Annotated in this window: 52 protein-coding genes and 1 tRNA gene (1 of these 53 running past the window's edge); 33 read left to right on the forward strand and 20 right to left on the reverse strand. The window is 71.3% G+C overall.

Features of this window, described 5'->3' with window-relative positions; all coding sequences use genetic code 11:
* Window positions 1-142: 142 nt before the first annotated feature.
* The 4 genes from ACFWFI_RS01400 to ACFWFI_RS01415 form a co-directional block, all read right to left on the reverse strand.
* Entirely contained in the window at window positions 143-991 is an 849-nt protein-coding gene (locus ACFWFI_RS01400; RefSeq protein WP_387384152.1) for an S-methyl-5'-thioadenosine phosphorylase, read from the reverse strand.
* Window positions 992-1,080: 89 nt separating this feature from the next.
* Window positions 1,081-1,416, reverse strand: a complete 336-nt coding sequence (locus ACFWFI_RS01405; RefSeq protein WP_387384154.1) for an FmdB family zinc ribbon protein — start codon at window positions 1,414-1,416, stop codon at window positions 1,081-1,083.
* A gap of 66 nt (window positions 1,417-1,482) precedes the next feature.
* Complete coding sequence (locus ACFWFI_RS01410; RefSeq protein WP_387384156.1) at window positions 1,483-2,763, reverse strand: MFS transporter; 1,281 nt, start codon at window positions 2,761-2,763, stop codon at window positions 1,483-1,485.
* Between the two features lie 296 nt (window positions 2,764-3,059).
* Window positions 3,060-4,613, reverse strand: a complete 1,554-nt coding sequence (locus ACFWFI_RS01415; RefSeq protein ID WP_387384157.1) for a potassium/proton antiporter — start codon at window positions 4,611-4,613, stop codon at window positions 3,060-3,062.
* 292 nt (window positions 4,614-4,905) lie between these two features.
* On the opposite strand from ACFWFI_RS01415, the gene ACFWFI_RS01420 reads away from it, so the two are divergent.
* A complete protein-coding gene (locus ACFWFI_RS01420) occupies window positions 4,906-7,650 on the forward strand; it encodes a penicillin acylase family protein (RefSeq protein ID WP_387384159.1) in 2,745 nt (914 codons plus the stop codon).
* Here the strand turns inward: ACFWFI_RS01420 and ACFWFI_RS01425 are convergent.
* Window positions 7,647-8,240 (reverse strand): 5-formyltetrahydrofolate cyclo-ligase, encoded by a 594-nt coding sequence (locus ACFWFI_RS01425; protein ID WP_387384161.1) that lies wholly within the window; start codon window positions 8,238-8,240, stop codon window positions 7,647-7,649. The two genes, ACFWFI_RS01420 and ACFWFI_RS01425, sit on opposite strands and share 4 nt — an antisense overlap.
* A 106-nt stretch (window positions 8,241-8,346) precedes the next feature.
* Here ACFWFI_RS01425 and galU point away from each other — a divergent pair, with 106 nt between their 5' ends.
* From galU to ACFWFI_RS01460, 7 genes are all read left to right on the forward strand, one after another.
* Window positions 8,347-9,249: a UTP--glucose-1-phosphate uridylyltransferase GalU gene (galU, locus tag ACFWFI_RS01430; protein ID WP_387384163.1), complete on the forward strand. Its 903-nt coding sequence runs from the start codon at window positions 8,347-8,349 to the stop codon at window positions 9,247-9,249.
* A 4-nt stretch (window positions 9,250-9,253) separates the two neighbouring features.
* On the forward strand, window positions 9,254-10,564 hold the full coding sequence (gene glp, locus ACFWFI_RS01435; protein WP_387384164.1) for a molybdotransferase-like divisome protein Glp: 1,311 nt from the start codon (window positions 9,254-9,256) through the stop codon (window positions 10,562-10,564).
* Window positions 10,565-10,690: 126 nt separating this feature from the next.
* Window positions 10,691-11,191, forward strand: a complete 501-nt coding sequence (gene moaC, locus ACFWFI_RS01440; protein ID WP_031098527.1) for a cyclic pyranopterin monophosphate synthase MoaC — start codon at window positions 10,691-10,693, stop codon at window positions 11,189-11,191.
* The gene (locus ACFWFI_RS01445; RefSeq protein ID WP_387384166.1) at window positions 11,188-11,712 is read left to right on the forward strand and encodes a MogA/MoaB family molybdenum cofactor biosynthesis protein; all 525 of its coding nucleotides are present in this window, start codon (window positions 11,188-11,190) and stop codon (window positions 11,710-11,712) included. The genes moaC and ACFWFI_RS01445 overlap by 4 nt, the downstream gene beginning before the upstream one ends.
* A 17-nt stretch (window positions 11,713-11,729) precedes the next feature.
* Complete coding sequence (locus ACFWFI_RS01450; RefSeq protein WP_387384169.1) at window positions 11,730-12,350, forward strand: GNAT family N-acetyltransferase; 621 nt, start codon at window positions 11,730-11,732, stop codon at window positions 12,348-12,350.
* 124 nt (window positions 12,351-12,474) lie between these two features.
* Window positions 12,475-13,626, forward strand: a complete 1,152-nt coding sequence (glpR, locus tag ACFWFI_RS01455) for a divisome protein SepX/GlpR (RefSeq protein WP_387384171.1) — start codon at window positions 12,475-12,477, stop codon at window positions 13,624-13,626.
* Window positions 13,627-13,713: 87 nt separating this feature from the next.
* A tRNA-Ala gene (locus ACFWFI_RS01460) sits at window positions 13,714-13,787 on the forward strand.
* Between the two features lie 73 nt (window positions 13,788-13,860).
* Here the strand turns inward: ACFWFI_RS01460 and ACFWFI_RS01465 are convergent.
* A complete protein-coding gene (locus ACFWFI_RS01465; RefSeq protein ID WP_387384173.1) occupies window positions 13,861-15,501 on the reverse strand; it encodes an alpha/beta hydrolase in 1,641 nt (546 codons plus the stop codon).
* A gap of 363 nt (window positions 15,502-15,864) precedes the next feature.
* On the opposite strand from ACFWFI_RS01465, the gene ACFWFI_RS01470 reads away from it, so the two are divergent.
* Window positions 15,865-16,653 carry an SAM-dependent methyltransferase gene (locus ACFWFI_RS01470; RefSeq protein ID WP_387384175.1) on the forward strand — a complete coding sequence of 263 codons (789 nt, stop codon included), beginning with the start codon at window positions 15,865-15,867 and terminating at the stop codon, window positions 16,651-16,653.
* A gap of 35 nt (window positions 16,654-16,688) precedes the next feature.
* On the forward strand, window positions 16,689-17,216 hold the full coding sequence (locus ACFWFI_RS01475; protein ID WP_387384177.1) for a hypothetical protein: 528 nt from the start codon (window positions 16,689-16,691) through the stop codon (window positions 17,214-17,216).
* Between the two features lie 25 nt (window positions 17,217-17,241).
* Here ACFWFI_RS01475 and ACFWFI_RS01480 read toward each other — a convergent pair whose 3' ends face one another.
* Window positions 17,242-17,730: a GNAT family N-acetyltransferase gene (locus ACFWFI_RS01480; protein ID WP_387384179.1), complete on the reverse strand. Its 489-nt coding sequence runs from the start codon at window positions 17,728-17,730 to the stop codon at window positions 17,242-17,244.
* A 50-nt stretch (window positions 17,731-17,780) separates the two neighbouring features.
* On the opposite strand from ACFWFI_RS01480, the gene ACFWFI_RS01485 reads away from it, so the two are divergent.
* Window positions 17,781-18,599: an exodeoxyribonuclease III gene (locus tag ACFWFI_RS01485; protein WP_387384181.1), complete on the forward strand. Its 819-nt coding sequence runs from the start codon at window positions 17,781-17,783 to the stop codon at window positions 18,597-18,599.
* 292 nt (window positions 18,600-18,891) lie between these two features.
* On the opposite strand, the gene ACFWFI_RS01490 is transcribed toward ACFWFI_RS01485, so the two are convergent.
* Window positions 18,892-19,521 (reverse strand): MerR family transcriptional regulator, encoded by a 630-nt coding sequence (locus ACFWFI_RS01490; protein ID WP_387384284.1) that lies wholly within the window; start codon window positions 19,519-19,521, stop codon window positions 18,892-18,894.
* 169 nt (window positions 19,522-19,690) lie between these two features.
* Here ACFWFI_RS01490 and ACFWFI_RS01495 point away from each other — a divergent pair, with 169 nt between their 5' ends.
* The 4 genes from ACFWFI_RS01495 (at window position 19,691) to ACFWFI_RS01510 (ending at window position 23,377) form a co-directional block, all read left to right on the forward strand.
* Window positions 19,691-21,211, forward strand: coding sequence for a flavin-containing monooxygenase (locus tag ACFWFI_RS01495; RefSeq protein WP_387384183.1), 1,521 nt, complete (start codon window positions 19,691-19,693; stop codon window positions 21,209-21,211).
* A complete protein-coding gene (locus ACFWFI_RS01500) occupies window positions 21,208-22,164 on the forward strand; it encodes an alpha/beta fold hydrolase (protein ID WP_387384185.1) in 957 nt (318 codons plus the stop codon). Before ACFWFI_RS01495 ends, ACFWFI_RS01500 begins: the two co-directional genes overlap by 4 nt.
* Window positions 22,161-23,045 carry an SDR family oxidoreductase gene (locus tag ACFWFI_RS01505; protein WP_387384187.1) on the forward strand — a complete coding sequence of 295 codons (885 nt, stop codon included), beginning with the start codon at window positions 22,161-22,163 and terminating at the stop codon, window positions 23,043-23,045. The genes ACFWFI_RS01500 and ACFWFI_RS01505 overlap by 4 nt, the downstream gene beginning before the upstream one ends.
* An 86-nt stretch (window positions 23,046-23,131) precedes the next feature.
* Window positions 23,132-23,377, forward strand: coding sequence for a hypothetical protein (locus ACFWFI_RS01510; RefSeq protein ID WP_387384189.1), 246 nt, complete (start codon window positions 23,132-23,134; stop codon window positions 23,375-23,377).
* Window positions 23,378-23,628: 251 nt separating this feature from the next.
* Here the strand turns inward: ACFWFI_RS01510 and ACFWFI_RS01515 are convergent, their stop codons facing one another.
* Window positions 23,629-27,030, reverse strand: a complete 3,402-nt coding sequence (locus tag ACFWFI_RS01515; protein WP_387384191.1) for a S41 family peptidase — start codon at window positions 27,028-27,030, stop codon at window positions 23,629-23,631.
* Window positions 27,031-27,207: 177 nt separating this feature from the next.
* On the opposite strand from ACFWFI_RS01515, the gene ACFWFI_RS01520 reads away from it, so the two are divergent.
* Complete coding sequence (locus ACFWFI_RS01520) at window positions 27,208-27,780, forward strand: TetR/AcrR family transcriptional regulator (protein WP_387384193.1); 573 nt, start codon at window positions 27,208-27,210, stop codon at window positions 27,778-27,780.
* 120 nt (window positions 27,781-27,900) lie between these two features.
* The gene (locus ACFWFI_RS01525; RefSeq protein ID WP_387384195.1) at window positions 27,901-30,114 is read left to right on the forward strand and encodes an MMPL family transporter; all 2,214 of its coding nucleotides are present in this window, start codon (window positions 27,901-27,903) and stop codon (window positions 30,112-30,114) included.
* A 174-nt stretch (window positions 30,115-30,288) separates the two neighbouring features.
* Here ACFWFI_RS01525 and ACFWFI_RS01530 read toward each other — a convergent pair whose 3' ends face one another.
* Window positions 30,289-30,657, reverse strand: coding sequence for an SsgA family sporulation/cell division regulator (locus tag ACFWFI_RS01530; RefSeq protein ID WP_387384197.1), 369 nt, complete (start codon window positions 30,655-30,657; stop codon window positions 30,289-30,291).
* 178 nt (window positions 30,658-30,835) lie between these two features.
* Here ACFWFI_RS01530 and ACFWFI_RS01535 point away from each other — a divergent pair, with 178 nt between their 5' ends.
* The 7 genes from ACFWFI_RS01535 (at window position 30,836) to ACFWFI_RS01565 (ending at window position 36,636) form a co-directional block, all read left to right on the forward strand.
* Window positions 30,836-31,891 carry an energy-coupling factor ABC transporter permease gene (locus ACFWFI_RS01535; RefSeq protein ID WP_387384199.1) on the forward strand — a complete coding sequence of 352 codons (1,056 nt, stop codon included), beginning with the start codon at window positions 30,836-30,838 and terminating at the stop codon, window positions 31,889-31,891.
* A 1-nt stretch (window position 31,892) separates the two neighbouring features.
* Window positions 31,893-32,654 (forward strand): cobalt ECF transporter T component CbiQ, encoded by a 762-nt coding sequence (gene cbiQ, locus ACFWFI_RS01540; RefSeq protein ID WP_387384201.1) that lies wholly within the window; start codon window positions 31,893-31,895, stop codon window positions 32,652-32,654.
* Window positions 32,651-33,421 carry an energy-coupling factor ABC transporter ATP-binding protein gene (locus tag ACFWFI_RS01545; protein WP_387384203.1) on the forward strand — a complete coding sequence of 257 codons (771 nt, stop codon included), beginning with the start codon at window positions 32,651-32,653 and terminating at the stop codon, window positions 33,419-33,421. The genes cbiQ and ACFWFI_RS01545 overlap by 4 nt, the downstream gene beginning before the upstream one ends.
* Window positions 33,422-33,498: 77 nt before the next feature.
* Window positions 33,499-34,659 carry a serine hydrolase domain-containing protein gene (locus tag ACFWFI_RS01550; protein ID WP_387384286.1) on the forward strand — a complete coding sequence of 387 codons (1,161 nt, stop codon included), beginning with the start codon at window positions 33,499-33,501 and terminating at the stop codon, window positions 34,657-34,659.
* Window positions 34,656-35,447 carry an SDR family NAD(P)-dependent oxidoreductase gene (locus ACFWFI_RS01555; protein WP_387384205.1) on the forward strand — a complete coding sequence of 264 codons (792 nt, stop codon included), beginning with the start codon at window positions 34,656-34,658 and terminating at the stop codon, window positions 35,445-35,447. Before ACFWFI_RS01550 ends, ACFWFI_RS01555 begins: the two co-directional genes overlap by 4 nt.
* Window positions 35,448-35,496: 49 nt before the next feature.
* Window positions 35,497-35,985 carry a GNAT family N-acetyltransferase gene (locus ACFWFI_RS01560; protein ID WP_387384207.1) on the forward strand — a complete coding sequence of 163 codons (489 nt, stop codon included), beginning with the start codon at window positions 35,497-35,499 and terminating at the stop codon, window positions 35,983-35,985.
* A 54-nt stretch (window positions 35,986-36,039) separates the two neighbouring features.
* Window positions 36,040-36,636, forward strand: coding sequence for a hypothetical protein (locus tag ACFWFI_RS01565; RefSeq protein ID WP_387384210.1), 597 nt, complete (start codon window positions 36,040-36,042; stop codon window positions 36,634-36,636).
* A gap of 10 nt (window positions 36,637-36,646) precedes the next feature.
* Here ACFWFI_RS01565 and ACFWFI_RS01570 read toward each other — a convergent pair whose 3' ends face one another.
* The 7 genes from ACFWFI_RS01570 to ACFWFI_RS01600 all read right to left on the reverse strand — a co-directional run bounded on the left by ACFWFI_RS01570 (window position 36,647) and on the right by ACFWFI_RS01600 (window position 43,956).
* On the reverse strand, window positions 36,647-37,498 hold the full coding sequence (locus tag ACFWFI_RS01570) for an EamA family transporter (RefSeq protein WP_387384211.1): 852 nt from the start codon (window positions 37,496-37,498) through the stop codon (window positions 36,647-36,649).
* Entirely contained in the window at window positions 37,495-38,004 is a 510-nt protein-coding gene (locus ACFWFI_RS01575) for a YbaK/EbsC family protein (protein ID WP_387384213.1), read from the reverse strand. Before ACFWFI_RS01575 ends, ACFWFI_RS01570 begins: the two co-directional genes overlap by 4 nt.
* Window positions 38,005-38,109: 105 nt before the next feature.
* Window positions 38,110-39,105, reverse strand: a complete 996-nt coding sequence (locus ACFWFI_RS01580) for an ornithine cyclodeaminase family protein (protein WP_387384215.1) — start codon at window positions 39,103-39,105, stop codon at window positions 38,110-38,112.
* 34 nt (window positions 39,106-39,139) lie between these two features.
* Entirely contained in the window at window positions 39,140-40,063 is a 924-nt protein-coding gene (locus ACFWFI_RS01585; RefSeq protein WP_387384217.1) for an ABC transporter permease, read from the reverse strand.
* Window positions 40,060-41,172: an ABC transporter permease gene (locus ACFWFI_RS01590; protein ID WP_387384219.1), complete on the reverse strand. Its 1,113-nt coding sequence runs from the start codon at window positions 41,170-41,172 to the stop codon at window positions 40,060-40,062. Before ACFWFI_RS01590 ends, ACFWFI_RS01585 begins: the two co-directional genes overlap by 4 nt.
* 82 nt (window positions 41,173-41,254) lie before the next feature.
* Window positions 41,255-42,946: an ABC transporter ATP-binding protein gene (locus tag ACFWFI_RS01595; protein WP_387384221.1), complete on the reverse strand. Its 1,692-nt coding sequence runs from the start codon at window positions 42,944-42,946 to the stop codon at window positions 41,255-41,257.
* Window positions 42,943-43,956, reverse strand: coding sequence for a BMP family protein (locus ACFWFI_RS01600; protein WP_387384223.1), 1,014 nt, complete (start codon window positions 43,954-43,956; stop codon window positions 42,943-42,945). The genes ACFWFI_RS01595 and ACFWFI_RS01600 overlap by 4 nt, the downstream gene beginning before the upstream one ends.
* A gap of 170 nt (window positions 43,957-44,126) precedes the next feature.
* On the opposite strand from ACFWFI_RS01600, the gene ACFWFI_RS01605 reads away from it, so the two are divergent.
* Window positions 44,127-44,876: a GntR family transcriptional regulator gene (locus ACFWFI_RS01605; protein WP_387384225.1), complete on the forward strand. Its 750-nt coding sequence runs from the start codon at window positions 44,127-44,129 to the stop codon at window positions 44,874-44,876.
* A 45-nt stretch (window positions 44,877-44,921) separates the two neighbouring features.
* Here ACFWFI_RS01605 and ACFWFI_RS01610 read toward each other — a convergent pair whose 3' ends face one another.
* Window positions 44,922-46,556, reverse strand: a complete 1,635-nt coding sequence (locus ACFWFI_RS01610; protein WP_387384227.1) for a penicillin-binding transpeptidase domain-containing protein — start codon at window positions 46,554-46,556, stop codon at window positions 44,922-44,924.
* A 280-nt stretch (window positions 46,557-46,836) separates the two neighbouring features.
* Window positions 46,837-48,603, reverse strand: a complete 1,767-nt coding sequence (locus ACFWFI_RS01615; protein ID WP_387384229.1) for a dolichyl-phosphate-mannose--protein mannosyltransferase — start codon at window positions 48,601-48,603, stop codon at window positions 46,837-46,839.
* A 53-nt stretch (window positions 48,604-48,656) separates the two neighbouring features.
* Between ACFWFI_RS01615 and rsmI the strand changes: the two genes are divergently transcribed.
* The 7 genes from rsmI (at window position 48,657) to ACFWFI_RS01650 (ending at window position 54,862) form a co-directional block, all read left to right on the forward strand.
* Window positions 48,657-49,553, forward strand: a complete 897-nt coding sequence (gene rsmI / locus ACFWFI_RS01620) for a 16S rRNA (cytidine(1402)-2'-O)-methyltransferase (protein WP_387384231.1) — start codon at window positions 48,657-48,659, stop codon at window positions 49,551-49,553.
* A gap of 172 nt (window positions 49,554-49,725) precedes the next feature.
* Complete coding sequence (locus ACFWFI_RS01625; protein ID WP_387384233.1) at window positions 49,726-50,118, forward strand: hypothetical protein; 393 nt, start codon at window positions 49,726-49,728, stop codon at window positions 50,116-50,118.
* A gap of 32 nt (window positions 50,119-50,150) precedes the next feature.
* Entirely contained in the window at window positions 50,151-51,017 is an 867-nt protein-coding gene (locus ACFWFI_RS01630; protein WP_387384234.1) for a TatD family hydrolase, read from the forward strand.
* 116 nt (window positions 51,018-51,133) lie between these two features.
* On the forward strand, window positions 51,134-51,697 hold the full coding sequence (locus ACFWFI_RS01635) for a ubiquitin-like domain-containing protein (protein ID WP_387384236.1): 564 nt from the start codon (window positions 51,134-51,136) through the stop codon (window positions 51,695-51,697).
* Window positions 51,698-51,706: 9 nt separating this feature from the next.
* Window positions 51,707-52,579: a 16S rRNA (adenine(1518)-N(6)/adenine(1519)-N(6))-dimethyltransferase RsmA gene (gene rsmA, locus ACFWFI_RS01640; RefSeq protein WP_387384238.1), complete on the forward strand. Its 873-nt coding sequence runs from the start codon at window positions 51,707-51,709 to the stop codon at window positions 52,577-52,579.
* Window positions 52,576-53,475, forward strand: coding sequence for a 4-(cytidine 5'-diphospho)-2-C-methyl-D-erythritol kinase (locus ACFWFI_RS01645; RefSeq protein WP_387384240.1), 900 nt, complete (start codon window positions 52,576-52,578; stop codon window positions 53,473-53,475). Before rsmA ends, ACFWFI_RS01645 begins: the two co-directional genes overlap by 4 nt.
* Before the next feature lie 73 nt (window positions 53,476-53,548).
* The gene (locus tag ACFWFI_RS01650) at window positions 53,549-54,862 is read left to right on the forward strand and encodes an acyltransferase family protein (protein WP_387384242.1); all 1,314 of its coding nucleotides are present in this window, start codon (window positions 53,549-53,551) and stop codon (window positions 54,860-54,862) included.
* An 80-nt stretch (window positions 54,863-54,942) separates the two neighbouring features.
* On the opposite strand, the gene ACFWFI_RS01655 is transcribed toward ACFWFI_RS01650, so the two are convergent.
* Entirely contained in the window at window positions 54,943-55,584 is a 642-nt protein-coding gene (locus tag ACFWFI_RS01655; RefSeq protein ID WP_387384244.1) for a lipoprotein, read from the reverse strand.
* 147 nt (window positions 55,585-55,731) lie between these two features.
* Here ACFWFI_RS01655 and ACFWFI_RS01660 point away from each other — a divergent pair, with 147 nt between their 5' ends.
* Window positions 55,732-56,033, forward strand: partial view of an ABC-F family ATP-binding cassette domain-containing protein gene (locus tag ACFWFI_RS01660; RefSeq protein ID WP_387384246.1) — the 5' end (the start) only. It continues 1,516 nt past the right edge of the window; the window shows 302 of its 1,818 coding nt (coding positions 1-302); the start codon lies at window positions 55,732-55,734; its stop codon lies off the right edge, out of view.

Genomic DNA, 56,033 nt, shown 5'->3' on the forward strand with positions numbered 1-56,033 from the left:
CGGCGGGACCGCCCGCCGGACTCCCCTCACGATCCACCCTGCTCCGAAATGCCGCTCGCCCCTGTGGACAGCCCACAGGATGTGGACAACCCGGTCACCCGTACGAGCGGGGAACGCGGTCTGCACCCAGCCGAACCGGGGGCTACGGCAGCTGGATCCCGGTATCGATCCCGTCCAGTGCGTGCGCGCAGACGCAGTCACGGTCCTCGTTCGCGGGCAGAGCGGCCACCGCGTCGAAGAGCACCGACCGCAGCCGGTCCACATTGGCCGCGAACACCTCCAGCACCTCCGCGTGGTTGACGCCCTCGCCGGCCTCGGCCCCGGCGTCGAGGTCCGTCACCAGCGTCAGCGTCGTGTAGCAGAGGTTCAGTTCACGGGCGAGTACCGCCTCCGGGTGCCCCGTCATGCCGACGACCGACCAGCCCATCGCCGCGTGCCAGCGCGACTCCGCACGGGTCGAGAAGCGCGGGCCCTCGACCACGGCCAGGGTTCCGCCGTCCACCGGCTCCCAGTCGCGCCCGCGTGCCGCCGCCAGGGCCGCCTTGCGTCCCTCGGGGCAGTACGGGTCGGCGAAGCCGAGGTGCACCACGTTCGGCTGGGTCCCGTCGGCCCAGGGCTCACCGTCGTAGAACGTCTGTGTACGTGCCTTGGTGCGGTCGACCATCTGGTCCGGCACGAGCAAGGTGCCTGGCCCGTACTCCGGACGCAGACCACCTACCGCGCACGGGCCGAGCACCTGGCGTACGCCGACGGAACGCAGGGCCCAGAGGTTGGCGCGGTAGTTGATCCGGTGCGGAGGGAGATGGTGGCCGCGGCCGTGGCGCGGGAGGAAGGCCACCCGGCGGCCTGCGAGTTCACCCAGGAAGACGGAGTCGCTCGGCGCCCCGTACGGGGTGTCCACCTCGACCTCGGTCACGTCCTCCAGGAAGGAGTAGAAACCCGATCCCCCGATGACACCGATTTCCGCTGTACCCGATTCTGCGTTCACCATGCGGTCACACTAACCGGGCGCGCACGACCGGGACCCCGCCGAGTCGATCAGCGGGGTCCGGGTGAAACGTGTGGTGTCCGAGGGTGGCCTCAGGCGGCCGACGAACCGCTCGACGGCGTGGAAGAAGCCGAGGAGGAGGTCGAGGACGACGCCGAAGCGGCCGGCTTGGCGTCCGGCTTCGACGAGGACGACGTGGACGACTCGGATGCCTTGGCGGACGACGTGACCGGCGTGCTGCTCGACGAGGAGCCGCGGCTGTCGTTCCGGTAGAAACCGGATCCCTTGAAAACGATGCCGACGGCCGAGAACACCTTCTTGAGGCGTCCCTCGCAGTTCGGGCACACGGTCAGGGCATCATCGGTGAACTTCTGCACCGCTTCGAGGCCCTCGCCGCATTCGGTGCACTGGTACTGATAGGTCGGCACTTGCTCCTCCTGGCACTCTCACTCAATGAGTGCTAACGACGCTCCATACTGACGTATTCCGAGCGATCAGTCCACCGTGACCGGCTCGCGGTGACCGATCCCACGTGCCACCGTCCTTCCTCCTGTCCTTGGTGTAAGCCGTGAACGCAGGGCCAGCAGGGTCGCCAGGGCCAGTGCCGTACCGGCCAGCGGGACCACGAAACCGGTGCTCGCACCATGGGCGTCGGCGAGCTGACCGGCCACCGTGACGGCCGCCGCCTGGCCGAGTGCCACCGCGCCCGTCAGCCAGGTGAAGGCCTCGGTCCTGGAGGACGCGGGCACCAGTGCGTCGACCAAGGTGTAGCCGCTGATCAGCGCGGGAGCGATGCACAGTCCGACCAGCAGTCCGAGTCCCGCCAGCAGCGGTACGGAGTGCACGGCCCAGAGCCCGGACGCGGTCAGTGTCAGGGCCACGTAGCCGACGATGAGCCGCCGGCGCGGGCTGCTCTTCCAGGCGATGGCGCCGCAGGCGATACCGGCCAGCATGTTGCCGGCCGCGAAGACCCCGTACAGCAGTCCGTTCACGCCGGGCCGGCCGATCTCCTCCGAGAACGCCGTCAGCGAGACCTGCATGCCGCCGAAGACGGCGCCGATGCCCAGGAAGGTGACCGCGAGGACCCTCACCCCGGGTACGGAGAGCGCCGAGCGGTGCGGCTCGGCCGCCGTGGCGGCGCCCCGGGGGGCGGGCTGGGTGGAGCGCTGGGCGGCGAACAGGACGCCGCCCAGCAGCGTCAGCGCCGCCTCTGCGATCAGTCCGGCCGCCGGGTGCACGCCGGTGCACAGCGCCGTCGCGAGCACGGGCCCGATGACGAAGGTGAATTCGTCCGTCACGGACTCGAAGGCGGCGGCCGTGGCCATCAGCGGGGAGGCCGGGCGCCCCGGGGCGGCGCCGAGCCGGGCGGCCCAGCGGGCCCGCACCATGGGCCCGACCTGCGGGATGGAGGCCCCTGTGGGCACCGCAGCCAGGAACAGCGCCCACAGAGGCGCGTCCGCCAGGGCGAGCGCCGTGAGGCTGCCGACGGAGGCGGCGTGCACCAGGACGCCGGGCAGCAGTACCGCGCGCTGGCCGAACCGGTCGGCGAGCCTGCCGCTCTGCGGCGCGAACAGGGCCATGGAGACACCGGAGACGGCGGCCACGGCGCCCGCACTGCCGTACGAGCCGGTGGTGTGCTGAACCAGGAGCACGATGCCGATGGTCAGCATCGCGAAGGGCTGCCGGGCCGCGAAGCCCGGGAGAAGGAAGGTCCACGCACCCGGGGTGCGCAGCAACTGCCCGTAACCGGGGCGGTCGGAGACCGTGGACGCCACGGTCCATGCCTTTCTGCCGCCTGGTGGCCGTGCTCCCGGGGCGGCCCGCACCGGGGTGCGGGGAGCGTGCGGGAGCTGCCGAGAGCTGTCCTCTTCGCGCGGGACTGCGGTAGATGCCGGGCGCTCGCTCCAGAGGCGAAGGCGCCACGACCGCCATACGGTCGCGCCAGCTCTGCATCAGGCAGAGTTGGTCGATCAAGTTCGAATCGTGTGGATCATGAGATCCGGTCCTTCATGTTACAGGTCCCTGCCCCCGCACACCTGCGATTGCGTACGGGGCTCCTGGCCGACCCCGGTCAGTGGCGGGCCCGCCTGCCGCCCGTCCTGTCCCCGGGACGGGCCTCGCCGGCCTTGCCCGCCTTCCTGGCAGGCTTCGCGAGGTGCGGCACGTGTGCCGGTCCGGCGCCCTGCCGCCCCGCACCGCCGGTCCCCAGCCAGCCGGCCAGCTTGCCGCCTTCGCCGACCGCCCGCAGCCGGGCTTCCGTGGCGTCGCGCACCGGATCGGTCGCGACGACCAGAAGCTCGTCCCCGCGGCGCAGCACGGTCGAGGGCGCCGGGACGAAGCTCTTTCCGTCCCGTACGACGAGGGTGACCGCGGCCCCGGCGGGCAGCCGGAGCTCCGCCACCTCCACGCCGTGCATCTTGGACTTGCCGGGGACCGCGACGGAGAGCAGATGGCCGCGCAGCCGCTCCAGGGGAGCCGACTCGATGCCGAGGTCCGCGGTCTCGGACGGGTCCTCGGAGATTTTCAGGGCCTTCGCCAGCCAGGGCAGCGTCGGGCCCTGGATGAGCGTGTAGACGATGACGAGTACGAAGACGATGTTGAAGATCCGGGCGCTGCCCTCGATCCCGGACACCATGGGGATGGTCGCCAGGATGATGGGCACGGCGCCGCGCAGCCCGGCCCAGGACATCAGCGCCTTCTCCCGCTTGGGCAGGCGGAACGGCGCGAGGCTGATGAAGACCGACAGCGGCCGGGCGACGGCGGTGAGGACCAGCCCCACGACCACGGCGGGCCAGAAGTCGTCGATGAGGTCGTGCGGGGTGACCAGCAGGCCGAGCAGGACGAACATGCCGATCTGCGCCAGCCAGCCGAGCCCGTCGGCGAAGCCGCGGGTGGCGGGCCAGTGCGGAAGCTTGGAGTTGCCGAGGACCATCGCGGCCAGATAGACGGCCAGGAAGCCACTGCCGTGGGCCATGGCGCCCGCCGCGTACGCGGACACCGCGATGGCCATCACGGCGATCGGGTAGAGCCCGGACGCGGGCAGTGCCACATGGCGGATGCCGTAGGAGCCGAGCCAGCCCACGGCCAGCCCGATCGCCGCGCCGATGGCCAGCTCCAGGGCTATCTCACCGACGAGTACGTACCAGTGCTCCACGGGGCCGACGGCGGAGAACGCCACCACGAGGATGACCACGGGGGCGTCGTTGAAGCCGGACTCGGCCTCCAGGACACCGGTGATGCGGGAGGGGAGCGGGACCTTGCGCAGGACAGAGAAGACGGCTGCGGCGTCGGTGGAGGAGACGACGGCGCCGATGATCAGGGCCTGCCGCCAGTCGAGGCCGACGAGGTAGTGCGCCGCGCTCGCGGTGATGCCCACGCTGATGCCCACGCCGACGGTCGACAGCACGGCCGCCGCCGGCAGTGCGGGTTTCACTTCTTTCCACTTCGTGCCCAGGCCGCCCTCGGCCAGGATGACGACCAGGGCGGCGTAGCCGATCACCTGGGTCAGCTCGGCGTTGTCGAACTTGACGTCGAAGATGCCGTCCTGCCCCATGGCGATCCCGATGCCGAGGTACAGGAGCAGGCTGGGGAGCCCGCTGCGGGACGAAATGCGTACGGCCGCCACGGCGACCAGCAGGACGAGTGAGCAGACGAGCAGAAGTTCGTTGAGCGCGTGGACAGTCAGGGTCCGTTCCTTCCCTGCGTAGGAGCATCCGGCTCTAGCCTTCCGGATCGGCCTCCGGCGGCCAGTACTTCGTTACCTTACCTAATCTTTAACGTTTTCTTGACGCCTTCGAGTGTTCGTGCGAACCGGTGCGCAAATGGATGCATCCCCATACCGCGTCCGAGTGGCTTCTGCGGGGCGCCTATGGTTGCTCCTGCACTCCCAGGACCACCCTGCCCCTCGAAGGACAGCGATGCCCGCCAACACAACCGCCCCTTCCGGGTCTTCCGATGCGAAGAAGACCGGCAGGAAGAAGGGGCGACGCGCCCGCCTGTTCGTGATCGTCCTGGTGCTGGCGCTTGTCGCGGGTGTCGGGTACGGCGCGTACTGGTCCGTTTCCACGGTCCGGGCCTCGTACCCGCAGACCACCGGTTCGATCGAACTCAAGGGCCTTTCCGGTGACGTCGACGTCAAACGCGACGACTACGGAATCCCGCAGATCTACGCGGACACCGACAGCGACCTCTTCCGCGCCCAGGGCTTCGTCCAGGCCCAGGACCGCTTCTGGGAGATGGACGTACGCCGTCACATGACGTCCGGACGGCTCTCCGAGATGTTCGGCTCCGGCCAGGTCGAGACCGACTCCTTCCTGCGCACGCTGGGCTGGCGCAAGGTCGCCCAGGAGGAGTACGACACCGTCCTGGACGAGGACACCAAGAAGAACCTCCAGGCATACGCGGAGGGGGTGAACGCGTATCTGGACGGCAAGGACGGCAAGGACATCTCCGTCGAGTACGCGGCACTCGGCCTGACCAACGACTACAAGCCCACGGAGTGGACCCCGGTCGACTCCGTCGCCTGGCTGAAGGCGATGGCCTGGGACCTGCGCGGCAACATGCAGGACGAGATCGACCGCTCGCTGATGACCAGCAGGCTCAGTTCGGAGCAGATCAAGGATCTCTACCCGGACTATCCGTACGAGAAGAACGAGCCGATCGTCGAGCAGGGCGCGATCTCCCCGGTCACCGGCAAGTTCGACCCGGAGGCCGAGCCGTCCGCCGACATCGGTTCCCAGACCGCCGAGGGCGCGACCGAGGGCCTGAACACCCAGCTCTCCGCGCTCTCCGACACCCTTGACGAGATCCCTGCGCTGCTGGGGCCCAACGGCAACGGCATCGGATCGAACTCCTGGGTCGTCTCCGGCAAGTACACGACGACCGGCAATCCGCTGCTGGCCAACGACCCGCACCTGGCGCCGCAGCTGCCCTCGCTCTGGTACCAGATGGGCCTGCACTGCCGTCAGCTCTCGGCGTCCTGCCAGTACGACACGGCCGGCTACACGTTCTCCGGGATGCCCGGTGTGATCATCGGCCACAACCAGGACATCTCCTGGGGCTTCACGAACCTCGGAGCCGACGTCACCGACCTCTTCCTGGAGAAGGTCTCCGCCGACGGCTACCAGTACGACGGCAAGACCGAGCCCTTCGTCACCCGCGAGGAGACCATCAAGGTCGCGGGCGGCAGGAGCCGGAAGATCACCGTCCGCGAGACCAACAACGGTCCGCTGGTGTCCGACCGCAGCGACGAGCTGGCGAAGGTCGGCAAGAAGGCCCCCGTCACCACCTCGGCGCCCGACCGCGGCGACGGATACGGGGTCTCCCTGAAGTGGACAGCGCTCGAACCCGGCAAGTCCATGGACGCGGTCTTCCAGCTCAACCGGGCCAAGGACTTCACGAGCTTCCGCAAGGCGGCCTCCAACTTCGAGGTGCCTTCGCAGAACCTCATCTATGCGGACAACAAGGGGCACATCGGCTACCAGGCCCCGGGCAAGATCCCGGTCCGCCTGCAGGGCGACGGCACGACGCCGAGTCCCGGCTGGAGCCCGAAGTACGGCTGGGAGAAGGACCCCATCCCGTTCGACGAGCTGCCGTACGAGTACGACCCGGACCGCGGCTACATCGTCACCGCCAACCAGGCCGTCATCGGTGACGGTTACAAGCACATGCTCACCAAGGACTGGGGCTACGGCGCCCGCAGCCAGCGGATCAACGACCTGATCCAGAAGAAGATCGACGGCGGCGAGAAGATCTCGACCGACGACATGCAGACGATGCAGATGGACAACCAGAGCGCGATCGCCGCGAAGCTGGTGCCCCAGCTGAAGAAGATCGGCATCTCGGACAAGAGTGTCCGTGAGGCACAGAAGCTGCTGGAGGGCTGGGACTACACCCAGGAATCCGATTCGGCTGCCGCCGCCTACTTCAACGGTGTCTGGCGCAACATCCTCAAGCTGGCCTTCGGCAACAAGCTTCCGAAGGAGATGCGGGCCAAGGGCGACTGCATCTACGTGGAGCCGGTCACCGGCACCGGTCCGGTGGACGAGCAGGACAAGCTCGTACGGGAATGCGGTCAGCGTGCTCCGTCGGCCGCGCAGCCGGACGGCGGCGACCGCTGGTACGAGGTGGTCGAGAACATCCTGGACGACCAGGACAACGAGTGGTGGAAGGTCCCGGCCAAGGGGCGCGAAGAGGCGATCGACAGCCGTGACGAGCTCTTCGCACGCGCCATGGAGGACGCGCGCTGGGAGCTGACCGCCGAGCTCGGCAAGGACATGACCACCTGGAGCTGGGGCCGGCTGCACCAGCTGACCCTGCGCAACCAGACACTCGGCACCGAGGGTCCCGATCTTCTGCAGCGGGCCCTCAACCGGGGCCCCTGGGACCTCGGCGGCGGCGAGGCGGCGGTCAACGCCACCGGCTGGAACGCTGCCGGCGGCTACGAGGTGATCTGGGTCCCCTCGATGCGGATGGTCGTGAACGTGGGCGACTGGGACAAGTCCCGCTGGATCAACCTCACCGGCTCCTCGGGGCACGCGTTCAGCGCGCACTACACCGATCAGACCGACAAGTGGGTCGAGGGTGAACTGCTCGACTGGTCCTTCGGGGAGAACGCGGTGAAGCAGTCCACGGTCGACACCTTGACGCTCAAGAAACCCTAGGCTCCGTCCCTGGGCGGGAAGCGCCGCGCTCCGGCAGGCGTGACCACGGCATCCACGGGGTGGTCGTGCGGTTCTTCGGGAACCCGCGCGACCACCTCGTCGTCGTACAGCAGGACGACCAGGGCAGGGTGCGCCCCTGCCGACGAGAGCCGGGCCAGCACCCGGTCGTAGCTGCCCCCGCCGCGTCCCAGCCGCATACCGCGCCCGTCCACGGCCAGTCCAGGCAGCAGCACCGCGTCCGCCTCCAGGACGGCCCGCGGTCCGAGGCGGGTGCCGTCCGGCTCCAGCAGGCCCCGGCCGGCGGGCACGAGGCGCTCCGCGCCCTCGAACACGGCCCAGTCCAGGTCGTTGTCCTCCATGAGCACCGGCAGCAGCACGCGGACGCCCCGCGCCCGCAGAGCGTCCAGGAGTGCGTGCGTCCCCGGCTCGCGCCCCACGGACACATAGGCCGCCACGGTCCGGGCACCGGTCAGCTCGGGAAGTTCCTCGGCGGCCGAGGAGAGAACCGCGGCGGCCTTTACGACGTCTTCCGAGGTGAGAAGTCGTCGTGCGGCGAGCAATTCACGCCGCAGTACTGCCTTTCGGGACATGTCATGGTTCAACGGGTGCTCGCAAAGCTCGCTTATGTGGATGTATGAGAACGAAGTTAACCGGACGCTCACCTTCCGCCCATACGCACCCGTTACAGTTCTGTGCATGACTCAGTCGCGCCCCAGGATCAGCAAAGCTGTCATCCCAGCTGCAGGTCTCGGCACCCGGTTCCTGCCGGCCACCAAGGCCACTCCCAAAGAGATGCTGCCTGTCGTCGACAAGCCCGCCATCCAGTATGTCGTCGAAGAGGCCGTCGGTGCGGGCCTCTCCGACGTACTGATGATCACGGGTCGGAACAAGCGCCCCCTCGAGGACCACTTCGACCGGAACTACGAGCTCGAGTCCGCGCTGACCCGCAAGGGGGACGCCGAACGGCTCTCCAAGGTCCAGGAGTCCAGCGACCTGGCCACCATGCACTACGTACGCCAGGGTGACCCGCGAGGTCTCGGCCACGCCGTCCTCTGCGCCGCGCCGCACGTGGGCGACCAGCCCTTCGCCGTCCTCCTCGGTGACGACCTCATCGACCCGCGCGACCCGCTTCTCGCCCGGATGGTCGAGGTCCAGGAGCGCGAGGGCGGCAGCGTCGTCGCCCTGATGGAGGTCGACCCCGCGCAGATCCACATGTACGGCTGCGCGGCCACGGAGGCGACCACCGACAGTGACGTCGTGCGGGTCACCGGACTCGTCGAGAAGCCCGATCCGGCGGAGGCGCCCAGCAATCTCGCCGTCATCGGCCGCTATGTCCTGGACCCCGCGGTCTTCGGCATACTGCGGCGGACCGAGCCCGGCCGCGGCGGCGAGATCCAGCTCACCGACGCCCTCCAACTGCTCGCCGAGGACGAGAAGATCGGCGGCCCGGTGCACGGTGTCGTCTTCAAGGGCCGCCGCTATGACACCGGTGACCGCGGCGACTATCTGCGTGCCATTGTCAGACTCGCGTGCGAACGTGAAGACCTGGGCCCGGACTTCCGGACCTGGCTGCGCGGTTACGTCACCGAGGAGTTGTAACAGCTTGAGCAGCACGATCTGGTCGGTGGACGAGCACCTGGACGACATTCTCGCCGCGGTGAAGCCGCTCGAGCCCATCGAGTTGCAACTGCCCGACGCCCAGGGATGCGTCCTGGTCGAGGACGTCGTGGTGGAGGTCGCCCTTCCGCCCTTCGACAACAGCTCGATGGACGGATACGCCGTCCGGATCTCCGATGTCGAGGGTGCCAGCGAGGAGTTCCCCGCCGTGCTCACCGTCATCGGTGACGTCGCGGCGGGCGACGGAGGCCTGGCCGACGGCCGGTCCGTCGGTCCCGGCGAGGCCGCCCGCATCATGACCGGCGCTCCGCTGCCCGCCGGCGCCGAGGCGGTCGTCCCGGTCGAGTGGACCGACGGCGGCACGGGCGGCGGCCCCGCCGACTCCATGCGGGCCCACAGCGACGCCCCGGAGGGGGCGAGCGGCGAGGTCCGCATCCACCGCCCCGTCAAGCCACGTGCCCATGTCCGGGCCAAGGGCAGCGACGTGCGGCCCGGCGACCTGGCGCTCCGCGCGGGTTCGGTCGTGGGGCCGCCGCAGATCGGCCTGCTCGCAGCGATCGGCCGCTCGACGGTGCGGGTTCGGCCGCGTCCACGCGTCGTCGTGCTGTCCACGGGCAGCGAGCTGGTGCAGCCGGGCGAGGAGCTGACCGGCGGCCGGATCTACGACTCCAACAGCTTCGCGCTGACGGCCGCCGCCCGGGACGCGGGGGCCATCGCCTACCGCGTCCCGGCGGTCGCCGACGACGCCGAGACGCTGCGGGCCACGATCGAGGACCAGCTGATCCGCGCCGACATCGTCGTCACCACGGGCGGCGTGAGTGTCGGTGCGTACGACGTGGTCAAGGAGGCCCTGTCCTCCGTGGGTGACGAGGACGGGGCCGGCGGCGGCGTCGACTTCCGCAAGCTCGCCATGCAGCCGGGCAAGCCGCAGGGCTTCGGGTCGATCGGCCCCGACCACACGCCGCTGCTGGCACTGCCCGGCAATCCGGTCTCCTCGTACGTCTCCTTCGAGCTGTTCGTCCGGCCGGCGATCCTGACACTGATGGGTCTCGACGACGTCCACCGCCCGAAGGTGCGGGCCACGCTCCGCACCGACGAGGCGCTCGCCTCGCCGTCCGGCAAGCGCCAGTTCCTGCGCGGGACCTACGACGCCGAGGCGGGCACCGTGACTCCCGTCGGGGGACCCGGATCGCATCTGATCGCGGCCCTCGCGCAGGCGGACGCGCTGATCGTGCTGCCCGAGGACGTCACCTCCGCCGAGCCCGGCGCGGAGGCCGAGGTGATCCTCCTCCGCTGACTTCGGCGCGGTGGCGGTACGGTATCTGGCGCTGTGCCTTACCGGGGGAAGCCCCCCGGGCCCCTCGCTCCGCGCCTCGGCGTGGGACGTGCGGGCAACCGGCGCCCTACCGCTAGGCGGAGTGAGTTGAGTACGCAGAACAGGCTGACGCACATCGACGAGGCGGGCGCCGCCCGCATGGTCGACGTGTCGGAGAAGGACGTCACGGCACGTGTCGCCCGGGCGAGCGGCCGGGTCCTCGTGTCACCGCGTGTCGTCGAACTCCTCAGGGGCGAGGGTGTCCCCAAGGGGGACGCGCTCGCCACCGCGCGCATCGCCGGGATCATGGGTGCCAAGCGCACCCCGGACCTGATCCCGCTCTGCCACCCGCTCGCCGTCTCCGGTGTGAAGGTCGACCTGAGCGTCGCCGACGACGCGGTGGAGATCCTGGCCACCGTGAAGACCACGGACCGTACGGGGGTCGAGATGGAGGCCCTGACCGCCGTGTCGGTCGCCGCGCTCACGGTGATCGACATGATCAAGGCGGTCGACAAGAGCGCGGTGATCACGGACGTCAGGGTCGAGGCGAAATCGGGCGGCAAGTCCGGTGACTACCGGCGCCCCGCACCGGAGGGGGCGGACGCATGACCGCACCCGGCAGCACCCCTGCCACCGGCGGATACCGCGCCCTCGTCGTGACCGCCTCCAACCGTGCCTCGGCCGGCGTCTACGCCGACAAGGGCGGCCCTCTCGTCGCCGAGGGGCTCGCCGCTCTCGGGTTCGCCGTCGACGGCCCGCAGGTCGTTCCCGACGGCGACCCGGTGGAAGCGGCCCTCCGGGCCGGAGCCGCCGCGGGCTACGACGTGATCGTCACCACCGGCGGTACGGGCATCTCGCCCACCGACCGCACGCCCGAGGCCACCCGGCGTGTGCTGGACCGTGAGATCCCGGGCATCGCCGAGTCGATCCGAGCCGAGGGCCGCGAGAAGGTGCCCACCGCCGCACTCTCCCGCGGCCTCGCGGGCATCGCGGACCGCACCCTCGTGGTGAACCTGCCCGGCTCGACCGGCGGCGTACGCGACGGTCTCGCGGTCCTGGGCAGGCTTCTGGTGCACGCCGTCGACCAGTTGCGCGGCGGCGATCACCCCCGACCGGGGAGCCCGAGCTGAACGTCCGGACCTGGCCGGTGATCCTGACCGACGGCGCCGTCACCCTCCGCCCGATAAAGCTGCGCGACCAGAGCATGTGGCGCGAGGTCAACCGGCGTAACCGTGACTGGCTGCGCCCCTGGGAGGCGACCGTCCCGCCGCCCGCCCCTGGCGGCCCGGTGGCCCAGCGCCCCACCTACCGTCAGATGATCCGCCATCTGCGCGCCGAGGCGAACGCCGGCCGGATGCTGCCTTTCGCCATCGAGTACGAGGGCCGTCTCGTCGGGCAGTTGACGGTGGCGGGCATCACCTGGGGCTCGATGTGCTCGGGCCATGTCGGCTACTGGGTCGACCAGAGTGTGGCGGGCCGCGGCGTCATGCCGACCGCGGTGGCGCTCGCCGTCGACCACTGTTTCCGTACGGTCGGGCTGCACCGGATCGAGGTGTGCATTCGGCCCGAGAACGGCCCCAGCCGAAGGGTCGTGGAGAAACTCGGATTCCGTGCGGAAGGACTGCGTCCACGCTATCTGCACATCGACGGTGCGTGGCGGGACCACCTGATCTTCGCCCTCACCGCGGAGGAAGTGCCCGACGGGCTGCTGCGGCGTTGGCGCAGGGTGCGGCCGGGAACGCCGCACACACCCGGGGAAATGAAATAGGTGTTCGAATTCGATCGCTCCCTGACGGTAATCAGCCTCACTTTCGTCGACTGTTGACCCGAAGAATCACAAAAAAAGTCCGTCATATCAGCCTGATCGTGCGACACACCGGGCCAATTGGCGGATGCTGCCGTGCAAACCCCTCTACGGTGTGAGCGTGAGCAGCAGCGGCCTCATCTACGCAGTCATCGTCGGGGCCTGGGCCGCCTACTTGGTGCCGATGTGGCTCCGCAGGCAGGACGAGCTCAATGAAGCCCGTCCGACGGAACGCTTCAGCACCGCCATCCGGCTGCTGTCCGGACGGGCGGCCATGGAGCGCCGTTACGCCAAGGAGCTGCGGGAGCGGGATGCCGAGGAGGCGCCTGGCGACGTGGACCCGGATGCCGTCACGGACCGAATGGAGTCCGTCGACGTCCGGGCCTTTTCCGCGCCCCCGGCACATACGGAAGCGCGGTTGCGCGACCCGGCGCTCGACCGGCCGGACCAGGAGCGCCCCCAGGATCGGAACTCCCGCCCGGCGCCCGCCCGGCGGGAGAGCCGACGGCCTACCGGCGCGGAGTCCGAACGGGAACGCCGACGGCGCTCGCAGGTCCTGGCGCGCCGCAGGCGCACCACCACGGTCCTGTTCATGGCGTTCACGCTCGGCGCGGTCGTCGCGGCGGTGGGCGGACTCCGCTTCCTGTGGGCGCCGGCCGTTCCTGCCGTGCTGCTGAGCACGTACATCGTGCATCTGCGCGGTCAGGAGCGCCGTCGGTTCGTCTTCACCATGGACCGCCGCCGGGCCGAGGTGGCCGCGCAGCGGCTGCGCGAGAACCGCCCGCGCAGGCACCAGCCCGCGTCCTCGGCCCCCGCCGAGCCCGACGAGGAGTCCGAAGCGCCCGCGCCCGCTCCCACGGTCTCCCCTCAGGAGGCCGGCCGCCGCGCCCTCGTCGAGCAGACGGACCACGCGGAGTGGGTGGACCAGCAGCGTGAACGCGGTCCGGCCCAGGGCGACAGCTGGGAGCCCGTTCCGGTCCCGCTCCCGACCTACGTCACCGCCCCCGTCGCCCCGCGCGCCACGGGCGGGGTGGAGGTCGGCGACCCCGAGACCTGGAGCGCGGCCCGGTCCAGCCCCGCCGAGCCCACCCGGACGGGCACCCAGGAGTCCGCCGCGCCCGAGGCCGATCCGGCCCCGCGTCGCCGCGTCATCCCGCCGAGGCGCACCCGTGACCGAGGCCGGACGCCCCTCTTCGACCAGTACGACGACGAGGACCGGCCGCGCGCGGCCAACGAGTGACTCGGACGGCGAACCCGACTCGGTGACCTGCCGGGATACGGATTTCCGAGCACCCCGATGAGGGTGCTAGAGTTTCACTCGTTGCAAGGGCCTGTGGCGCAGTCTGGTAGCGCACCTCGTTCGCATCGAGGGGGTCTGGGGTTCAAATCCCCACAGGTCCACCGCAGCTCAGAGCCCCTACCGGGGAAACCCGGTAGGGGCTCTTTGGCGTCGTACGGCAGCTGAGTGCACCAACTACGTAAGGCGCCGGGTGCTCCGCGTCCCCGGATTCCGGGCGTCGGCGAGCCAGCCGCCGCCTGCCGCGATGCCACCGACCGGTTCGGCGGGGGCGAAGGGCGGGGTGTCCTGCCGGCAGGAGGCCCCGACAGGCGGCAGGACGCCCGTGGTGAAGTAGCGCACGGCGTGCTGGTTGACGCAGGTGCTGGGGTTGACCAGAGCGGTGTGGCCGTAGCCGTCGAGGGTCAGCAGACGCGCGTCGGCCAGTTCGCGGGTCATGGCCTCGGCGGCCTGATAGGACGTGGCCGGGTCGTAGGTGGGGTTGACCACGAGGATCGGGTTGGCGGTGGGCCGGTTCCACGGACCGGTGTAGCGGTGGGCGGCGGTGGCCGGCCACTGTGCGCACCACTCGTAGTCCCACACCCAGCGACGGCCGAGGTCTCCCGCGCGTGCCGCGGCGAAGGTGTCGAGTTCGGCGTAGCGGCTGAGTACACGGGGGTTGGGGCTCTCGGAACAGACGACTGCGGCCTCCTGCTCGAACCCGGGGTACACCCGGCTCGACGGGGGCGGGGGCAGGGGAGGGACGCGCCCTTGCCAGAGCTCTTCCAGCAGTCCGGCGGCGTCGGTCCAGCCCGGCGCGACGAAGTAGAGCGAGGACCGCAGGTTCTCCACGGTCCTGGCGTAGGTCCAATCGCCGAGGGGGCGGTGTCGGAGCCGTTCCATCAGGGTGGTCAGTTTGGTGCGGGTGGCCTGGGGGCTGCCGGCGGAGAAGGCGCAGCGGGATGCCGGGGCCCGCCCGCACAGTTCCAGGAACTGCTCCAGTGTGGCGGCCGATCCCAGGTCCGATCCCATGCGCAAGGAGGTGGTCAGCCGGGCTTCGGTGTCCATGGAACCATCCGCGTAACCACGGGGGTCGACGTTGCCGTCCAGGAGCAGGCCGCGCACCTTGTCGGGGAAGAGGTTGGCATAGACGGCGCCGAGGAACGTGCCGTACGAGACGCCCCAGTAGCTCAGTTGCCGATCGCCTACGGCGTCGCGCAACCGGTCGAGGTCGCGGGCGCTGTCCGGGGTGGACACATGTGGCAGCAGCTTCGAGGACCGTTTCCGGCATCCGTCGGCCAGTTCCGCGCGACCGGCGTACCAGGCCTGCCGTTCCTTCTCTCCCACCGGAAAGCCCGCCGGCTGCCGCGCCCACCAGGCGGCCGCCTCCTCGGCGTCACCGAAACAGCGCACCGCCGTGCTGCGGCCCACACCCCGAGGGTCCCAGCTGACCACGTCGAAACGCTCACGCAGCCCCGCGGGGACGTACTGGTCGTACCAGGCCGGCAAGGCGGCCGTGCCGGGCCCTCCCGGGCCGCCGGGGTTGAAGAACAGCGATCCGATCCTTCGGGACGGTTCGGTGGCCTCGCGCCGGATCACGGCGAGATGGATGGTGTCGTCGGCCGGCCTGTCGTAGTCGAGCGGGACGTCGAGCGTCGCACACTCGAATCCCTTCTGTGCCGGGTCCTCGCAGGCCCGCCACTCCAGCGTCGACGCCCCGGCGGTGCCTCCGTGAAGGGACTGCTGCGGTGCGGCGGCGGTGGAGAGGAGGGCGCACGGCAGCAGTACCGCGACGCACCACGCAATACCGCCCCGGCGTCTCGATATGGGTCCTGGCATCGGGTGTCCCTTCGGGAACGTCGCCTCCGTTGCCGGAGGGCCGGCACCTGCCCTCACTCAATATGTGGAGGGGGCGGGTCGCACCCGATGAGCGCCCGAACGCAGTACGAGGGTGGCGGATCGGCCGCGCTCGGGCGTGACATGGCCGTCCCGCCGGGGCACGGCTCCCCGGGGCCCGGGTCTCGACTCCTGGGCCCCGGGATTCGGGGGGTGAGCGGTGTTGTTCATCCGGCGGGCCCCGCCGGGGCGACCACCCGGTAACCTGGGCCGTCCTCGCTCACCCGCCCTTCCGGTGACCGCTGTTGAGGGTTGCGCAGGTCAGGTGCGGGTCGCGTGTTCGTGGTTCCGCATGGAGGGCGCACTGTGACAGCCGGCATACCCAGCTCCCGTATCGACACCAGCAAGCCGCACCCGGCACGGGTCTACGACTGGCTGCTCGGCGGCAAGGACAACTACCCGGTCGACCAGGAGGTCGCCGAGAAGCTGCCCGCCGAGGCCCGGGCCAACGCGGCCCGGAACCGGGCGTTCATGCACCGGGCATCCGCCTGGCTGGCGAGGCAGGGCGTCGACCAGTTCCTGGACATCGGTACCGGCATCCCCACGGCGCCCAACCTCCACCAGATCGTCCAGGCGGTCACCCCGCAGGCCAAGGTCGTCTACACGGACAACGACCCCATCGTGCTGCGTCACGCGGAAGCGCTCCTGGTGAGCCGCCCCGAAGGCGCGACCGAATACATCCACGCCGATGTGCGGCAGCCGGAGGCGATCCTCGAACGCGCCGCGGAGCTGCTGGACTTCACGAGGCCCGTCGCACTGTCCCTCATCGCGCTGATGCACTTCCTGCCCGACGAGCAGGATCCTTACGGCATCACCCGCACGCTGGTCGGGGCGCTGCCCGAGGGGAGTTACCTGGTCCTCTCGCACGGGACCGCCGATCAGCATCCGGAGCTCAAGCGGGAGACGGAGTCCGCGTACAAGAAGGGCGCGATCGCGCTGCGCATGCGTACGCGTGAGGAGGTCGAGCCCTTCTTCGAGGGGCTGGAGCTCATCGAACCGGGGCTGGTCACGGCGCCCGAGTGGTATCAGGAGGAGCCCGCGCCGGTGTACGAACGGAGCGGGTTCTACGTCGGGGTGGCGCGGGTGCGCCGATAGGTCACCGAGGGCAACTGCTGTTGATCGGGGGGAACATGGCGGAGCACCTGGGGCCGGTGGAGCTGGTGGGGGACCGCTGGGTCATCGGGGACCCGAAGCGAGGGGACGGCCTGTGCCTGGTGCTCACCGCCGACGGCATGGAGCACCACAGGCGCGGAGTGCCAAAGCCTCAGGCGGTCGTCCCGTGGTCCAGATTCGTGAGTGCGGGGGTCCAGGCCACCCCCTGGGCCTGGCAGGCCACGCGTACCGCGGGGGTGCTCGACGCGCTCGGAGGCGGCGTCGGCAACGGCGGTCGCGACGGCTGCTCGGTGGGCGGGCTCCTGCGCCATCCGTACGAGGACTGGTCGGCGAACTACACCCACCACGAGCGTTCCTACACCGGCGCACACATCTTCGTGGTGGGAGCTCTGTTCCGGTGCCTGTCGGACGCGAAGGCGCTGCCCCGGCTCGGTGACCCGGAGTGGCTGGGCGCGGCGGTCGGCCGGCTGGTGTCGGTGCCCGCGTGGTGGGCCCCATCGGCCAGGCGGCAGGTGCGCTCGATCGTCGAGGAGCTCGGCACCTGAAGGGGGGCGTGCCCGCGAAGCCCCGTCAGGAGGGCTCGACCAGCGGCTTGGCCATGCAGATGCTGCTGTCGTACGTGCGGTAATGGCCGAACTTCTCGCAGAGCGTGTAGCCGCTCGACGTGTACAGCGCGATCGCCTCGGGCTGCTGGTCGCCGGTCTCCAGGACCATGCGCGTGCGGCCGGCCGCACGCGCGTCGGCCTCCAGGGCGGCGAGGATGCGGCGTGCGAGTCCCCGGCCGCGGCCCTCGGGGATCACGAACATCCGCTTGATCTCGGCGTCTCCGTCGGAGTACCCCTCGTCGTTCCGCTCCTGGCTGCGCCAGCCGCCGGTGGCCAGAGGGCGGACCCGCTCGTCGTAGGCGAGCAGGTACAGTCCGCGGGGCGGATCGAACATGGCGGCGTCGAGCGGTGTGATGTCGCCCTCGTCGCCGTAGCGCTCGGCGTATTCGAGCTGCACCAGGTCGTTGAGTTTGACGGCGTCGGGGTGGTCGAACGGCCGGGACTGGATATTCATGCGAGTCATGGTACAGGTATGCACCACGTGTGTGTAGGTACTGTACCGGGATGCTGACTGTTACCACCGTGAACGTGAACGGGCTCCGTGCCGCCGCGAAGAAGGGCTTCGTCGAGTGGCTGGGGCAGACCGAGGCCGATGTGATCTGCCTCCAGGAAGTCCGCGCCGAAGCGCAGCAGCTCCCCGAAGAGGTGCGTGAGCCCGAGGGCTGGCACGTCGTGTACGCCCCGGCCGCGGCCAAGGGGCGCGCGGGCGTCGCCGTCTTCACACGGCACGCGCCGGAGCGCGTACAGATCGGCTTCGGGGGGTTCGAGGTACCGGGGAGTGAGGAATTCGACACCGCCGGCCGCTACATCGAGGTGGATCTCCCGGGGGTGACGGTCGCCAGTCTCTATCTGCCCTCCGGTGAGGTGGGCACGGAGAGGCAGGAGGAGAAGGAGCGCTTCATGGCCGCCTTCCTCCCCTATCTCAAGGGGCTGAAGGAGCGGGCGGCCGCCGAGGGGCGCGAGGTGGTCGTGTGCGGCGACTGGAACATCGCCCACCGTGAGGCCGACCTCAAGAACTGGAAGTCCAACAAGAAGAACTCCGGCTTCCTCCCCGAGGAGAGGGAGTGGCTGACCCGGGTGTTCGACGAGGCGGCGTACGTGGACGTGGTCCGTGCGCTGCATCCGGAGGAGGAGGGCCCCTATTCCTGGTGGTCCTACCGCGGCCGGGCCTTCGACAACGACGCCGGCTGGCGGATTGACCTGATCTGCGCAACGCCTGGGATCGCTGCCAAGGCGGTCAAGGCATACGTGGAACGGGCCGCCAGCCATGACGAGCGCTGGTCTGATCACGCGCCCGTGACGGCTGTTTTCCAGGCCCGGTAGGACGCCTGGACAGCACGCTCTGCCCGCTGTTGCCGGAGTGGACAGTGGGTGGGGTCTTTCTTACGCCACGTCGTGAGGGGGGCGGGGTTCCGGTACGCCGAAGCTCCGCGCCCCGGTGGGATGCCGAGTGTGTTCCGAAGTGCAGGAGAAGGCCGAGGCGGGCGCCGGCCCTCCCCTTACGGCTTGCATGTCTCAGCCCTCCTCGTCATCCCTGATCGCATCGTGGCCGGGGCCGTCGCGCTCGATGGTGAACCGCAGGCGGCCCGTGCGACCACGCGCCGGTGACGGTCACCTACGAGCGCTGACCGTCCTCGCGCAGCCGCCGGTCCAGGGCCATGGAGAGCTCGGCGTCCACCACCGCCTGCGCCAGCGTGCGCAGTTGCTCCGGCTCGGTGTGTGCGGTGTGGGTACGCAGGACTCGTACGAAGAGGTCGGCGAGGGCGTCGGCGTGCTCGCGGACCAGGCGGCCCGAGGAGAGCACGGCGTCGAGCGGGACCCCGGCCCGCACCAGCTCGGACGACGCCTCCAGCAGTCGGCGGCTGATGTGGACGATCTCGTCGCCGTCGATGCCGAGATAGCCCAGCTCCATGGAGGCGGCGAGGTTCTCCGCGGTGGCCTGGTCCTGGAAGTAGTCGGCGAGCTGCTCGGGCGTGAGCCGGACCGGGGTCTCCTCGGTGGGTTCGCCCAGGCCCAGCACCTCGGCGACATCGCGGCCGCTGTCGAAGGTCGAGGCCAGGTCGGCGATGCCGTTGAGGGTGTGGCCCCGCTCCAGCAGGCCCGTGATGGTGCGCAGCCGGGCCAGGTGGTGGTTGTCGTACCAGGCGATGCGGCCCTCGCGGCGGGGTGGCTGGATCAGGCCACGCTCCCGGTAGAAGCGCAGGGTGCGCACGGTGATGCCGGCCTCCTCGGCCAGCTCCTCCATGCGGTACTCACGGTGCTCGCGTCCTTCAGCCACACCCGCACCCTATGTTGTACCGCCGGTAACTTTCCTCGTCCCGACCCCTACCCATCAGTACGGAGCTGCTCTACCCTCCCAACAATGCCAGTGATTGCTGGCAGAGTCGTGTCACGTACCGCGGGGAGGCGGCAGCATGGCCCAGCACGAGCACGTACGAGTGGCGGTGATCGGATCCGGATTCGGGGGCCTCGGAGCCGCGGTCCGGCTCCGCCGCGAAGGCATCACCGACTTCCTGGTCCTCGAACGGGCCGGCGCCGTCGGCGGCACCTGGCGGGACAACAGCTACCCGGGCTGCGCCTGCGACGTACCGTCCCACCTGTACTCGTTCTCGTTCGCGCCCAACCCCGACTGGCCGCGCACCTTCTCGGGGCAGCAGCACATCCGCGCCTACCTGGAGTACGTGGCCGACACCTTCGGGCTGCGCCCGCACATCAGGCTCAACCACGAAGTCACCGTCATGCGCTGGGACAACGACGAGCTGCACTGGGTGATCGAGACGGAGAACGGCTCCACGATCACCGCCGACGCGGTCGTGTCCGCCACCGGTCCCCTCTCCGACCCGAAGCTGCCGGACATCCCGGGGCTCGCCGACTTCCCCGGCAAGGTCTTCCACTCCGCCCGGTGGGACCACGACTACGACCTGAGCGGCAAGCGCGTCGCCGTGATCGGCACCGGCGCCTCCGCGATCCAGATCGTCCCGGAGATCCAGCCGAAGGCCGGCCGGCTCACGCTCTTCCAGCGGACCCCGCCCTGGGTGATGCCGCGCATGGACCGTGCCATCAGCGGCGCCGAGAAGTGGCTGCACCGGGCGCTTCCCTTCACGGCCACCGCGCGCCGCGGGCTCCTGTGGGGCATCCGGGAGTTGCAGGTGGGCGCCTTCACCAAGCACCCGAACCAGCTCGGGCTCGTCGAGTCCATAGCGAAGTCGAACATGGCGCGGGCCATCAAGGACCCCGCGCTGCGGGCCAAGCTGACCCCCTCGTACCGCATCGGCTGCAAGCGCATCCTGCTCTCCAACGCCTACTACCCGGCGCTCGCGCAGCCGAATGTGGACGTGGTCGACTCCGGTCTGTCCGAGGTGCGGGGATCCACCCTGGTCGGGTCGGACGGTTCGGAGACCGAGGCCGACGTGATCATCCTCGGTACCGGCTTCCATGTGACGGACATGCCGATCGCCACCCGGGTCGTCGGCGCCGACGGCATCACCCTCGCCGAGTCCTGGAAGGACGAGATGCAGGCGCTGCGGGGTGCGACCGCGGCAGGCTTCCCCAACTGGATGACGATCATCGGCCCCAACACGGGGCTCGGGAACTCCTCCATGATCCTGATGATCGAGTCCCAGCTGAACTACATGGCCGACTACATGCGCCAGCTGGACGTCCTGGGCGGCCGCGCCGCACTCGACGCGCGGCCTTCCGCCGTCGGCGCCTGGAACCGGCGGGTACAGGACCGGATGAAGCGGACCGTCTGGAACACCGGCGGCTGCACCAGCTGGTACCTCGACGCCAACGGGCGCAACACGACGGTCTGGCCGGGCACGACGGCCGAATTCCGGCGGGCCACGCGCTCCGTCGACCTGGGCGAGTACGACGTCGTCCGTCCCCCCGCAATCCACTCCACGGCGCAGGCTGTGACCGAGGAGGCCGCACGATGAGCCGGCTGACGCAGACGGCGGACACCACGCCCGTGCCCGTGCCCGTGAGCGAACTGAGCGTCGTCTCCGCCGACGGCTCGCGCATCCACGTCGAGCTGCACGGCCCCGAGGACGCGCCCGCGGTGGTCCTGGCCCATGGCTGGACCTGCAGCACCCGCTTCTGGGACGCGCAGGTGCGAGACCTGTCGGTGGACCACCGGGTCGTCGTCTACGACCAGCGGGGTCATGGCCGTACGCCCGAGGCGGGCCCCGACGGGTACAGCACGCGTGCGCTGGCCGACGACCTCGAAGCGGTCCTGAAGGCCACGCTCGAGCCCGGGCGGAAGGCGGTGCTCGGCGGCCATTCCATGGGCGGGATGACGCTGATGGCGGCGGCGGGCCGTGACGCCGTGCGGGATCACGGGGCGGCCGTGCTGCTGTGCAGCACCGGCAGCTCGCGTCTGACGGCCGAGTCGCTGGTGCTGCCGCTGCGGGCCGGTGCACTCCGTACCCGGATGACCGCGGCCGTCCTCGGCGCGCGTGCGCCTCTCGGGCCGGTCAACGCGGTGTCGAAGGCGATCCTCAAGTACGCCACGATGGGGCGCGGTTCCGCCCCGGAACGCGTGGACGCCTGTGCCAGGATCGTCCACGCCTGTCCCCGCGGGGCGCGTGTCGCCTGGGGGCATGTGCTGGCGGAGCTCGACCTCGAGGCGCGTCTGCGGGAGCTGCGGCTGCCGACCGCGGTGATCGCGGGCGCGGAGGACCGGCTGACGCCGCCCGTGCACGCGAGGGCCATCGAGGCGGCGCTGCCGCACAGCCTCGGGCTCACCGAGCTGGCGGGTATGGGACACATGACGCCGGTGGAGGCGCCCGAGGTGGTCACGGCGAAGCTCCGCGAGCTGGTGGCCTTGTACGTCACTCTGGAAGGTGCGGGCAGCACGGCGGAAGCCGTGAGCGAGGAGGAGGTCGCATGAGCGGCAGGCGGAGTCTCGAAGGACAGGTCGTCGTCGTCACGGGCGCGGCGCGGGGGGTGGGCGAGCTGCTCGCCCGCAAGCTCTCGGCGCGGGGCGCCACGCTGGCGCTGGTCGGTCTGGAGCCGGACGAGTTGAAGAAGGTCTCGGAGCGGCTGCACTCCGAGAGCGACCACTGGTACGCGGACGTCACCGACCATGTGGCGATGAGCCGGGTCGCCGAAGAGGTCAAGCAGCGCTTCGGGAAGATCGACATCGTCGTCGCCAACGCGGGTGTCGCCACCGGAGGTCCGCTCGTGGACTCCGATCCGGAGGCGTGGCGGCGGGTCATCGAGGTGAACCTGATAGGCGGCGCCGTGACGGCGCGGGCCTTCCTGCCGGTGCTGATGGAGAGCCGCGGCTACTTCCTCCAGATAGCGTCGCTGGCCGCGATCACCCCGGCCCCGATGATGAGCGCGTACTGCGCGTCCAAGTCCGGGGTGGAGGCGTTCGCGCACTGCCTGCGCGGCGAGGTCGGCTACCGGGGCGTGAAGGTCGGGGTCGGCTATCTGTCCTGGACCGACACGGACATGGTGCGCGGCGCCGACGAGGACGACGTGATGCGGGAGTTGAGGCAGCGGCTGCCGTGGCCGGCGAACCGCACGTACCCCCTGGGCCCGGCGGTCGACCGGATCGTGGCGGGGATCGAACGGCGCTCCGCGCACGTGTACGCCCAGTGGTGGCTGCGCGGGATGCAGTCGATCCGGGGGTATCTGCCGGCGGTGATAGGGACCGTCGGCCAGCGCGAGATGAAGCGGTTCGGCTCTCGGCTCGACGGTGTGAGCAAGGGGCTCGTGGGGGCCGGTGGCGAGGCGGACCGGAAGGCGCGCACTCAGCGTGAATGATCGAAATGCGGTGAATGTCCGGGTGTGTAAGTCTGAGCGAGGTCCCACCGGGGCCAACCCCACGCACCCACATAGGAGTGAACAGCATGGGTATCGCAGACCAGTTCAAGGACAAGGCGCAGGAGCTTGCCGACCAGGCCAAGCAGCAGAAGGCGGGCGGCAAGCAGGGCGAGGCGCGTGAGCGCTCCGCCGATGCGTCGCGTCGCGCCGGCGGCCAGGGCCAGGCACAGGGCCAGGGCCAGGGTCAGGGCCAGGCGCAGGGCCGTCGGCCCGAGCCGCGGGACCGCGCGCAGGGCGGCGAGGACCGTCCGCGTGAGCGTTCTGAGCGCTGACGGCTGACGCCTCTGGGCGTCTGCGGTTGGTTGGGGCGTACCCGGGTGCCGGGTGCGCCCCTTCTCGTGCGTGTGCCGGTCGGCGGCACGGGGCGGGCGCGGGTGCGGGTCGTGCGCGGTGCGGGGCTTCGGGGCTCTGCCCCGGACCCCGCTCCTCGATCTCCCTCAGACTTCGTCCGGGGGACCCCAAGGGGCCTGATCGTGCCGGGCCTTGTCGGGCGGCAGGGTTGGATGTGCCGGGCCGTTCCGGGTTACCTCGGGGGTAGTGGGGGCCTGCGCAGGTTCGGGGCCGTGTCGTAGGTGGGGGGTGTGGCGGCCGGGCGGGCGGCGAGGAGGTCCAGGGCCACCCTGACCGCGTCGTCCAGCACCGCGTGGCGGCCCTCCGCCCAGTCCAGCGGGGTCCGCAGCGCCTCCAGGTCGGGCTCGACGCCGTGGTTCTCGACGGACCAGCCGTACGTGTCGAACCAGGCCGCGTTCATCGGCACCGTGATCACCGTGCCGTCGCCGAGCCGGTGCCGCCCGGTCATCCCGACCACGCCGCCCCACGTGCGCTGGCCCACCACCGGCCCCAGCTTCAGCAGCCGGAACGCGGCCGTGATCATGTCCCCGTCGGAGGACGTGGCCTCGTCGGCGAGGGCGACGACCGGCCCCCGGGGCGCGTTGGACGCGTACGAGACCGCCTGGGCGTTGCGGGTCAGGTCCCAGCCGAGGATCGTACGGGTGAGCTTCTCGACGACCAGCTCGCTGATGTGGCCGCCCGCGTTGCCCCGCACGTCCACGATCAGCGCGGGGCGCGACACCTCGAGCCGCAGATCGCGGTTGAACTGCGCCCAGCCGGAGCCGCCCATGTCGGGGATGTGGAGATAGCCGCACTTGCCATGGCTCAACTCCCTCACGACCTCACGGCGTTTGGCCACCCAGTCCTGGTAGCGCAGCGGACGTTCGTCGACCAGGGGGACGATCGCGATGCGGCGGGACCGGCCGCCGCACTCGCCCCGGGCCGGGCGGAACGTCAGCTCCACCGTGGTGCCGCCCGCCGCTGTCAGGAGCGGGTAGGGCCCCGCCACCGGGTCGACCGGCCGGCCGTCGACATGGGTGAGGACGGCCCCCTCCCGGATCCCCGTACCGGCCAGCGGTGAACGGGCCTTGGAGTCGGAGGAGTCGCCGGGCAGGATGCGCTGCACCATCCATTCGCCGTCCCGGCACACGAGGTTGGCACCCAGCAGCCCGATCGCCCGCTGGTAGTGCGGGGGGCCCTCGTTGCGGCGGGCGGGCGAGACGTACGCGTGGGAGGTGCCCAGCTCGCCGAGCACCTCGCGCAGCAGATCCGCGAACTCGTCGGGGGACGCGACCCGTTCGACCAGCGGACGGTACTGCTCCAGTACGCCCTTCCAGTCGATGCCGCACATGTCCGGTTCCCAGAAGTAGGACCGGATGATGCGCCCCGCCTCCCCGTACGCCTGGCGCCATTCGGCCGCGGGGTCGACGTCGTGCAGGATGCGGCGCAGATCGAGGAAGACGGTCGTGTCGTTGTCGCCGGTCTCGTTGGACGGTACGGCGCGCAGCTCGCCGTCGTCCATGACGACCAGCCGGGTCGCGTCCCCGCTGACCGCGAACCAGTCGAGGTGGCCGACCAGTTCGGTCTTGCGGGCCTTGGCGATGTTGAAGTGCTCCAGGGTGGGGCGGCCCGACATGTCCGCCGGGTTGGCGAAGGTCTCGCCCAGCGCGCCGGAGATCGGCCAGCGCAGCCAGACGAGGCCACCGCCGCTGACCGGCTGGAGCGCCGAGTACTTCGACGCGGAGACCGGGAACGGGGTCACCCTGTTCTCCAGCCCCTCGAACTCCACCATGACCGTCGGCCCCTCGACCGGGCCCTCGGGAATGTCCACGGGGTCCAGGCCGCCCGCCGCGGGCCTGCCGTCGGGGAGCAGGGCGAAGGGGGAGGGGGTGGCCGAGGTGAGGGGGACCAGATACGGGCGGCAGCCCAGCGGGAAGGAGAGGTCGCCGGTGTGGACGTCGTACACCGGGTCGAACCCGCGCCAGGAGAGGAACGCGAGATAGCGGCCGTCTCCCGTGAAGACGGGGTTCTCGTCCTCGAAGCGGCCGTTGGTGACATCGACTGTCACCGGGGCGTCCGGTCCGGTGATCCGGGCGAGCTTGATCTGCCGCAGCGATCGGCCGACGCCGGGGTGCGACCAGGTCAGCCAGTGGCCGTCCGGGGAGAACGCCAGATCGCGGACGGGGCCGTTCACGGAGCGGATGAGCTCGGCGAGCCCGGCCTCGGTGGTCCCGACTTCTGTGACCTCGACCTCGGTGGCTCCGGTCTCCGCCGGCCCGGCGCCGGCTCCGGCCTCCGTGGCTTCCGGCGGGAGGGCGGTTTCCACCCCGGCCGGTTCCACGTCCTCCTCCGCCGTGTCCAGCAGCAGCAGCCGGCCGTCGTTCGACGCGATCGCCAGCCGCTCGCCCTCCGGGTCGGAGATGAGCTCGTGGACCCTGCCCAGCCGCCCGGCGCCCAGCCGGCGGGGCGGCCGGTCGCCGCTGGCCCGGGGGAGGTAGGCGATCTCGATCGCGTCTTCGCCCTCCGCGTCCGTGACGTAGGCGACCCGGCCGCTGCTGCCGAGCATCTCCGGCAGCCGGACCCGCACCCCCGGGGTGTCGGTGATCGTGCGGGCGGGGCCGTCGCGGTGGGTGAGCCAGTACAGGCTGCCGCGCACGGAGACGGCGCTTGCCCTCCCCGTCTCGTCGACGGACAGCGAGTCGACATGGCTGGACGCCGGCACCTGGTACGTACGCCGGCCCGTCCGTGGGCCTCCGAGCCGCACCTCCAGCTTCCGGGGCACCGCGTCCGGCGACTCCAGGTCCTCGACCAGCCACAGATCGCCGCCGCACTGGTAGACGACCCTGCTGCCGTCGCTGGAGGCGTGCCGGGCGTAGAACGCGTCGTGGTCCGTGTGGCGGCGCAGGTCGCTGCCGTCCATCAGGCAGGAGTACAGATTGCCGACGCCCTCGTGGTCGGAGAGGAAGGCGATCCGGCGCCCGACGAACATCGGCGCGTCCAGGTGTCCGCCGATGTCCGGCAGCAGCCGCTCGCCGTGCAGCCACAGGCGGCCCGTGGCACCGCCCCGGTACCGCTTCCAGGCCGCCGGCTCGTGCGGAGGCTTTCCGGTGAGCAGCAGGGTGCGCCGTTCGCCGTCGATGTCGGCGACGGCGATGTCGGAGACAGGCCCCCAGGGGAGCTTGCCGCCGGGGCTGCCGTCGGTGGGGACGCTGTACGCCCACGAGAAGTACGAGAACGGCTGGTTGTGCGAGGAGACGGCGAGGATCTGGGACGAGTCCCCGGGGTCGGGGCTCCAGCCGCAGACCCGGGCGTCGGTCGACCCCCAGTAGGTGAGTCTGCGGGCCGGCCCGCCGTCGACCGGGGCCAGATGGATCTCTGGATCGAGCGTGCGCCAGGTCGTGTAGGCGATTCGGCTGCCGTCGGGCGAGAAGCGCGGATGACTGACCCTGGTCCGGTCGACAGTCAGCCGCCACGCCCGGCCTGGCCGCTGCCCTGACGGGGCGAGAGGGGAGACCCAGAGGTCGTCCTCCGCCGCGAAGCAGAGCAAGTCCTTGTGGAGGTGCGGGAAACGGAGATACGCGACGTCGTCACTCACCCTCCAATGCTTTCCGTGTGAAGGGCCCGCGGCAACTTGTGGTGCAGCACACAAGCGAAACCGTTTCGTTTCGATGAGGGAGGGGAGTATCTTCGAAGTGTACGAAACCGTTTCGTTCCGTTGGTTGATCTTCGACTGACGTACCATCCAGCAGGCGCAATCAGAGGAGGTCGACCCATGGCACGCAGCCGGCTCACGCCCGAACGCGAGAGCGAGCTGTACGCCGCCGTGCTCGATCTGCTCGGCGAGGTCGGCTACGAAGCCCTGACCATGGACGCCGTTGCCGCCCGTACCCGTTCCAGTAAGGCCACCCTCTACCGCCAGTGGGGGAGCAAGGCCGAACTCGTCGTCAAGGCGCTGCGGCACAACAAGCCGGTGCAGCTCGCCGAGATCGACACCGGTTCACTGCGCGGTGATTTCCACGCCGTGCTCCAGCGGACCGACGACTGCCAGATGGAGAAGAACTCCGCACTGATGCGGGGGCTCGGTCAGGCGGTCCACAACAATCCCGACCTCTTCCAGGCGCTGCGCGAGCTGCTGATCGAGCCGGAGCTCACCGGTCTCGGACTGATGCTCCAGCGGGCCGTGGACAGGGGTGAAGTGCGTCCGGACAATCCGGCGCTGTCCTACCTTCCGCACATGATGATCGGTGCCTTCGCCGCTCGTGAGCTGGTCGAGGACCGGCCCGTCGACCAGGCGTTCCTCATCGACTACGCAGAAGCCGTGGTGTTCCCCGCCCTCGGCGTCTGACGTCCCCTTCTTCTCCGCACGGCCTTTCTCCCCGCGCTCCACCTGACACGCCGCTCTCGTCGTCGGGCTGGTTCCTCACGCCCTCTTCCACTCAACGACCTGACCGGGAGTAACCCCTCCGTGGCTACATTCCTGTACAAACTCGGACGGCTCGCCTTCAGGCGCCGCCGTTACGTCGCCCTCATCTGGGTCGCGCTGCTGGCGCTCGCCGGATTCGGCGCGGCCTCCGCGTCCACCGCCACCTCCAGCTCCTTCTCGATCCCCGGCACGGAGGCACAGCGTGCCTTCGACCTGCTGGACGAGCGTTTTCCCGGAGGCAGCGCCGACGGCGCGACCGCCCGGGTCGTCTTCAAGGCACCCGAGAACGAGAAGGTCACCGGGTCGGCCAACAAGGCCGAGATCCAGGAGATCGTCGGCGAGCTGAAGTCCGGTTCGGACCAGGTCGCCTCGGTCGCCGACCCCTTCGCGGCCAAGGCCGTCAGCCAGGACGGCTCCACCGCCTACATCTCCGTGTCCTACAAGGTCAGCTCGATGGAGCTGACCGACGGGACGCGGGAGGCGCTGGAGGACGCGGGTGAGGCCGCGCAGAGCAGCGGAATGACCGTGGAGATCGGTGGTGACGCGCTCCAGGTGATGCCGGAGACCGGCGCCACCGAGATCATCGGGGTCGCCATCGCCGCGGTGGTGCTGGTGATCACCTTCGGGTCGCTGATCGCCGCGGGGCTGCCGCTGCTCACCGCGCTCATCGGCGTGGGGATCGGTGTCTCGCTGATCACCGCCCTGGCGAACGTGCTCGACCTGGGATCCACCACCTCCACGCTCGCGATGATGATCGGCCTCGCGGTCGGCATCGACTACGCGCTCTTCATCGTCTCCCGCTACCGCGCCGAACTGGCCGAGGGCAGGGAGCGTGAGGAAGCGGTCGGCCGGGCCGTCGGCACGGCGGGATCCGCGGTGGTCTTCGCCGGCCTGACCGTCGTCATCGCTCTGGTGGGCCTCGCCGTCGTCAACATCCCGATGCTGTCGAAGATGGGCTTCGCCGCCGCGGGCACGGTCGCGATCGCCGTGCTCATCGCGCTCACCCTCGTCCCGGCGCTGCTGGGCTTCGCTGGCAAGCGGGTCATGGGGCGCAAGGCGCGCAAGGCCGCCGAGGCGGAGAACAAGCCCGAGGCGAAGCCGAACATGGGTACCCGCTGGGCGCGGTTCGTGCTGCGCAAGCCGGTGTGGGTGCTGCTGGCCGGGGTCATCGGCCTCGGAGCCATCGCCGTACCGGCCGCCTCGCTGGAGATGGGGCTGCCGGACGACGGTTCGCAGCCGAAGAGCACCACGCAGCGCCAGGCCTACGACATGCTGTCCGACGGCTTCGGCCCCGGGTTCAACGGCCCGCTGCTGGTCGTCGTGGACACGAAGGGCAGCTCGGACGGCAAGACCGCCGTCGACCAGGTCTCCCAGGAGATCGAGGGCATCGGCCACGTCGCCGCCGTCACCCCGGCCGTGTTCAACAAGGCCGGCGACGCCGCGACCATCACGGTCATCCCCGAGGACCGGCCGAGCTCCGTCGAGACGGAGGACGTCGTCCACGCGATCCGTGACGCCGGTGCGGGCATCAAGAGCGACACGGGTGCCGAGGTGCTGGTCACCGGTGCCACGGCGATGAACATCGACTTCTCGCAGAAGATGAACGACGCGCTGCTGCCCTACCTGGCGCTCGTCGTCGGCCTGGCTTTCCTGCTCCTGATGGTGGTCTTCCGCTCGCTGCTGGTGCCGCTGAAGGCGGCCCTCGGCTTCCTGCTCTCGGTCGTCGCGGCCCTGGGCGCGGTCGTCGCGGTCTTCCAGTGGGGCTGGCTCGCCTCGCTCTTCGGGGTCGAGCAGACCGGTCCGATCATGAGCATGATGCCGATCTTCATGGTCGGCGTGGTCTTCGGTCTCGCGATGGACTACGAGGTCTTCCTGGTCACACGGATGCGTGAGGCGTACGTCCACGGGGAGACGCCCGGCCAGGCGATCGTCACCGGGTTCCGGCACGGGGCCCGGGTGGTCACGGCAGCCGCGGTGATCATGATGGCCGTCTTCGCCGGCTTCATCGGCTCCAGCGAGTCGATGATCAAGATGATCGGCTTCTCGCTGGCCATCGCCGTCTTCTTCGACGCCTTCGTCGTACGGATGGCCATCGTGCCGGCGGTGCTCGCCCTGCTGGGCAGGCGCGCCTGGTGGCTGCCGCGCTGGCTGGACCGTGTGCTGCCCAACGTGGACGTCGAGGGGGAGGGCCTGCGCAAGGAGCTCACCGACGGCCCGGCCGACGGCGGCGGGGAGCGGGAGCTGGTCCGCGTATGACCGCGGTGGGCGTCGTGGCGTGAGCCGTGGCGTGAGCCGCACGAGCCCCGGGGCCGCTTCCGACTCGATGAGCGGACGAGCGGAACGCGGCCCCGGTGCGCCGGTTACCTGTGGGGACGGGGGACCGGGGCGAAAGGGAGCCCCCGTGCACGCGGCACGGGGGCTCCCGTCTGTTCAGGCGCGGGTGGCGGTGGCGGTGGTGGCCGCAGGGCGCTTCGCCGTCCTCGCGCGGATCTGCGACAGGAAGCGGATGAAGGGCGCCTTGTCGAACTGGAAGACGGCGACGCCGTCCGGCGAGTGCAGTTCCAGGACCAGCTGGGCCCGGCCGCACGGCCATATCCGGATGTCGCCGCGGGTGGCGGGGGAGCGCAGGCCGCGTTCCAGCAGGTCGAGGGCGAAGGACCAGTCGACGCCTCCGGGGAGGCGGACCTGGACGGTCTGCGGCTCCTCGGGGTCGCACCGCAGTTCGACGGGGACCAGGCGGGGGTCGGGGCCGTCGGTGATGAGCCGGGCTCGGGCGTGTTCTTGGATCACGAGGGACATGGCCGGCTCCTCCTGTGTGAAAATCTCTCCCCCTAATGTCCCATATATTCCCATTTGGGCATGTCGAGGGTTGGGGTAGTTGTCATCCCTGCGCTCTTGCGAACTGTTTGCAACAGGGCTCTATCATGGAGCGTTTCCTGACCCCGCCAGCAGTAACGCCCGAAAGCGGAGCCACTCCATGCATGTACCCGACGGTTTCATCAACGCACCCGTCTCCGCCGTCGCAGGTGTTGTCGCCGCAGGCGCGGTCGCCGTCGGTCTCCGCGGCGCCAGGCGCGAGCTGGACGAGCGGACGGCACCGCTTGCCGGGCTCGTCGCCGCGTTCATCTTCGCCGTGCAGATGCTGAACTTCCCGGTCGCGGCGGGCACCAGCGGCCACCTCCTGGGCGGAGCGCTGGCGGCGATCCTGGTCGGGCCGTACACAGGGGTGCTCTGCATAGCGGTCGTCCTGCTGATGCAGGGCATCCTCTTCGCCGACGGCGGCCTCACCGCACTCGGCGTGAACATCACGGTGATGGGGGTCGTCACCACCGTCGTCGCCTACGCCCTCTTCCGCGGGCTGACCCGTGTGCTGCCCCGCACCCGCCGCTCCACGACCGTCGCGGCCTTCGTGGCCGCACTGGTGTCCGTGCCGGCCGCCGCCGTCGCGTTCACCGCGATCTACGCGATCGGCGGGACCACCGACGTGCCCATCGGCAAGGTCCTCACCGCGATGGTCGGCGTCCATGTCCTGATCGGCATCGGGGAGGCGGCGATCACCGCGCTGACCGTCGGTGCCGTGATCGCGGTGCGCCCCGACCTGGTGCACGGGGCCCGTGGACTCACAGCCCCGCTCAAGCTCCGGGTCGACGGTGCGCTCATTGACGCACCAGTAGCCGCCCCTTCGCCGGCCCCCGTCGCGGCCCGCTCCACGCGCAAGGTCTGGGCCACCGGCCTGGTCGCCGCGCTCGTCCTCGCGGGCTTCGTCTCCTTCTACGCCTCCGCGAACCCGGACGGCCTGGAGAAGGTCGCCGCCGACAAGGGCATCGACGAGAAGGTCCAGGAACACGGCGCCGCCGACTCCCCGCTCGCCGACTACGGCGTCAAGGACGTCAGCAACGCCCGTGTCTCCGGAGGCCTCGCCGGAGTGATCGGTGTGGGCGCCACCGTCGTCGTCGGCAGCGGCGTGTTCTGGGCGGTGCGCCGTCGGCGTACGCCCGAGGCACCCACGACCCGCACCACCGAGTCCGTCTGACATGGGCGCCGGCCACGCACACAAGCTCTACCGTCACGGGCACTCGCCCGTCCACGACCTCCCCCCGCACTGCAAGCTCGCCGCCGTCCTCTGCTTCGTCGTGGTCGTCGTCTCCACCCCGCGCGAGGCCGTCTGGGCCTTCGCGCTGTACGCGGCGCTGCTCGCGGCCGTCGCCGCGGTTGCCCGGATCTCACCCGGGTTCCTGCTGAAGCGCCTGGTCATCGAGGTGCCGTTCGTCGCGTTCGCCCTGCTCATGCCGTTCGTCGTGCCCGGCGAGCAGACCGAGCTGCTCGGTGTCTCCGTCAGCGTGCCCGGTCTCTGGGGCGCCTGGAACGTCCTCGCGAAGGGCACCCTCGGTGTGGCCGCCTCGGTGATCCTCGCCTCGACCACCGAGCTGCGCTCCCTGCTGCTCGGCCTCCAGCGGCTGCGGCTGCCGCCCCTACTCGTCCAGATCGCGTCCTTCATGATCCGGTACGGCGACGTCATCACGGACGAGCTGCGCCGGATGTCGATCGCCCGGCGCTCCCGCGGCTTCGAGGCGAGCGGACTGCGCCACTGGGGTGTCCTCGCCAAGACGGCGGGCGCCCTCTTCATCCGGTCCTACGAGCGCGGCGAACGCGTCCACCTCGCGATGGTCAGCCGCGGTTACACCGGCACCATGCCGGTGATCGACGAGGTGACCGCCTCCCGGACCCAGTGGGCGCACGCCGCGGCACTCCCCGTGCTCGCCCTCGTCGTATGTCTGCTGGGATGGACCGTATGAGCCTGCCCACCGCCCCCGTACCGTCCCTCGAGGTCAGCGGCCTCGCCTACGCCTACCCCGACGGCCACCAGGCCCTCTTCGGCGTCGACCTGGCCGTGGCCCGTGGCGAACGCGTGGCGCTCCTCGGCCCCAACGGCGCGGGCAAGACCACCCTCGTCCTCCACCTCAACGGCATCCTCGCCGCGGGCGCCGGAACCGTCCGGGTCGCCGGGCTGCCCGTGGAGAAGAGGAACCTGGCGGAGATCAGGCGCCGCGTCGGCATCGTCTTCCAGGACCCCGACGACCAGCTCTTCATGCCGACCGTCCGCGAGGACGTCGCCTTCGGTCCGGCCGCGGGCGGACTGCGCGGACCCGAGCTGGAGGAGCGGGTCATGACCGCGCTGAAGCGGGTCGGCATGGAGGAGTTCGCGACGCGGCCCCCGCACCACCTCTCCTTCGGCCAGCGCCGCCGCGTCGCCGTCGCGACCGTCCTCGCCATGGAGCCGGAGATCCTCGTCCTGGACGAGCCCTCCTCCAACCTGGACCCGGCCTCCCGGCGTGAACTCGCCGACATCCTCCGCTCCCTGGACGTCACCGTGCTGATGGTCACCCACGACCTGCCGTACGCCCTCGAACTCTGCCCGCGCGCCGTCATCCTCAGCGATGGGGTGATCGCCGCCGACGACCGCACACAGGACCTGCTGTGCGACGACGCACTCATGCGCAGGCACCGGCTGGAGCTGCCCTTCGGCTTCGATCCGCGTTCCGTGTCCGTTCCGCGTCCGTGAACAGATGGTGACCCGCCCCCCGTTCCACCTGCGGCGCGATGCACCATGGGGGGATGAGCGGGAGTGCGGGAGCAGGCGTGGACGTACGGGGCACGGTGGCGCCGGGATTCGAGGCGGTACGGGACGCTTTCGTCCGTAACTTCGAACAGCGCGGGGAACGGGGAGCGGCGGTCGCCCTCTACCGGCACGGCCGCAAGGTCGTGGACCTGTGGGCCGGAACGAGAGATGTCGACGGCGTGGAACCCTGGGCCGTGGACACCGTGCAGATCGTCCGCTCGGCCGGAAAGGGCGTCGCCGCCGCCGTACCGCTGCTGCTGCACCAGCGCGGACAGGTGGACCTCGACGCCCCCGTAGGCACGTACTGGCCGGAGTTCAAGGCGAACGGCAAGGAGCGCGTCCTCGTGCGCCACCTCCTCGCCCACCGTGCCGGTCTTGCCGCCCTCGACGCGACCCTGACGCCCGAGGAGGCCGCGGACCAGGTGTCGGGGCCGCGGGCCGTCGCGGACCAGCGGCCCCAGTGGGAGCCCGGCACCGACCACGGGTACCACGCCCAGACCTACAGCTGGCTCGTCGCGGAACTGGTGCGCCGGGTCACCGGAAGGACCATCGGCCGCTGGATCGCCGAGGAGATCGCGCGCCCCCTCGGCCTGGACTTCTGGTTCGGCCTCCCGGCGGACGAGGCCCACAGGATCGGGCGGATCGGCCCCGTCGAACCCCCGCCGGCCGAAGTCGGCGGCGCCCTGCGCATGCGCCCCAAGCGATCCGTCGTCGAGGCCTACGGCGACCCGGCCTCGCTCACCCGCCGCGCCTTCGGGGCGATCGACCCCTTCCCCGACGAGAACGACCCGGCCTACCGCGCGGCCGAACTCCCCGCGTCCAACGGCGTCGCCACCGCGCGGGGGCTCGCCCGCTGCTACGCCGCGATGATCGGCGAGGTCGACGGGCAGCGGCTGTTCGCGCCCGCCACCCTCACGCTGGCCCGTACCGAGGAGTCCGCGGGACCGGACCGCGTGCTGGTCGTCAACACCCGTTTCGGCCTCGGCTACATGCTGCACGGCCCGGCTGCGCCACTGCTCGGCCCCGGGTCGTTCGGGCACCCGGGCCGCGGTGGTTCGCTGGGCTTCGCCGACCCCGAATCGGGCATCGCGCTCGGCTATGTGACGAATGGTCTGCAGAAGGGAGTTACCGCCGATCCCCGTGCCCAGGCCCTGGTCAGGGCAGTACGGTCGGCGCTATGACTTCTCCTCGCTTCCATGGGTACTCCGCGCTCCTCACGGGCGCGGGACAGGGCATAGGGGCGGCCATCGCCCGCCGGCTCGCCTCCGAGGGCGCGGCCGTCCTGGTCACCGATCTGGACGCCGGGCGCGCCGAGCGCACGGCGGCCGGGATACGCGAGACGGGCGGCACCGCCGAATCCCTGGCCTGCGACGTGGGCGACCGGGCGGCGGTCGACGCGGCGGTGGCCCACGCGGTCGCCGTCTTCGGCAGTCTCGACGTCCTGGTCAACAACGCCTACGGCAACCACGACGACGCCGCGCTCTTCGAGGACGAGGAGGACGAGCCCTGGGCCCGTACCCTCGACGTCACCCTGAACGGCCCCTACCGCTGCTCCCGCGCCGCACTGCCGCACCTGGTGGCGTCCGGCCGGGGAGCGATCGTCAACATCGGCTCGGTCAACGGCGAACAGGACTTCGGCGGGCACGCCTACAGCGCCGCGAAGGCGGGACTGGCCAGCCTGACCCGTACGCTCGCCGGCCACGCGGGACCACGGGGCGTCCGCGTCAACCTCGTCGCCCCCGGCACTATCCGTACGGAGGGCTGGGCGGGCCGCGACGCCCAACTGGAGCGGGCTAGCGCCCTCTATCCGCTCGGCCGGATCGGCGAACCGGACGACATCGCGTCCGCCGTCGCCTTCCTCGCCTCCCGGGACGCGGCATGGATCACCGGCACCACCCTGCGGGTGGACGGCGGCCTCCTCGCCGTCAACACGGGCTTCCGCAAGGCGATGACGGGTGAGGACGGGTGAGGACGAAACCCGCTGGCGGCAACGGCGGCCCGCGCTCTACCCTCCGCGGATGATCGACCACGGTTTCACCGACAGGACCGGACGGAGCGTCACCCTGCGCGAGGTGACCGACGACACCTGGCGTGCGGTCGCCGACGTCGCCCCGCTGGACGGCCAGCGCGGCTTCGCCCCCGCGCTCGCGGCCCGCTATCTGCTCCTGACGACGCGCGAGGACACCTGGCACTCGCTCGCCGTCCATGCGGGCGAACTCCCGCTCGGGCACGTGATGTGGGCCCGGGACGAGGACGGTTCGTACTGGATCGGCGGCGTGCTCATCGACGGGCCCGAGCAGGGCGCGGGGATCGGGCGCGCCGCCGCGCGCACGCTCACCGCGTGGCTGGCGGGCCGGGACGGCTGCGAGGTGATCCGGCTGTCGTACGACCCGGGCAACACCGGCGCCGCAGCGCTCTGGACCTCGCTCGGTTTCCTGCCGACGGGTGAGGCCGAGGACGACGAGGTGGTGGTCGAGTTGGCGGCGTCCGCTGTCGTACCCGTGTGACAGGGTGACGAGCCCGGTACGAAGCGGACTCCGACACGGAACACGGGTGGCACCATGGGTGATTTCTTCGAGCGCGTGGTCGATCTGGAGGCGACCGGTGAGGAGGCCGGACCGCTCGCCGGGAGGATGGTCGACTGGATGGTCGCCGAGGGGATCGTCACGCGTGAGATGACCGGGGACGGCGTGTACAGCCTGTCCGTCGACCACGGATACGCACCCGGCCCCGACTGGGCGCGCGCGGTGGCCGACGCCTCGGACCCCTCATGGCTCCCCGGCCCCGTTGCGGTCGTCGTCGGCCGTGATTACCACGTCGGCGGCCAGGGCGAGGACGAGGCGGATTCGGCGACCTGCCCGCGGTGCGCGACCCGCACCGTCGTCATCGACCACCCGGAGTCGTTCGAGGCGGACGAGGAGGTCTGGCGGCCGTTCAGGGACGGCATCGCGGCGTGGAAGGAGACGGGACGGGGCGAAGTGACCTGCCCAGCCTGCGCTGTCCTCGTGCCGGTCACCGAATGGGACTTCGGACCCGGATTCGACCTCGGGGCGCTCGCCTTCGACTTCTGGGGGTGGCCGCCGCTGGGCGTGAGCTTCCTCGCGGAGTTCCGCGCCGGGCTGGGTCACCGCACCGAGGAGCAGTCGGGCAAGTTCTGAGACGGCCCGTTCAACTCGTGTGCAGCATCAGCCCGATGCCGACCACCATCAGCCCGGCCGCCGCGATCCGCGGGGCCCCGAACCGCTCCTTGAAGAACAGCGTCCCTATCGCGGCACCCACGATGATCGAGGACTCGCGGAGCGCGGCGATCGGGGCGAGCGGGGCCTTCGTCTGCGCCCACAGGACGAGGCCGTAGGCGGAGACCGAAAGAGCCGCGCCCAGGAGCCCCCGCGCCACGAACGGCCGCAGCTGGGGCATCAGTTCGCCCCTTCTGCGCCAGTAGGCGTACGCGGGGATGACCACGCCCTGCACGGTCATCAGCCAGCCGATGTAGCCGATCGGCGTCCCCGAGGCACGTACCCCGACCCCGTCGACCGTCGTGTATCCGGCGATGGCGAGACCCGTCGCGAGGGCCGCCAGGATCGCCGGCCAGTGGGGGCGGCTGCCGGAACCGCGGATGCCCCACAGGGCCAGGCCGAGGAGTCCCGCAGAGGCCACGGCCACGCCCGCCGTCGCCCAGCCGTCCGGGATCTCACCGATGAACACGGCGGCCAGCACCGTCACGACGAGCGGGGCCGTGCCGCGGGCGATCGGGTACATCTGGCCGAAGTCGCCCAGCGTGAACGAGCGCATCAGCAGCAGCATGTACGCCACGTGCAGGCCCGCGGAGGCGAGCAGATACGGCCAGGCGCCGGCCGCCGGAAGCGGGGCGAGGCAGGCCAGTACGGCTCCGATCAGCGCCCCGCCGCCCGAGATGAGGGTGAAGGACAGCAACTGGTCACGTATGGCGTGGGCGATGGCGTTCCAGCTCGCGTGCGTGATCGCGGCGGCCAGGACGGCCGCCACCACCAACGGGGTCACGCGGTCCGCTCGCGTACGTCCACGAGGGTGCCGCCCGCGAGCTCGACCAGGGTGGCGGGATCGAGCCGGAAGACGGCGTGCGGGTGGCCGGCCGCGGCCCATACCTCGGTGTGAACGAGCAGGCCCCGGTCGGCAAGCACCCGGGTCTTCGTACGGTGGCCGAAGGGAGGCACGCCGCCGATCGCGTATCCGGTGGTCTCGCGGACGAGGTCGGCCCGCGCCCGCTCGACCTTCGCGGCGCCCAGTTCGCTCCGTACGAGCTCCACGTCCACCCGTGAGGAGCCGTCCATCAGGACCAGGACCGGTACGCCGTCCGCCTCGAAGATCAGGGACTTGACGATCTGGCTGAGTTCGCAGCCGATCGCCGCGGCGGCCTCGACCGCGGTGCGTGTGGCGTCGGGGAAGCGGCGTACCTCGACCTCGAGGCCCAGCTCCCGCAGGGCTTCGGCGAAGAGGGGGTGGGCGAGGGCCGAGGCTGTGACCGGGGTTGCGTCGGAAGTGCTCATGCCCCGCACGCTACTGAACCGGGCCCGGTGTACACCACGGCCATTCCGGCTGCTGTGCCGATCGTCACCCCGGCCCGGCCCTACGGAGTGAGTGGCGGATGGCGGTCAGCTGCCCAGATCGATCCGGGTACCCGCGCCGCGGGCGTCGGCGGCGTCGATCAACAGCCGTGCCACGGCCAGGTCCTGGAGGCCGACGCCCACCGAGTTGAAGAGTGTGAGGTCGGTGTCCGAGGTCCGGCCCGGCTCGGTTCCCGCGAGGACGTCGCCGAGTTCGCAGCGGAAGTCGTCCTCGCCGAGCGCGCCCTCGGCGAGCGGAATGAGCACCTCGCCGGACTTCGCGCGGGCCGTCGTCCAGGCGTCGACGACGATCCGGCAGCGTACGACGCCCTCCGTGTCGATCTCCCGGTGGTCGGGGCGCGGCGGGGCGCCGACGGCGTTGATGTGCTGGCCGGGGGAGAGCCACGCGCCCCGGATCACCGGTTCCCGCGACGGCGTCAGCGTGCACAGGACGTCCGAGGCCTCGGTCACGGCCTGCGGTCCGGCCAGCACACGCGCGTCCACGCCGAGCTCCGTACGGATCCAGGCCGCCAGCTCGCGGCTCCGGCCGGGGTCGCGTCCCCAGAGCACGATCCGTTCGTAGCCGCGGCCCGGCAGCAGGGCGCGGGCGTGGGCCCGCGCCAGCGGGCCGGTTCCGACGAGCCCCAGGACGCGCGCGTCCTTCCGGGCGAGGACGCGGGTGGCGACGGCGGTGGCGGCGGCGGTTCTCGCCCGAGTCACCTCGGCCCCGTCGAGCAGGGCCTCGCACGCACCCGTGTCCGCGGACACTGCCAGGACGGCCGACCGCTGCACGGGCAGGCCCCGCTCGCGGTTGGAGGGGAGGTCCGCCAGAAGTTTCACGGTGGCGAGACCCGCCGGGGCGGAAGCCGACGCCATGGCGAGGAACGTCCCGTCCGACCCCGGGAGCGGCATCGCCGGCGGGGGCGGCAGGACGGCTCTGCCGAGCGCCAGATCGAGGTGGCAGCTCTCCACCGCCCTCTCGATGTCCTCCCGTGCGTCCGCGAGCAGCGCGGCGATGTCGGAGCGGGTCAGGATCAGCGTCATGTCGTGTGTCCTTGGTCGGAGAGGTTCGGTGCGGTCAGTTGCCGCGCAGGAATGGGGTGGTGAGCCCCGACGGCGCCCGGCTGCGGCCGACCAGCCCGCTCACCGCGAGCAGCGCGATGACATACGGCAGCGTGGTCAGGAGGGGCGCGGACAGGTGCAGCCCCAGGGCGGGTGCGGCGAACTGCAGTGCCTGCGCGACGCCGAAGAAGAGGCAGGCCGCGATCGTGGGCCAGGCCCGCCAGCGGCCCGCGATCACCGCGACGACCGCGAGGTAGCCGATGCCGCCGGTGATGTTGTCGCTGAAGGCGTGCACCTCCGAAAGGGCCAGCTGTGCGCCCGCCAGGCCCGAGACGGCCCCGGTGAGCAGCACGGCCGCGCACCGGACGGCTCGTACCGGAAGCCCGCAGCGGTCGGCGGTGGTCGCGTCCTCCCCGATCGCGTCGACCGCCAGCCCCCACCCCGTGCGCCTGCTGAATCCCAGGGCCAGGGCGGCGGCGACGGCGAAGGCGGCGTAGCCGAGGACGGTCTGCTCGAAGAGGGCCGGTCCCAGCACGGGGATGCTGTGCAGGCCGGGGACGGCGACCGGGTCGAATCCGGGCACCGAGTCCGCCGCGCCGTCGCCGAAGAAGACGCGGGAGCCGTACGTCGTCGCGCCGAGGGCGAGGGCGTTCGCGGTGATTCCCGTGACGATCTGGTCCGCGCGCAGGACGACACTGAGCAGGGCCTGGAGGGCGGCGAAGAGCAGCCCCGCGGCCAGGGCGGCCAGCACGCCCACGCCCGCGCTCCCCGAGGCCAGGGCGCCTGCCGCGCCCGCGAAGGCGCCGGTCAGCATCATGCCTTCGACGGACAGGTTGAGTACGCCGGCGCGTTCGCTCAGCAGCTCTCCCGAAGAGGCGAGCAGGAGCGGCACGGCCAGGCGCACCCCACCGGAGGCGAGCTCCTCCACGACCGCACTCATGAGGCCCTCCCGTTGCGTGTGGTTCCGAACATGGCCGCGGCGACGAACAGGACGAGCAGGCTCTGCACGATCTGGACGGAGGAAGCGGGAACCCCCGCCGCGAGCTGCAGGTTGATGCCGCCGTTGGTGAGGAAGCCGAAGAGGAGCGACACCGCGGCCACGGCGGTGAGAGAGCCGCGGGCGAGCAGGCCCACCACCAGCCCGGAGAAGCCGTAGCCGGAGGAGAAGTGCTCGGCCAGCACATACGGGGCGATGGCGACGAGGGCCGCGCCCGCGAGTCCCGCGGCCGCGCCGGCGAAGGCCAGGCTGCCCGTTTCCAGGCGCGCCACGGGAAGTCCGAGCCGGGCCGAGGCGGCGGGGGAGTGACCGACGGACCGCAGCCGCAGACCGATGGCCGTGTGCCGCAGCACCAGCCCGGTGACCAAGGCGGCGACGGCCGCGATCACGACGATCGCGGTCGCGGGTGACTCGATGCCGCCGATCAGAGGCAGCCGGGCGCCTTCGGGCAGCGGCGCGGACTGCGGCAGCGTCTCGGACGAGGTCACGGGCTGGCGCAGCAGCGCCTCCTCGTGGACGGCCACCGAGACGAGCCCCACACCGACGAAGTTGAGCAGCAGCGTGGTGATGACCTCGCTGGTGCCCCTCTTCGCCCGCAGCCAGCCGGCGATCCCGGCCCAGGCGCCGCCCGCCACGCATCCCGCGACGAGGACCACCGGCACACCGAGCGCGGCCGGGACACCGGCGGGCAGCGTCATGCCCACGGCCGCGGCGGCCAGCCCGCCCGCGCAGAGCTGCCCCTCGCCGCCCACGTTCACCAGCCCCGCGCGGTGGGCGACGGTGAACCCGGTGGCGATGAGGGCCAGCACGGCCGCGGAGTTCAGGGAGCTCCCGATGGCGTACGGCGATCCGAACATGCCCTCGACGAGAGCGTCCCAGGCGACCGCGGGCTCCGTTCCCGCACCCTTCACGAGCCCCAGCCCGGCCGCACCCGCGAGCAGGACCGCCAGGACGCCGACGGCGACGGGGTGTCTCAGGGCGGGGGCGATGCGGGCGCCTGCCGTGCGGAGGGCCGGGACGGGGGCGGACAGGGGAAGCGGTGGGGGTGACATGGCGGCTCCTTGAGGTGTCGGGAGGCACGCGTCCGGGCCGGGGCCGGCGACCGGACGGGCGCGGGTGCTGCGGGGGAGGGGTTCAGTGCGCGGCTTCGGACGTGCGGCCGGCCTCGGATGTGCGAGCCGCGCTCCCCCCGCCGGATTCCGGGGCGTGCGCGCCGAGCATCAGGGCGCCGATCCGGTCCAGGGCGTCGGGCTCCGACGGATCGACGGGGCCCAGCAGCCTCCCCCGGTAGGCCACGGTGATCCGGTCGCACAGGACGAGGAGTTCGGACAGCTCGCTGGAGACCACCAGCACGCCCGTCCCGGCGGCGGCCGCGTCACGGATACGGGAGTGCACGGCGCCCACCGCCCCGATGTCCAGGCCGCGGGTGGGCTGGGCCGCCGCCAGGCAGACCAGCGGATCGAGCGCCAACTCCCGTGCCAGCACGACCTTCTGCTGGTTGCCGCCGGACAGGGACGACATCAGGGCCCCCGGGCCGTCGGCCCGGATGCCGTGCTCGGTGAGCACCGCGTCCGCGGCGCGGCCCATGGTCCGCCGGTCCAGGAACACCCCGTAGCGCCGGAACCGGCCGAGTCGTCCGAGGAACAGGTTCTCGTCGACCCGCAGTTGTGGCACGCAGCCCTCGTGGAGCCGGTCCTCGGGCACCACACCCAGTCCCGCCCGGCTCCGCTCGCGCGGCGCGGCACGCGTGAGGTCCCGTCCGTCGAGCTCCACACACCCCGCGGCGGGAGTGAGCGAGCCACCGAGCAGCGCCATGAGCTCGCTCTGTCCGTTGCCCTCGACCCCGGCGATCCCGACGATCTCCCCGAACCCGACGTCCAGGGAGACCCCGTCCAGTGCGGAGGTCCCGTCCGCGCGCCGCACACTGACGTCGCGCAGACGCATTGCCGCCGCCGTACGGTCACGGGGCGCGCCGCCGGACTCCACCGGGCCGGACTTCCTACGGCCCTCGGACTCCGCAGCGCCGACGGCCGCGTGCTCGGTGCCGGGGGCCCCGGTCTCCGGGGAGCGCCCGTCGGGGGCCGGCCCGATCGTCCCGGCGAGCCCCGCGTCGAGCGAGCCGGCGGGCCGGCCGATCATCAGCGGCACCAGCCGCTCGGGCGGCAGTTCGGCCAGCGGCCCGCCGCCGGACACCCGCCCGCCGCGCAGCACGGTCGCCGCGTCTCCGGCCCGTGCCACCTCGCCGAGCTTGTGCGTCACCAGGACCACCGCGTGGCCTGACTCGGCGATCCGGCGGCAGGTCACCAGCAGGGCGTCCGTCTCGGCCGGCCCGAGGACGCCCGTCGGCTCGTCCAGCACGAGGAGCCGGGGTTCCCGCAGCAGTGCCTTGACGATCTCGGCGCGCTGGCGCACGCCGACGGGCAGTTCGCTCACCCGTGCGTCGAGGTCCAGCTCGAGTCCGTACTCCTCGCGCACCCGTGCCACCCGCCGCGGCAGGTCCCGCAGGCGCAGCAGGCGCAGGTTCTCCCCGACGGTCAGGGTGGGTACGAGGCTGAAGTGCTGGTGGACCATGGCGATCCCGGAGGCGAGCGCGTCGGCCGGCCGGCGGGGCGCGTAGGGCGAGCCGTACAGGCGCAGGCTGCCCTCGTCCGGGACCAGCGAGCCGCCCACGACATGGCACAGGGTCGACTTGCCGGCGCCGTTCTCCCCGAGCACGCAGTGGACGGTGCCGGACTCGACGACGAGGTCCACCTCGTCCAGGGCCCGCGTCGTGCCGAAGGACTTGGTGAGCCCGGTGATCTCCAGCGCGGGAGCGGCCGTGTTCATCGGGTGGTGATCTCGCCGGCCGTGATCTTCCGCTCCAGCTCGTCGAGCTTCTCGCCCACCGCCGGGTCGGTGGTGTCGCAGAGCACGATGTCGTTGTGCGGCTCCTCGAAGGTCAGGCCGAAGTGGACGGCTTCCGCCTTCCAGTCGCCGGCGACCAGGTGGTCGACCGCGTACTCGATCTCCGCGCCGATGTCCGTCTCCACATATCCGGCGTACGCCGGGTCGCTCCCGCACTTGTGGGCGATCGGACCGCCGATGAGGGCTCCGTCGCGCTGCCCGGCCGCCTGGGCGACCCCCTTGTGGCCGAGGTTGAGGACCTGGCCCAGGACGTCCGCACCGGCGCCGAAGTCGGCGAGCGCGGACTGCTTGGCCTTGGCGACGTCGTTGAAGTCGCCGACGTACTGCGGTGCGAGGACCTTGACGTCCGGGTCTGCCGCCTCGGCACCCCTGCCGAACTCCTTGGCGGCGTTCACGATCGCCGGGAGCTCCGCACCGCCGATGAATCCGACCGTTCCGCTCTCGGAGAGCAGCGCGGACGCCGCCCCGGAGAGGAAGGCCGCCTCGGCCTGCTGCGGGTCGTAGAGCGAGAGGTTCGCGAGGGGCTTGCCGTCGGCGGGGCCCCCGATCTCGGCGAACTTCACCTGCGGGAAGCGGGCCGCGACGTTGCGCACATCGGCGTCGGTCTGGCCGCCGATGGAGATCACGAGGTCGGAGGTGGTGGCGAAGCGGACCAGCGCCTTCTCGTAGTCCGCGGTCGCCACCTGCTCGACCTTGCTGAACTCCACCGTGCCGGCGTGCTGCTTCTCCGCCCGCTGGTATCCGAGGTGGGCCGAGCCCATGAAGCCGTCGTCGGAGAGCGAACCGGGGAAGAGGACGCCGACCTTGAGCGTGCCGCCGTCCTTCCCGCCGTCGGCCGCCGAGGTCCCGCCGCAGGCGGTCAGCAGGAGCAGCCCCGACACGACGGACGCGGCGACGGCGGCGGGAGCGAGGAGAGGTCGGGAAGGTGCCACTGGGATGCCTCCAGGAAACGGGGCCCATGAGCCGGTTAGTGGTATACCGCTATGGCGCCCCAGTTTCCGGGTCGTTTGTTGCCACCGTGTTAGCGAGCGGTTAGCAGTAGCGGACCCGCCGCGTGGTCCGCATACGGTGGGACCGTTCCGATACCGGAGGAAAAGCCTTGGTGACAGCAGCCCGACCGTCCGAGCCGGGACGCCCCTCGCTGCGCGACCTTGCGTACGAGACCCTGCGGCGGCGCATCATCGAGGTCGAACTCCAGCCCGGGGAAAGGCTCGTGGAGCGCGACCTGGCCACGGAGCTGGAGGTCTCGCGCATCCCGCTGCGCGAGGCGCTGCGGCTCCTGGCGGCCGACGGGCTCGTGCTGCTGGTGCCGCACCGGGGGGCGCTGGTCGCGCCCTTCACGCCCGGCGACGTGCGCGACCTCTTCGACGTACGCGAATCGCTGGAGTCCCTCGCGGCACGCCTGGCGGCGGAGCGCGCGGACGAGGACGGGCTGGCCCGCCTGGCTGCCGGCCTGGAGGCCGCCCGCGCCGCGACCCGCGCGCACGACCGTGCCGCGATCGCGGCGGCCAACGCGGCCTTCCACACCGACATCGTCGAGCTCGCGGCCAACGCGCTGCTCAGCGGCGTGATGCGGCCCCTGGAGGCGCGCATGCACTGGCTCTTCCGTCTGACGGCCCAGCGGGACCCGGACCGGCAGTGCGCGGAACACGAGCGGATGTACGAGGCCATCGCCGCGCGCGACGCGGACCTCGCCGCGCGCCTGGCGCACGAACATGTGGCGGACGGCCGCGCCACCAGCCTCGCCCTCGCGGAGCGGTGGTCCCGCCCGGACATCGACCCCGAGGCGATCGCGGCGCGCCGGCGACGCGGGCGGGTTGACGGGGGGAAGCAGACCGGGCCGGAGGCTTGATCCGCCTCCGGCCCGGCCGGTCACATCTGTCCGCGATGCCGCGAGCTACGACCCCGCGCGCAGCACCGCCGCCACCACCGGGCCCGCCGCGTCGCCGCCGTGGCCGCCGGACTGGACGACCGCCGCTGCCGCGAGGTCGTTGCTGAAGCCGGTGAACCAGCTGTTGGACGTGCCCTGCCCGTCGACCTCCGCGGAGCCCGTCTTGGCGCCCTTGTCGCCGCCGACCGAGGCCATGGCCGCCTTGCCGGTGCCCCAGGAGGCGGTGGCCCGCATCATGTCGTTCAGCTGCCGCGTGACGTTCTGCGACAGCGAGCGGGACGCGGTGGCGAGCTGACGGTCGTCCAGGGACTGCGGGACGATGACCGGCTGACGGAACGTTCCGTTGTGGGCGGTCGCCGTGATGGACGCGATGTTGAGCGCGTTCATCTGGACGGTGCCCTGGCCTATGTACTGGGCCGCCGCCTCACCGCCGGTCTCCTCGGGCACGCTCCCGTCGAACGAGACGACTCCGGTCTTCCAGTCCAGGCCGATCCCGAAGACGTCCCGTGCCTCCTTGGCGAGCGCGGTGTCGTCCTTGGTGTCGTCGATCAGTTTGATGAAGGCGGTGTTGCACGAGCGGGCGAAGCTCGTGGTGAACGTGTCTGTGGGCGGGAGCTCGAAGTACTTGAGGTTGTGGAACGTCCGGCTCTGCCAGGTCGCTTCCTTCGGGCACTCGACCGGGCTGTTCGCCGAGACGAGTCCCTTGTCCATCAGCATCGCCGCAGTCATGATCTTCAGGGTTGAGCCGGGCGCCTGCTTGCCCTGCATCGCCGCGTTGAAGCCGGTCGCCGGGTTGTTGGCGACGGCGCGGATCGAGCCCGTGGACGGCTTCACCGCGACCACCGACGCCCCGCTGAACTGCTTGACCGCCTTCTCGGCCGCCGCCTGGGCGTCCGCGTCGAGCGTGGTCTGCAGCTTGCCGGGCTTCCCCTTGGCGAGCGTCAGCAGCGTGGTGTTCACCGCGGACTCGTCAGCGGGCTCGATCCATGTCTCGATGCCCGGGGAACCGCCGGTGCTGTCGCCGTACTTCTCCCGCAGGCTGTCCAGGATCGGCCCGAGCGACGGGTACGTCTCCTTGTCGAGCACCTTGCCGTCGTGGTCGAGGGCCTCGATCGCCGCCGTCGACGACTCGCCGGTCTTCAGCACGGCCCCGTCGGTCAGCTGCGGATGGATCACCGTGGGCTGCCAGTCGACCAGCGCCTTGCCGGTGGTCAGGCCGCGCACCACGGTCAGCTCGGAGGAGTACGACCAGGGCTTGGTCTTCCCGTCGTAGGACACCGTCGCCTTCACCGTGTACGGCACCTTCGTGCCGACGGCGGCACCCGGCGTGATCACGGCTTTCGTGACGTGGGCCTCCTCGGCGTACCCCGTCAGCAGCGGCTCGGCGGCGGACTCGTTGTTCGTGAGCAGGGCGGCGGTCGACGCGTCGCCGGACGCCCATGCCTTGAGGAAGCCCTTGGCGGTCTCCTCGATCTCCTCCTTGCCCGGAGGCCCGGTCTTCACCTCCGAGGAGGCGGATGCGGTCTCCGTGCCCCCGGCTCCGCCCCCGCCCAGCACCACCTCGTACACGCCGTAGCCGAGCCCTCCGGCCACAAGTACGAACACTCCGCCGACCACGGCGACCTTCGCTCCACTGCGCATCTGTGCAGTCCCCCTCCCCAGGAGCCCTCTTGAACGTGTTCAAGAGGATGTCTTCCTTCGGCACTGTACGGGACACCGGTGAGCCCTGGGACGGTTGTTACCGGACCGCGACGCACTCCGAGAGAGCGCTTTCCGCCATGTTCTTCGCAGGCCGGACAGTCCAGGCGTGGCGCGCGGACCCGCATGGACGACGACAGCCCACTGCCCGTACACGGACCACTCGACGGTGTTCCATGGACGGGCAGCGGGCTGTTCACGAGCCTCCGGGACCGCTTCGCCGTTACACCCAGGTGTCCAGCCACATCCGGTCGCGCCAGGAGTTCTCAGGGATCGACATGCCCGTGTAGATCGGCCAGAAGTAGACGAAGTTCCACACGATCAGCAGCACCAGGACGCCCGCCGCGATCACGCCCAGAGTGCGTCTGCGCTCGCCAGTGGGATCGGCCGTGTCCATGCCGAGGCGGTGCTTGGTGCCCGTGCCGGCCGCCGGGCCGATGAGGGCGCCGATCATCATCGTGACCGCCAGACACAGGAACGGCACGAACACGACCGCGTAGAAGAGGAAGATCGTCCGCTCCTGGTAGAAGAACCAGGGCACCCAGCCCGCCGCCACTCCGCACGCGATCGCGCCGGCCCGCCAGTCGCGGCGGAAGAACCAGCGCCACAGGACGTACAGCAGTGCCACGCACGCCGCCCACCAGAGCAGCGGGGTGCCGAGCGCCAGGACCTCGCGGGCGCACTTGCCGGTCTCGGATTCGAGGCAGCCCGTCTTCTCCTCGTAGAAGTACGAGACGGGGCGGCCCAGCACGATCCAGCTCCACGGATTGGACTGGTAGGTGTGGCCGGAGGTGAGGCCGACGTGGAACTCGTAGACCTGGTTCTCGTAGTGCCACAGGCTGCGCAGCCAGTCCGGCAGCCAGGTCCAGCTGCCGCCCTTGCCCTCGGTGGCCGCCCAGTTGCGGTAGTACCCCTTGTCCGTGACGATCCAGCCGGTCCACGAGACCACGTACGTGCCGATCGCGACCGGGACGGTGGAGACGAACGCGGGCAGCAGGTCCTTGAGGACCACGGCCCTGTACGGCTGTACGGCGCCCGCCGTGCGCCTCGCGCCCACGTCCCAGAGCACCGCCATCACGCCGAACGCGGCCAGGATGTAGAGCCCGTTCCACTTCGTGGCGAAGGCCAGGCCGAGCATCAGGCCGGCCGCGATCCGCCACGGGCGCCACCCGAGGCGGAGCGTTTCGGCGATGTGGGCGTCCGGGCGCAGGAGCCCCTCCTCGTCGACCGGGAGGGCGGCTGCCAGCTTGCGGCGGGCCCAGTCGCGGTCGATGAGGAAGCAGCCGAAGGCCGCGAGGACGAAGAACATCAGCACCAGGTCGAGCAGCGCGGTGCGGCTCATCACGAAGTGCAGCCCGTCCACGGCCAGCAGGGTGCCCGCGAGGCAGCCCAGGAACGTCGAGCGGAACAGCCGGCGCCCGATGCGGCACAGCATCAGGACCGAGACGGTGCCGAGCAGCGCCACCATGAAGCGCCAGCCGAACGGGGTGAACCCGAAGAGCTGTTCGCCGAGCCCGATGATCCACTTGCCGACCGGCGGATGGACGACGTAGCCCGGGTCCACCGGGATGTCCACGGAGGACGGGTCCTTGAGGATCAGCTTGTCGACGTCCTTGGGCCAGGAACCCTCGTACCCCTGGTTGACCAGTGCCCAGGCGTCCTTGGCGTAGTACGTCTCGTCGAATATCACCGCCTTCGGGCTGCCCAGGTTCCAGAACCGCAGCACCCCGGCGACCAGGGCGACCAGCAGCGGCCCGCCCCAGGCGGACCAGCGCACCAGGTGCCCGGCGAGGGTCGGAGGCACCGCGAGCACGGTCCAGAACTGGCCGCCGGGGCGGGTGTAGGGCGGGACCAGGCGCTCGCGCAGCCCTGTTTCCGGCCGTGGGGAATGGCCGAAGCGGCGCAGCCGCTGCTGCCAGGAAGGCGGCTGGTCGCCGGCATGATCCCCGGCGTCGTTGCCCTGCTGGGCTTCGGGCGCAGTACTCGTCACCGCGCCATCGTAGGGAACGCATCTGTGCGAGTGGTGCCGCCGGTGCTGGGAGGATGGCCGATGTGACTGGAACGACTGGAACGCTCGTACTCGCAGGGACCCCCATCGGCGACGTGGCGGACGCCCCGCCACGGCTCGCCGCCGAGCTGGAGACGGCCGACGTCGTGGCCGCCGAGGACACCCGGCGGCTGCGCAGGCTCACCCAGGCGCTGGGCATCCATACGACGGGGCGTGTCGTGTCGTACTTCGAGGGCAACGAGTCCGCGCGTACGCCCGAACTCGTCGAGGCGCTGGTCGGCGGCGCCCGCGTGCTGCTCGTCACCGACGCCGGGATGCCGTCGGTCTCCGACCCGGGCTACCGGCTCGTCGCCGCCGCGGTGGAGCAGGACATCAAGGTCACCGCCGTACCGGGCCCCTCGGCCGTGCTGACCGCACTCGCACTGTCCGCCCTGCCCGTGGACCGCTTCTGCTTCGAGGGCTTCCTGCCGCGCAAGGCGGGCGAGCGGCTCGGGAAGCTGCGCGAGGTCGCCGACGAGCGCCGCACGATGGTCTTCTTCGAGGCACCGCACCGGCTGGACGACACCCTGGCCGCGATGGCCGAGGTGTTCGGGGCGGACCGCAGGGCCGCCGTGTGCCGGGAGCTGACCAAGACGTACGAGGAAGTGAAGCGCGGCCCTCTGGGTGACCTCGCCGTCTGGGCGGCCGAGGGCGTGCGCGGCGAGATCACCGTCGTCGTCGAGGGCGCCACGGACTCCGGGAACGAAGGGCTGGACGCCGCCGAGCTGGTGCGCAGGGTGCAGGTGCGCGAGGAGGCGGGGGAGCGGCGCAAGGAGGCCATCGCGGCGGTCGCCGCCGATGCCAAGCTGCCCAAGCGCGAGGTGTTCGATGCGGTGGTCGCGGCAAAGAACGCGGCTCGGACCGGCCAGGAGCAGGGCAAAGGACTAGCCTGAAAAGTAAAGCCCGAGCCGCGTACCGTGCCCTTTGGCCACGGATCGGCCAAAAGCGTTCCAACACTCGGCAGACCTGGTGCGTTGCCGCCGGGGAGGGCGTCCACTTGAGGGTGGAACGCATCATCCGGAGTGCTTGTCCGGAGTGCTTGTCCATCGGACAAGAGGAGCAGGCATGAGTGAGATCGCAGCAACCACCGTGCACGAGGCGTACGCCTTCGCCTGCATGAGGTGTGGGTACGGCTGGGAACAGGCCTACGAGATAGAACACCACGTCGACCACTCGGGCAACGCCTTCGTGGTCTACAAGGCGGACGGACAGCGGGTGCCCTCGCCGCTGTCCACGCCCACCTGCGCGAAGTGCGGCGGCCACGTGGTCCGGATCATGCGGGCCGGCCGGGTCTCCACCGTCCAGCAGCTGCTCCGTCCCCAGCTGACCACGCACCCGAAGAAGGCCGGTGAGGGGACGGCTGCCGAGGAGATGGCCGTAGCGGCCGTGCGGGCCCCCGGGCCCGCGCCCCACCACTGGCAGCTGTCCGATCTGCTGCGTCACTTCCACCGGCGCTGAGAGGGAGCTCATGCCCTCGTAGAGTCGTGGGCATGAGCCGTACCGAAGCCCCGCCGCTCCCCGAACCCCTCAGGGTTCCGGTCGCCGATTCGCACACCCACCTGGACATGCAGGACGGAACCGTCGAGGAGGGCCTGGCCCGCGCCGCGGCGGTCAACGTCACCGCCGTCGTACAGGTGGGCTGTGACGTGAAGGGCTCGCGCTGGGCCGCCGAGACCGCCGCCGCCCACCCCTCCGTGCACGCCTCCGTAGCCCTGCACCCCAACGAGGCGCCCCGCATCGTGCACGGGGATCCGGACGGCTGGTCGCGCCAGGAGGCCCGGGAGCCGGGCGGGAAGGCGGCGCTCGACGAGGCGCTCGCCGAGATCGACGCCCTGGCCGCCCTCGGCCACGTACGCGCCGTCGGCGAGACCGGCCTCGACTACTTCCGTACGGGTCCCGAGGGCATGGCCGCGCAGGAGGAGTCCTTCCGGGCCCACATCGAGATCGCCAAGCGTCATGGCAAGGCCCTGGTCATCCACGACCGTGAGGCCCACGCGGACGTGCTGCGCATCCTCGCCGACGCCGGCGCACCGGAGCGGACCGTCTTCCACTGCTACTCCGGGGACGCCGACATGGCCCGGATCTGCGCGGCGGCGGGGTACTTCATGTCCTTCGCGGGCAACGTCACCTTCAAGAACGCGCAGCCGCTGCGCGACGCGCTGGCCGTCGCCCCCGCCGAGCTCGTGCTCGTCGAGACGGACGCGCCCTTCCTCACCCCCGCCCCGTACCGCGGCCGGCCCAACGCGCCCTACCTGATTCCGGTCACGCTCCGTGCGATGGCCGAGGTGCGGGGCACCGACGAGGACACCCTGGCCGCCGCGGTCTACGACAACACCGCGCGGGCGTTCGACTTCTGAGGTCCGCCGTGCGCTCCGGCCGACACGTTGGGTAATCGTACGACTTTGGAGGGTGACGGGGCCTCCGCTATCGTGCCCGCGCAACGGGGTCGGCAGGCCGGAACTTCTGGAGCGTCGTGGGCCATTCGCAGGGCAGTCACCGCGCGCCGCGCGGCAGTCGGCGTACGACGCAGGCCCCGGCGCGGGCCCCTGTCCCGCCCCCGGCACCGCCGCGCTCCCTGCACGAGGAGCACACGCTCGTCGCCGGGCTGTGGCCGGGCACCCCGCCGGTCCACCACCCCACCGTGCTGGACACCCCGCTGGTGCCCCGGCAGGCGGACCCGCGGAGGGAGACCCGCGGGCACCGGGCGGCCCGGCGGCCCCGTGCTCCACAGAGCCTGCGGCGGATCGTGCCGCGCGCCCTGGTCGTCGCCGTCCTGGCCGGCGGCACCGCCGCGTTCCTCGCCCAGGACAAGGCCGTGCGTGTCAGCGTCGACGGGACGTCTCGCACCCTGCACACCTTCGCGGACGACGTCGGGGAGCTCCTGGAGGCCGAGGGCGTCACGGTCGGCACCCGCGACACCGTCGCCCCCGCCCCCGCCACGGGCCTGGACGACGGCGACGAGGTCGTCGTCCGGCGTGAGACACGCGGCTTCGGGCCCGTGCCGGGCCGTGGCCCCGAGGCCCTGCGGCGGCCGTAGGCTTAACGGGTGAGCACCACTGAGCCCGACGCCCTCCTGGGCCCCGCAGACATCCGCGAGCTGGCCGCAGCGCTGGGCGTACGCCCCACCAAGCAGCGCGGTCAGAACTTCGTCATCGACGCCAACACGGTCCGCAGGATCGTACGGACCGCCGAGGTGCGGCCCGATGACGTGGTGGTCGAGGTCGGACCCGGCCTGGGCTCGCTGACCCTGGCCCTGCTGGAGGCGGCCGACCGGGTCGTCGCCGTGGAGATCGACGACGTGCTCGCGGGCGCGCTGCCGGCCACGGTCGCCGCACGGCTGCCGAAGCGCGCCGACCGATTCGCACTGGTCCACTCGGACGCGATGCTGGTGAAGGAACTGCCCGGCCCCGCGCCCACCGCGCTGGTCGCCAACCTTCCCTACAACGTCGCCGTGCCGGTGCTGCTCACCATGCTGGAGCGGTTCCCCACCATCGAGCGGACGCTCGTGATGGTGCAGGCCGAGGTCGCCGACCGGCTGGCCGCCCGGCCCGGCAACAAGGTCTACGGCGTGCCGTCGGTCAAGGCCAACTGGTACGCCGACGTCAAGCGCGCCGGGTCGATCGGCCGCACGGTGTTCTGGCCCGCGCCCAACGTCGATTCGGGGCTCGTGTCCCTGGTCCGGCGTACGGAACCGATCCGGACGACCGCGAGCAGGACAGAGGTCTTCGCCGTCGTGGACGCAGCCTTCGCCCAGCGCCGCAAGACGCTGCGCGCCGCCCTGGCGGGCTGGGCGGGCTCCGCACCGGCCGCCGAGGCCGCCCTGACCGCCGCGGGGATCTCGCCGCAGGCACGTGGCGAGGCGCTGACCGTCGAGGAGTTCGCCGCCATCGCCGAGAACAAGCCGGAGCCCTCCGCATGACCCGCAGCGTCACCGTCCGCGTACCCGCCAAGGTCAACGTGCAGCTCGCGGTGGGCGCCCCCCGCCCCGACGGCTTCCACGACCTGGCCAACGTCTTCCTCGCCGTCGGCCTGTACGACGAGGTCACCGTCACCCCGGCCGACGCCCTGCGCGTCACCTGCTCCGGACCCGACGCGGCCCAGGTCCCGCTGGACACCACGAACCTGGCGGCCCGCGCCGCGATCGCCCTGGCCGCCCGGCACGGCATCGCCCCCGATGTGCACATCCACATCGCCAAGGACATCCCCGTCGCCGGCGGCATGGCGGGCGGCAGCGCCGACGGCGCCGCCGCCCTGCTGGCTTGCGACGCCCTGTGGGCCACCGGCGCGAGCCAGGAGGAACTGCTGGAGATCTGCGCCGAGCTCGGCAGCGACGTGCCGTTCAGCCTGATCGGCGGGGCGGCGCTCGGGGTCGGCCGAGGTGAGCAGCTGACCACCGTCGAGGTCGGCGGCACCTTCCACTGGGTCTTCGCCGTCGCCGACGGCGGGCTCTCCACCCCCGCGGTGTACGGCGAGTTCGACCGGCTCACCGCCGGTACGCGGGTACCCGAGCCGACAGCCTCCCCCGCGCTCCTGACCGCCCTGCGCAAGGGGGACGCCACCGCGCTCGCGGACGCCCTCGGCAACGACCTCCAGGCCGCCGCCCTCTCCCTGCGCCCCTCGCTGGCCGACACCCTCGCGGCGGGCACCGCCGCGGGCGCCCTGGCCGCACTGGTCTCGGGATCCGGGCCGACCACGGCGTTCCTGACCGCCGACGAGGACTCGGCGCACAAGGTGGCCGACGCCCTGCTGGCCTCGGGCACCTGCCGCAACGCCCGGGTGGCGGCATCCCCGGCCGCGGGCGCCACCGTCGTCTGACAGCCGGTACTCAGACGGGAATTGAGTACGGTCGCGCTGCCGCCCTCCCGGGGCCCGGCGCGACCGTATGCGCATGGGATCACACGTTCGTGAACTGGCCGAGGCGACACCCGTCACCCGGGACCGCTACATCGACCTGCTGCGCGTCCTCTCGCTCGGCACGGTCGTCCTCGGCCACTGGCTGATGGCCGCCGTCACCACCGACGGGGTCGGCAACCTCCTCGCCGTCGTGCCGGGACTCCAGCTGCTCACCTGGGTCCTCCAGATCATGCCGGTGTTCTTCTTCGTCGGCGGCTTCTCCCACGCACTGTCCTACCGGTCCCTGCTCCGCAGGCGCCCCGAGGACTCCACGAGCTCCGTGTACCCGTCCTTCCTGCGCGCCCGGCTGCAACGGCTGCTGCGGCCGACCATGGTCTTCGTCCTGGTGTGGGGTGCCGCCGCGCTCGTCGTCCAGCTCCTCGGCGGCGGAGGCGGACTGACCGGTGTGACGCTGCGGCTGGTGACCCAGCCCCTCTGGTTCATCGGTATCTACCTGGCGATGGTCGCGTTCACCCCGGCCCTGCTGAAGCTGCACGACCGCTACGGCTGGGGTGCGTTCGCCGCGCTCGCGGGAGCCGCCGCCACCGTGGATCTCCTGCGCTTCGCGGCAGGTGTCCCGTACGTCGAGTTCCTCAACTTCGCGTTCGTCTGGCTCGCGGTGCACCAGCTCGGCTTCCTGCGCGCCGACGGTCGCATCCGCCGGCCCGCGTTCCTCGCCGGTGCCGGGCTCGCCGCCGCCGTCGCGCTGGTGGCCCTCGGCCCGTATCCGCTCTCCATGGTCGGCATGCCCGGGGAGAAGATCAGCAACATGGCGCCCCCCACCCTCGCCCTGCTCGGGCACGGCCTCTGGCTGGTCGGGGCCGTCGAACTGCTGCGGGCCCCCGGAGCCCGGCTCGTCGCCCGGCCCCGCGTCTGGCGCGCGGTCGTCGCCGCCAACGGCGTCGCGATGACCGCGTTCCTCTGGCACCTCACCGCGATGCTGGGCGTGTACGGGGCGATGCTCGCCCTCGGCATTCCGCTGCCCGAGCCGGCCACCGGCGCCTGGTGGGCGCAGGTCCCGGTGCGGATGGCCGCCGCAGCCACGGTCACCGCGGTCCTCGTCGCGGCCTTCCGTACGTTCGAGCGCCCCGTCGGTGTCGTCCCCGGCAGGGCGGCGAGCGGCGCGGGAGCCGTCTCGGCGGTCGGCGTGACCCTCGCCCTGCTCGGCGTGCTGGGCCTGTCCACGGTCGGCTACGCGGGACTGCTGGAAGGTCACACCGCACTGCTGATCGCCGTCCACGTCAGCGCCCCCGCGGCCGTGGCGATGGCCCTCGGCGGCTGGCTGCTGGTCGAACGGGCGGGGCGGTGACCGGCGCTCGGGCTTGCGCGAAAACCGGTGCTCGTCGGTGATCAGGCCGGGCGTGGCTCCGTGGTGCGCCGAGAGGTCCCTCAGCCGGTCTTCAGGCTGCTCTTCGCCAGCTCGTACGCCGGGAGCATCTCCTGGTGCTCCTGGGAGTCCAGTCCGCCCAGGTGCACCACCACCGGGCCGTCCGGCGTCGTGACCGCGAAGGCGTGCTCGGTCTTCGGCTCGTCCAGCAGCTCGCCGCTCACGGTGTACCCGACCTCGGCGGCGGTCAGCGAACCCGCCCTGACCTCGGAGTACGCGGCCTTGCTCGCGTTCGGATCGGCGGCCACGAAGGCCTCCAGCACCTTGCGGGCGTCGGTGCCGGACGGCTTCCCCTGCCACACCCGGATGTATCCGATGTTCCCCGCCGGCTTCGCGTCGATCTCGCAGACCATCGTGACCGGCCCCTGCTCGCCCAGCGCGGCCAGGTCGGAGCCGGGCTCCACCGTGACGGCCTCCGGCTTCCAGTCCGCCGCCAGGTCGAAGGTCACCGGCAGCTCACAGGCAGAGCCCGCGCCGCCGAGCGTGCCGCCCGTCTTCGCGGTGGTGCTCTCCGCGGCCTTCGAGGGGACGGCGTCCCCGTTCTTGCCCGTGTCACCGCCGCCGTCGTCGGACGACGAACAACCGGCCAGTGCCACCGTCGCCACGATCACCGAAACCAAGGCACGCCCAGCGCCACGCATCATGAAGTCCCCACCCCAGAGATGTTCCGAACCGCTCCGACCTGGGGTTACTCCCCTAGATCGATCGCCGCACGCTATCGCACCCCGCGCGGCGACTACTCTGGGACGTCGAGCGGTCCCCGACGCAGGGATCCCCTAGGCAGGAGTGAAATGGCCGTCAATCTGGTCAATGTCGAGCAGGTCAGCAAGGTGTACGGCACCCGTGCCCTGCTCGACGGTGTATCCCTCGGGGTCTCCGAGGGCGACCGGATCGGCGTCGTCGGCCGCAACGGCGACGGCAAGACGACGCTCATCCGGATGCTCGCCAAGCTGGAGGAGGCGGACACCGGCCGGGTCACCCACAACGGCGGGCTGCGCCTCGGTGTCCTCACCCAGCACGACTCGCTGGATCCCCAGGCCACCATCCGGCACGAGGTGATCGGCGACCTCGAGGACCACGAGTGGGCGGGCAG

It is taken from the genome of Streptomyces sp. NPDC060209 (assembly GCF_042728155.1).
In the GTDB taxonomy this organism is placed as follows: Bacteria; Actinomycetota; Actinomycetes; order Streptomycetales; family Streptomycetaceae; genus Streptomyces.

What these genes read in the sequence shown, in the direction of transcription:
- ACFWFI_RS01400 (WP_387384152.1), bottom strand. Translation starts at nt 991, where the DNA reads ATGGTGAACGCAGAATCGGGTACAGCGGAAATCGGTGTCATCGGGGGA.
- ACFWFI_RS01420 (WP_387384159.1), top strand. Translation starts at nt 4,906, where the DNA reads ATGCCCGCCAACACAACCGCCCCTTCCGGGTCTTCCGATGCGAAGAAG.
- ACFWFI_RS01425 (WP_387384161.1), bottom strand. Translation starts at nt 8,240, where the DNA reads ATGTCCCGAAAGGCAGTACTGCGGCGTGAATTGCTCGCCGCACGACGA.
- galU (WP_387384163.1), top strand. Translation starts at nt 8,347, where the DNA reads ATGACTCAGTCGCGCCCCAGGATCAGCAAAGCTGTCATCCCAGCTGCA.
- ACFWFI_RS01445 (WP_387384166.1), top strand. Translation starts at nt 11,188, where the DNA reads ATGACCGCACCCGGCAGCACCCCTGCCACCGGCGGATACCGCGCCCTC.
- glpR (WP_387384171.1), top strand. Translation starts at nt 12,475, where the DNA reads ATGCTGCCGTGCAAACCCCTCTACGGTGTGAGCGTGAGCAGCAGCGGC.
- ACFWFI_RS01465 (WP_387384173.1), bottom strand. Translation starts at nt 15,501, where the DNA reads ATGCCAGGACCCATATCGAGACGCCGGGGCGGTATTGCGTGGTGCGTC.
- ACFWFI_RS01475 (WP_387384177.1), top strand. Translation starts at nt 16,689, where the DNA reads ATGGCGGAGCACCTGGGGCCGGTGGAGCTGGTGGGGGACCGCTGGGTC.
- ACFWFI_RS01480 (WP_387384179.1), bottom strand. Translation starts at nt 17,730, where the DNA reads ATGAATATCCAGTCCCGGCCGTTCGACCACCCCGACGCCGTCAAACTC.
- ACFWFI_RS01485 (WP_387384181.1), top strand. Translation starts at nt 17,781, where the DNA reads ATGCTGACTGTTACCACCGTGAACGTGAACGGGCTCCGTGCCGCCGCG.
- ACFWFI_RS01490 (WP_387384284.1), bottom strand. Translation starts at nt 19,521, where the DNA reads ATGGAGGAGCTGGCCGAGGAGGCCGGCATCACCGTGCGCACCCTGCGC.
- ACFWFI_RS01495 (WP_387384183.1), top strand. Translation starts at nt 19,691, where the DNA reads ATGGCCCAGCACGAGCACGTACGAGTGGCGGTGATCGGATCCGGATTC.
- ACFWFI_RS01500 (WP_387384185.1), top strand. Translation starts at nt 21,208, where the DNA reads ATGAGCCGGCTGACGCAGACGGCGGACACCACGCCCGTGCCCGTGCCC.
- ACFWFI_RS01505 (WP_387384187.1), top strand. Translation starts at nt 22,161, where the DNA reads ATGAGCGGCAGGCGGAGTCTCGAAGGACAGGTCGTCGTCGTCACGGGC.
- ACFWFI_RS01510 (WP_387384189.1), top strand. Translation starts at nt 23,132, where the DNA reads ATGGGTATCGCAGACCAGTTCAAGGACAAGGCGCAGGAGCTTGCCGAC.
- ACFWFI_RS01520 (WP_387384193.1), top strand. Translation starts at nt 27,208, where the DNA reads ATGGCACGCAGCCGGCTCACGCCCGAACGCGAGAGCGAGCTGTACGCC.
- ACFWFI_RS01530 (WP_387384197.1), bottom strand. Translation starts at nt 30,657, where the DNA reads ATGTCCCTCGTGATCCAAGAACACGCCCGAGCCCGGCTCATCACCGAC.
- ACFWFI_RS01535 (WP_387384199.1), top strand. Translation starts at nt 30,836, where the DNA reads ATGCATGTACCCGACGGTTTCATCAACGCACCCGTCTCCGCCGTCGCA.
- cbiQ (WP_387384201.1), top strand. Translation starts at nt 31,893, where the DNA reads ATGGGCGCCGGCCACGCACACAAGCTCTACCGTCACGGGCACTCGCCC.
- ACFWFI_RS01545 (WP_387384203.1), top strand. Translation starts at nt 32,651, where the DNA reads ATGAGCCTGCCCACCGCCCCCGTACCGTCCCTCGAGGTCAGCGGCCTC.
- ACFWFI_RS01555 (WP_387384205.1), top strand. Translation starts at nt 34,656, where the DNA reads ATGACTTCTCCTCGCTTCCATGGGTACTCCGCGCTCCTCACGGGCGCG.
- ACFWFI_RS01560 (WP_387384207.1), top strand. Translation starts at nt 35,497, where the DNA reads ATGATCGACCACGGTTTCACCGACAGGACCGGACGGAGCGTCACCCTG.
- ACFWFI_RS01565 (WP_387384210.1), top strand. Translation starts at nt 36,040, where the DNA reads ATGGGTGATTTCTTCGAGCGCGTGGTCGATCTGGAGGCGACCGGTGAG.
- ACFWFI_RS01575 (WP_387384213.1), bottom strand. Translation starts at nt 38,004, where the DNA reads ATGAGCACTTCCGACGCAACCCCGGTCACAGCCTCGGCCCTCGCCCAC.
- ACFWFI_RS01580 (WP_387384215.1), bottom strand. Translation starts at nt 39,105, where the DNA reads ATGACGCTGATCCTGACCCGCTCCGACATCGCCGCGCTGCTCGCGGAC.
- ACFWFI_RS01585 (WP_387384217.1), bottom strand. Translation starts at nt 40,063, where the DNA reads ATGAGTGCGGTCGTGGAGGAGCTCGCCTCCGGTGGGGTGCGCCTGGCC.
- ACFWFI_RS01590 (WP_387384219.1), bottom strand. Translation starts at nt 41,172, where the DNA reads ATGTCACCCCCACCGCTTCCCCTGTCCGCCCCCGTCCCGGCCCTCCGC.
- ACFWFI_RS01595 (WP_387384221.1), bottom strand. Translation starts at nt 42,946, where the DNA reads ATGAACACGGCCGCTCCCGCGCTGGAGATCACCGGGCTCACCAAGTCC.
- ACFWFI_RS01610 (WP_387384227.1), bottom strand. Translation starts at nt 46,556, where the DNA reads ATGCGCAGTGGAGCGAAGGTCGCCGTGGTCGGCGGAGTGTTCGTACTT.
- rsmI (WP_387384231.1), top strand. Translation starts at nt 48,657, where the DNA reads ATGGCCGATGTGACTGGAACGACTGGAACGCTCGTACTCGCAGGGACC.
- ACFWFI_RS01625 (WP_387384233.1), top strand. Translation starts at nt 49,726, where the DNA reads ATGAGTGAGATCGCAGCAACCACCGTGCACGAGGCGTACGCCTTCGCC.
- ACFWFI_RS01630 (WP_387384234.1), top strand. Translation starts at nt 50,151, where the DNA reads ATGAGCCGTACCGAAGCCCCGCCGCTCCCCGAACCCCTCAGGGTTCCG.
- ACFWFI_RS01645 (WP_387384240.1), top strand. Translation starts at nt 52,576, where the DNA reads ATGACCCGCAGCGTCACCGTCCGCGTACCCGCCAAGGTCAACGTGCAG.
- ACFWFI_RS01650 (WP_387384242.1), top strand. Translation starts at nt 53,549, where the DNA reads ATGGGATCACACGTTCGTGAACTGGCCGAGGCGACACCCGTCACCCGG.
- ACFWFI_RS01655 (WP_387384244.1), bottom strand. Translation starts at nt 55,584, where the DNA reads ATGATGCGTGGCGCTGGGCGTGCCTTGGTTTCGGTGATCGTGGCGACG.